Origin of the sequence: uncultured Microbacterium sp. (genome assembly GCF_947489255.1) — a bacterium.
GTDB lineage: Bacteria > Actinomycetota > Actinomycetes > Actinomycetales > Microbacteriaceae > Microbacterium > Microbacterium phycohabitans.
The window spans coordinates 341536-396995 of record NZ_CANLCY010000003.1 but is presented as its reverse complement, the minus strand read 5'-3'; the positions used below and the strand labels follow the sequence as shown (position 1 = coordinate 396995).

The 55460-nt window shown below is 71.5% G+C and carries 53 protein-coding genes and 2 pseudogenes (1 of these 55 running past the window's edge); 30 read left to right on the top strand and 25 right to left on the bottom strand.

Annotated elements, in window-relative coordinates:
* The 3 genes in view from Q0818_RS09190 to Q0818_RS09180 are tightly spaced (at most 56 nt apart) and all read left to right on the top strand, a layout consistent with a single transcriptional unit that may run on beyond the window.
* Positions 1-223, top strand: partial view of an amino acid ABC transporter permease gene (locus tag Q0818_RS09190; protein WP_298873774.1) — the final stretch only. Its footprint begins 443 nt before the window's first position; the window shows 223 of its 666 coding nt (coding positions 444-666); its start codon lies off the left edge, out of view; the stop codon is at positions 221-223.
* Positions 210-1001: an amino acid ABC transporter ATP-binding protein gene (locus tag Q0818_RS09185; protein ID WP_298873773.1), complete on the top strand. Its 792-nt coding sequence runs from the start codon at positions 210-212 to the stop codon at positions 999-1001. The genes Q0818_RS09190 and Q0818_RS09185 overlap by 14 nt, the downstream gene beginning before the upstream one ends.
* Before the next feature lie 56 nt (positions 1002-1057).
* On the top strand, positions 1058-2092 hold the full coding sequence (locus Q0818_RS09180) for a nitronate monooxygenase (protein ID WP_298874241.1): 1035 nt from the start codon (positions 1058-1060) through the stop codon (positions 2090-2092).
* Positions 2093-2101: 9 nt separating this feature from the next.
* On the opposite strand, the gene Q0818_RS09175 is transcribed toward Q0818_RS09180, so the two are convergent.
* Entirely contained in the window at positions 2102-2383 is a 282-nt protein-coding gene (locus tag Q0818_RS09175) for an acylphosphatase (RefSeq protein WP_298873772.1), read from the bottom strand.
* A gap of 127 nt (positions 2384-2510) precedes the next feature.
* Positions 2511-3161: a LysE/ArgO family amino acid transporter gene (locus Q0818_RS09170; protein WP_298873771.1), complete on the bottom strand. Its 651-nt coding sequence runs from the start codon at positions 3159-3161 to the stop codon at positions 2511-2513.
* Positions 3162-3230: 69 nt separating this feature from the next.
* Between Q0818_RS09170 and Q0818_RS09165 the strand changes: the two genes are divergently transcribed.
* Positions 3231-4118 (top strand): LysR family transcriptional regulator ArgP, encoded by an 888-nt coding sequence (locus Q0818_RS09165; protein WP_298873770.1) that lies wholly within the window; start codon positions 3231-3233, stop codon positions 4116-4118.
* Position 4119: 1 nt separating this feature from the next.
* Here Q0818_RS09165 and Q0818_RS09160 read toward each other — a convergent pair whose 3' ends face one another.
* The 4 genes from Q0818_RS09160 to Q0818_RS09145 all read right to left on the bottom strand — a co-directional run bounded on the left by Q0818_RS09160 (position 4120) and on the right by Q0818_RS09145 (position 8218).
* Complete coding sequence (locus Q0818_RS09160) at positions 4120-5139, bottom strand: NADP-dependent oxidoreductase (RefSeq protein WP_298873769.1); 1020 nt, start codon at positions 5137-5139, stop codon at positions 4120-4122.
* Positions 5140-5290: 151 nt separating this feature from the next.
* The gene (locus Q0818_RS09155; RefSeq protein ID WP_366943139.1) at positions 5291-5752 is read right to left on the bottom strand and encodes a MarR family transcriptional regulator; all 462 of its coding nucleotides are present in this window, start codon (positions 5750-5752) and stop codon (positions 5291-5293) included.
* A 4-nt stretch (positions 5753-5756) separates the two neighbouring features.
* Positions 5757-7451, bottom strand: coding sequence for an MDR family MFS transporter (locus tag Q0818_RS09150; protein ID WP_298873768.1), 1695 nt, complete (start codon positions 7449-7451; stop codon positions 5757-5759).
* 98 nt (positions 7452-7549) lie between these two features.
* Complete coding sequence (locus tag Q0818_RS09145) at positions 7550-8218, bottom strand: YqaJ viral recombinase family protein (RefSeq protein WP_298873767.1); 669 nt, start codon at positions 8216-8218, stop codon at positions 7550-7552.
* Between the two features lie 101 nt (positions 8219-8319).
* Here Q0818_RS09145 and Q0818_RS09140 point away from each other — a divergent pair, with 101 nt between their 5' ends.
* From Q0818_RS09140 to Q0818_RS09125, 4 genes are all read left to right on the top strand, one after another.
* Positions 8320-8721, top strand: a complete 402-nt coding sequence (locus tag Q0818_RS09140; protein ID WP_298873765.1) for a hypothetical protein — start codon at positions 8320-8322, stop codon at positions 8719-8721.
* Between the two features lie 445 nt (positions 8722-9166).
* On the top strand, positions 9167-9682 hold the full coding sequence (rplJ, locus tag Q0818_RS09135; RefSeq protein ID WP_243499995.1) for a 50S ribosomal protein L10: 516 nt from the start codon (positions 9167-9169) through the stop codon (positions 9680-9682).
* A 38-nt stretch (positions 9683-9720) separates the two neighbouring features.
* Complete coding sequence (gene rplL, locus Q0818_RS09130) at positions 9721-10107, top strand: 50S ribosomal protein L7/L12 (protein WP_058232706.1); 387 nt, start codon at positions 9721-9723, stop codon at positions 10105-10107.
* 300 nt (positions 10108-10407) lie between these two features.
* Positions 10408-15015, top strand: a complete 4608-nt coding sequence (locus tag Q0818_RS09125; protein WP_298873755.1) for an ExeM/NucH family extracellular endonuclease — start codon at positions 10408-10410, stop codon at positions 15013-15015.
* Positions 15016-15132: 117 nt separating this feature from the next.
* Here Q0818_RS09125 and Q0818_RS09120 read toward each other — a convergent pair whose 3' ends face one another.
* Complete coding sequence (locus Q0818_RS09120; protein ID WP_298873753.1) at positions 15133-16143, bottom strand: LacI family DNA-binding transcriptional regulator; 1011 nt, start codon at positions 16141-16143, stop codon at positions 15133-15135.
* 240 nt (positions 16144-16383) lie between these two features.
* Here Q0818_RS09120 and Q0818_RS09115 point away from each other — a divergent pair, with 240 nt between their 5' ends.
* From Q0818_RS09115 to Q0818_RS09105, 3 genes are all read left to right on the top strand, one after another.
* Positions 16384-17718 (top strand): ABC transporter substrate-binding protein, encoded by a 1335-nt coding sequence (locus tag Q0818_RS09115; RefSeq protein ID WP_298873751.1) that lies wholly within the window; start codon positions 16384-16386, stop codon positions 17716-17718.
* 283 nt (positions 17719-18001) lie between these two features.
* Positions 18002-19198 carry a carbohydrate ABC transporter permease gene (locus tag Q0818_RS09110; RefSeq protein WP_298874237.1) on the top strand — a complete coding sequence of 399 codons (1197 nt, stop codon included), beginning with the start codon at positions 18002-18004 and terminating at the stop codon, positions 19196-19198.
* Positions 19195-20172, top strand: coding sequence for a carbohydrate ABC transporter permease (locus Q0818_RS09105; RefSeq protein WP_298873750.1), 978 nt, complete (start codon positions 19195-19197; stop codon positions 20170-20172). The genes Q0818_RS09110 and Q0818_RS09105 overlap by 4 nt, the downstream gene beginning before the upstream one ends.
* 716 nt (positions 20173-20888) lie before the next feature.
* Here Q0818_RS09105 and Q0818_RS09100 read toward each other — a convergent pair.
* Both Q0818_RS09100 and Q0818_RS09095 read right to left on the bottom strand, forming a co-directional pair.
* Complete coding sequence (locus tag Q0818_RS09100; RefSeq protein WP_298873749.1) at positions 20889-21560, bottom strand: DUF305 domain-containing protein; 672 nt, start codon at positions 21558-21560, stop codon at positions 20889-20891.
* Between the two features lies 1 nt (position 21561).
* Positions 21562-22269 carry a DUF3105 domain-containing protein gene (locus Q0818_RS09095; RefSeq protein WP_298873748.1) on the bottom strand — a complete coding sequence of 236 codons (708 nt, stop codon included), beginning with the start codon at positions 22267-22269 and terminating at the stop codon, positions 21562-21564.
* A gap of 232 nt (positions 22270-22501) precedes the next feature.
* On the opposite strand from Q0818_RS09095, the gene Q0818_RS09090 reads away from it, so the two are divergent.
* From Q0818_RS09090 to Q0818_RS09080, 3 genes are all read left to right on the top strand, one after another.
* Positions 22502-23839, top strand: coding sequence for a multidrug effflux MFS transporter (locus tag Q0818_RS09090; RefSeq protein WP_298873747.1), 1338 nt, complete (start codon positions 22502-22504; stop codon positions 23837-23839).
* A 184-nt stretch (positions 23840-24023) separates the two neighbouring features.
* Entirely contained in the window at positions 24024-24725 is a 702-nt protein-coding gene (locus Q0818_RS09085) for a phosphatase PAP2 family protein (protein WP_298873746.1), read from the top strand.
* 10 nt (positions 24726-24735) lie between these two features.
* A complete protein-coding gene (locus Q0818_RS09080) occupies positions 24736-26790 on the top strand; it encodes a helicase HerA-like domain-containing protein (RefSeq protein WP_298873744.1) in 2055 nt (684 codons plus the stop codon).
* A gap of 373 nt (positions 26791-27163) precedes the next feature.
* Here Q0818_RS09080 and Q0818_RS09075 read toward each other — a convergent pair whose 3' ends face one another.
* Positions 27164-28633 (bottom strand): MFS transporter, encoded by a 1470-nt coding sequence (locus Q0818_RS09075; RefSeq protein ID WP_298873742.1) that lies wholly within the window; start codon positions 28631-28633, stop codon positions 27164-27166.
* Positions 28634-28774: 141 nt separating this feature from the next.
* Between Q0818_RS09075 and Q0818_RS09070 the strand changes: the two genes are divergently transcribed.
* From Q0818_RS09070 to Q0818_RS09050, 5 genes are all read left to right on the top strand, one after another.
* Positions 28775-30388 (top strand): SDR family oxidoreductase, encoded by a 1614-nt coding sequence (locus tag Q0818_RS09070; RefSeq protein WP_298873741.1) that lies wholly within the window; start codon positions 28775-28777, stop codon positions 30386-30388.
* A gap of 66 nt (positions 30389-30454) precedes the next feature.
* Positions 30455-30937 carry a MogA/MoaB family molybdenum cofactor biosynthesis protein gene (locus tag Q0818_RS09065; RefSeq protein WP_298873740.1) on the top strand — a complete coding sequence of 161 codons (483 nt, stop codon included), beginning with the start codon at positions 30455-30457 and terminating at the stop codon, positions 30935-30937.
* On the top strand, positions 30934-31392 hold the full coding sequence (locus tag Q0818_RS09060; protein WP_298873739.1) for a molybdenum cofactor biosynthesis protein MoaE: 459 nt from the start codon (positions 30934-30936) through the stop codon (positions 31390-31392). Before Q0818_RS09065 ends, Q0818_RS09060 begins: the two co-directional genes overlap by 4 nt.
* Positions 31393-31418: 26 nt before the next feature.
* The gene (locus tag Q0818_RS09055; RefSeq protein WP_298873738.1) at positions 31419-32099 is read left to right on the top strand and encodes a hypothetical protein; all 681 of its coding nucleotides are present in this window, start codon (positions 31419-31421) and stop codon (positions 32097-32099) included.
* Positions 32100-32110: 11 nt separating this feature from the next.
* Positions 32111-32563 (top strand): helix-turn-helix transcriptional regulator, encoded by a 453-nt coding sequence (locus Q0818_RS09050; protein ID WP_298873737.1) that lies wholly within the window; start codon positions 32111-32113, stop codon positions 32561-32563.
* A 12-nt stretch (positions 32564-32575) separates the two neighbouring features.
* Here Q0818_RS09050 and Q0818_RS09045 read toward each other — a convergent pair whose 3' ends face one another.
* Genes Q0818_RS09045 through moaA form a run of 5 tightly spaced genes read right to left on the bottom strand, consistent with a single transcriptional unit; the run spans position 32576 to position 36476 of the window.
* Complete coding sequence (locus tag Q0818_RS09045; protein WP_298873735.1) at positions 32576-32812, bottom strand: MoaD/ThiS family protein; 237 nt, start codon at positions 32810-32812, stop codon at positions 32576-32578.
* Positions 32809-33318, bottom strand: a complete 510-nt coding sequence (gene moaC / locus Q0818_RS09040) for a cyclic pyranopterin monophosphate synthase MoaC (RefSeq protein WP_298873733.1) — start codon at positions 33316-33318, stop codon at positions 32809-32811. Before moaC ends, Q0818_RS09045 begins: the two co-directional genes overlap by 4 nt.
* Positions 33315-34538, bottom strand: coding sequence for a gephyrin-like molybdotransferase Glp (glp, locus tag Q0818_RS09035; RefSeq protein ID WP_298873731.1), 1224 nt, complete (start codon positions 34536-34538; stop codon positions 33315-33317). Before glp ends, moaC begins: the two co-directional genes overlap by 4 nt.
* 13 nt (positions 34539-34551) lie before the next feature.
* Positions 34552-35334, bottom strand: a complete 783-nt coding sequence (locus tag Q0818_RS09030; protein WP_298873730.1) for a HesA/MoeB/ThiF family protein — start codon at positions 35332-35334, stop codon at positions 34552-34554.
* The gene (gene moaA / locus Q0818_RS09025) at positions 35331-36476 is read right to left on the bottom strand and encodes a GTP 3',8-cyclase MoaA (protein ID WP_298873729.1); all 1146 of its coding nucleotides are present in this window, start codon (positions 36474-36476) and stop codon (positions 35331-35333) included. Before moaA ends, Q0818_RS09030 begins: the two co-directional genes overlap by 4 nt.
* 129 nt (positions 36477-36605) lie before the next feature.
* Here moaA and Q0818_RS09020 point away from each other — a divergent pair, with 129 nt between their 5' ends.
* Positions 36606-37001 carry a TOBE domain-containing protein gene (locus tag Q0818_RS09020; protein ID WP_298873728.1) on the top strand — a complete coding sequence of 132 codons (396 nt, stop codon included), beginning with the start codon at positions 36606-36608 and terminating at the stop codon, positions 36999-37001.
* 136 nt (positions 37002-37137) lie between these two features.
* On the opposite strand, the gene Q0818_RS09015 is transcribed toward Q0818_RS09020, so the two are convergent.
* Positions 37138-38052, bottom strand: coding sequence for an SDR family oxidoreductase (locus Q0818_RS09015; RefSeq protein ID WP_298873726.1), 915 nt, complete (start codon positions 38050-38052; stop codon positions 37138-37140).
* Positions 38053-38141: 89 nt separating this feature from the next.
* The gene (locus tag Q0818_RS09010) at positions 38142-38981 is read right to left on the bottom strand and encodes a helix-turn-helix transcriptional regulator (protein WP_298873724.1); all 840 of its coding nucleotides are present in this window, start codon (positions 38979-38981) and stop codon (positions 38142-38144) included.
* Between the two features lie 164 nt (positions 38982-39145).
* Between Q0818_RS09010 and modA the strand changes: the two genes are divergently transcribed.
* The 3 genes from modA to Q0818_RS08995 are packed head-to-tail and all read left to right on the top strand — an operon-like array spanning position 39146 to position 41822.
* Positions 39146-39904, top strand: a complete 759-nt coding sequence (modA, locus tag Q0818_RS09005; RefSeq protein WP_298873722.1) for a molybdate ABC transporter substrate-binding protein — start codon at positions 39146-39148, stop codon at positions 39902-39904.
* A complete protein-coding gene (gene modB, locus Q0818_RS09000) occupies positions 39901-40680 on the top strand; it encodes a molybdate ABC transporter permease subunit (protein WP_298873720.1) in 780 nt (259 codons plus the stop codon). Before modA ends, modB begins: the two co-directional genes overlap by 4 nt.
* The gene (locus Q0818_RS08995; protein ID WP_298873718.1) at positions 40677-41822 is read left to right on the top strand and encodes an ATP-binding cassette domain-containing protein; all 1146 of its coding nucleotides are present in this window, start codon (positions 40677-40679) and stop codon (positions 41820-41822) included. The genes modB and Q0818_RS08995 overlap by 4 nt, the downstream gene beginning before the upstream one ends.
* Before the next feature lie 105 nt (positions 41823-41927).
* Here Q0818_RS08995 and cydC read toward each other — a convergent pair whose 3' ends face one another.
* The 4 genes and pseudogenes from cydC to Q0818_RS08975 all read right to left on the bottom strand — a co-directional run bounded on the left by cydC (position 41928) and on the right by Q0818_RS08975 (position 47708).
* Positions 41928-43577 (bottom strand): thiol reductant ABC exporter subunit CydC, encoded by a 1650-nt coding sequence (gene cydC, locus Q0818_RS08990; RefSeq protein WP_298874235.1) that lies wholly within the window; start codon positions 43575-43577, stop codon positions 41928-41930.
* Positions 43578-43692: 115 nt separating this feature from the next.
* A pseudogene (gene cydD / locus Q0818_RS08985) lies at positions 43693-45225 on the bottom strand (thiol reductant ABC exporter subunit CydD); the annotation flags it as partial.
* A gap of 4 nt (positions 45226-45229) precedes the next feature.
* Complete coding sequence (gene cydB / locus Q0818_RS08980; RefSeq protein ID WP_298873716.1) at positions 45230-46255, bottom strand: cytochrome d ubiquinol oxidase subunit II; 1026 nt, start codon at positions 46253-46255, stop codon at positions 45230-45232.
* Between the two features lie 13 nt (positions 46256-46268).
* A complete protein-coding gene (locus Q0818_RS08975; protein ID WP_298873714.1) occupies positions 46269-47708 on the bottom strand; it encodes a cytochrome ubiquinol oxidase subunit I in 1440 nt (479 codons plus the stop codon).
* 156 nt (positions 47709-47864) lie between these two features.
* Between Q0818_RS08975 and Q0818_RS08970 the strand changes: the two genes are divergently transcribed.
* Positions 47865-48416, top strand: coding sequence for a helix-turn-helix transcriptional regulator (locus tag Q0818_RS08970; protein ID WP_298873713.1), 552 nt, complete (start codon positions 47865-47867; stop codon positions 48414-48416).
* Between the two features lie 100 nt (positions 48417-48516).
* Positions 48517-48807 carry a hypothetical protein gene (locus tag Q0818_RS08965; RefSeq protein ID WP_298873711.1) on the top strand — a complete coding sequence of 97 codons (291 nt, stop codon included), beginning with the start codon at positions 48517-48519 and terminating at the stop codon, positions 48805-48807.
* Between the two features lie 51 nt (positions 48808-48858).
* On the opposite strand, the gene Q0818_RS08960 is transcribed toward Q0818_RS08965, so the two are convergent.
* Both Q0818_RS08960 and Q0818_RS08955 read right to left on the bottom strand, forming a co-directional pair.
* Positions 48859-49188 (bottom strand): heavy-metal-associated domain-containing protein, encoded by a 330-nt coding sequence (locus Q0818_RS08960; RefSeq protein ID WP_298873709.1) that lies wholly within the window; start codon positions 49186-49188, stop codon positions 48859-48861.
* 10 nt (positions 49189-49198) lie between these two features.
* A complete protein-coding gene (locus Q0818_RS08955) occupies positions 49199-49480 on the bottom strand; it encodes a metal-sensitive transcriptional regulator (protein ID WP_056230224.1) in 282 nt (93 codons plus the stop codon).
* A 229-nt stretch (positions 49481-49709) separates the two neighbouring features.
* Here Q0818_RS08955 and Q0818_RS08950 point away from each other — a divergent pair, with 229 nt between their 5' ends.
* Positions 49710-50072: a hypothetical protein gene (locus tag Q0818_RS08950; RefSeq protein ID WP_298873707.1), complete on the top strand. Its 363-nt coding sequence runs from the start codon at positions 49710-49712 to the stop codon at positions 50070-50072.
* Between the two features lie 3 nt (positions 50073-50075).
* Here the strand turns inward: Q0818_RS08950 and Q0818_RS08945 are convergent, their stop codons facing one another.
* Positions 50076-50774, bottom strand: a complete 699-nt coding sequence (locus tag Q0818_RS08945) for an ABC transporter ATP-binding protein (RefSeq protein ID WP_298873705.1) — start codon at positions 50772-50774, stop codon at positions 50076-50078.
* Positions 50771-51832, bottom strand: a complete 1062-nt coding sequence (locus tag Q0818_RS08940) for an ABC transporter permease (RefSeq protein WP_298873703.1) — start codon at positions 51830-51832, stop codon at positions 50771-50773. The genes Q0818_RS08945 and Q0818_RS08940 overlap by 4 nt, the downstream gene beginning before the upstream one ends.
* Before the next feature lie 146 nt (positions 51833-51978).
* Between Q0818_RS08940 and Q0818_RS08935 the strand changes: the two genes are divergently transcribed.
* The 4 genes and pseudogenes from Q0818_RS08935 (at position 51979) to gnd (ending at position 55453) form a co-directional block, all read left to right on the top strand.
* A complete protein-coding gene (locus Q0818_RS08935; RefSeq protein WP_298873701.1) occupies positions 51979-53142 on the top strand; it encodes a sensor histidine kinase in 1164 nt (387 codons plus the stop codon).
* Positions 53139-53759 (top strand): annotated as a pseudogene (locus Q0818_RS08930) (response regulator transcription factor). Before Q0818_RS08935 ends, Q0818_RS08930 begins: the two are co-directional and overlap by 4 nt.
* Before the next feature lie 51 nt (positions 53760-53810).
* Complete coding sequence (locus Q0818_RS08925; protein WP_298873699.1) at positions 53811-54311, top strand: bifunctional nuclease family protein; 501 nt, start codon at positions 53811-53813, stop codon at positions 54309-54311.
* 80 nt (positions 54312-54391) lie between these two features.
* The gene (gene gnd / locus Q0818_RS08920) at positions 54392-55453 is read left to right on the top strand and encodes a phosphogluconate dehydrogenase (NAD(+)-dependent, decarboxylating) (protein ID WP_298873697.1); all 1062 of its coding nucleotides are present in this window, start codon (positions 54392-54394) and stop codon (positions 55451-55453) included.
* Positions 55454-55460 lie beyond the last annotated feature (7 nt).

Genomic DNA, 55460 nt, shown 5'->3' with positions numbered 1-55460 from the left:
GCCGCTGTCGAACACCTTCATCTCGCTCGTGAAGGACTCGTCGCTGGCATCCCTCATCCTCGTGTCGGAGCTGTTCCGCCAGGCGCAGAACATCGCGGCGTTCTCGTACGAATTCATGGCCGTCTACCTCGAGGCGGCACTCATCTACTGGCTGTTCTGCCTGGTGCTGTCGTTCGCGCAGAACGCCCTCGAGAAGAGGTTGGACCGCCATGTCGCCCACTGATCCCACCCCCGCGCTGCTGACGGTCACGGGGCTGACGAAGAGCTTCGGCGCCAACCGCGTGCTCGACGGCGTCGATCTCGAGGTGCGCCGCGGAGACGTGCTCGTGCTGATCGGTCCCTCGGGGTCGGGCAAGACCACCGTGCTGCGTTGCCTGAACGGTCTCGAGACGCCCGACGAGGGTGTCGTGGCGTTCGACGGCGGGCCGCGGGTCGACTTCGCGCAGAAGGTGACCAAGGCCGATCGCGGCGCGATCCGCGCCCGTTCGGCGATGGTGTTCCAGCACCACAACCTCTTCCCGCACCTCACCGTGATCGAGAACGTGATCGAGGGTCCCGTGCAGGCGCAGGGGGTGCCGAAGGCGACGGCCGTCGCCAACGCCGAGCGCCTGCTCGCGCGCGTCGGCCTCGCCGAGAAGCGCGACGCGTATCCCTCGGAGCTGTCGGGCGGTCAGCAGCAGCGCGTGGGCATCGTGCGGGCACTCGCCCTGCAGCCCGACCTGCTGCTCTTCGACGAGCCCACGAGCGCCCTCGATCCCGAACTGGTCGGCGAGGTGCTGAAGGTCCTGCGCGAACTCGCGAACGAGGGGTGGACGATGGTCATCGTCACCCACGAGCTCGGCTTCGCGCGCGAGGTCGCCGACGAGGTGCTGTTCTTCGACGAGGGCGCGATCGTCGAGCGCGGGGCTCCCGCGAAGCTGTTCACGCAGCCGCAGAAGGAGCGCACGCGGCGCTTCCTCGACCGCCTGCTCCGGCCGCTGGACGGGCCCGACCCGGAGTGAGCCGCGGCATCGGGCCGCTCGACCGTCTCGCGTGGCACCCTGGGAGGGTGAACCGCCTGCAGACCGCGCTCGGCATCGATCTGCCGATCGTCCTCGGCCCGTTCGGCGGACTGTCGTCGATCGAGCTGACCGCGGCGGTGAGCGACGGAGGGGGACTGGGGTCGTTCGGGCTCTACGGCTACGCCCCCGCTCGCATCCGCGACACGATCGACCGACTGCGCCGATCGACGACGCGCCCCTTCGCGGTGAACCTGTGGATGCCGCGCGGCGACGAGGTCGCCCCGGACGACGTCGACGTGCGGCCGTTCCTCGACGCCGCCGGTCCGCTGTTCGACGAGGCGGGCGTGCCCGTGCCCTCTCCGCCCGAGGAGTTCGTCCCGCCCTTCGCCGCGCAGCTCGACGCCGTTCTCGAGGCGCGACCGGATGTGCTGAGCGTCGTCTTCGGCGTCCCGGATGCCGAGACCCTGGTGCGCGCGCACGAGCGGGGGATCGCCGTGATCGGCACGGCCACCTCGGTCGCCGAGGCCCGTGCACTGGACGCGGCGGGCGTCGACGCGATCGTGGCGACGGGAGCGGAGGCGGGAGGGCACCGGGTCTCGTTCCTGGCGGATCCCGCCGCCTCGCTCGTGGGGACCTTCGCCCTCGTGCCGCAGGTGGTCGACGCCGTCGCCGCGCCGGTCATCGCCGCGGGCGGGATCGCCGATCGTCGCGGAGTCGCGGCGGCGTTCGCCCTCGGCGCCGAGGGGGTGCAGGTGGGCACCGCGTTCCTCCGCACGCGCCAGTCCGCCGCGACGGCCGGCCATCGCGCCGCGATCGCCGCCGCGTCCGACACCGACACGCGATTGACGCGGGCCATGAGCGGTCGGCTGGCGCGTGGCATCCCGAACCGGGCGGTGCGCGAGATCGAGGCCTCGGGGATGATCGCGCCGTTCCCGGCGCAGAACTGGCTCACGGGCGTGTTCCGTGCGGCGGCGACCGCGTCGGGTGATGGCGAGCTGGTGTCGTTGTGGGCCGGGCAGGCCGCCGGGCTCAGCCGCCTCGACGACGCCGGCGAGGTGCTCGCCGAGCTGCGGGCCGGGTTGCCGGGTTAGGGCGTCGCCTCAGACGGTCTCGCGGATCTCGAAGCCCTCGGGCACGTCCACGGACTCCCCGCTCTCGAGCACGTCGACATCGGCGACCCGAGACGACGGCGGTCCCTCGTGCGCCCACGCGATGACGCCCTCGACCGCGTCGGGGTCACCCGCGACGAGCGCCTCGACGGCACCGTCGCTCCGATTGCGCACCCAGCCCCGCGTGCCGAGGCGTTGCGCCTCGGCCCGCAGCGCCCAGCGGAAGCCGACGCCCTGCACGCGGCCGGTCACGGTGATCGTCACTGTTCGCATCCGTCCATTGTCGTCGCGTCGACGACGGGCGCGGGGGACAGGCGGCGTTTCGCGTCGAGTGGTCGGATCCCGCCCCGAACGTCCCGACGCGCGGGGAGTATCGGGCCCCGGGGCGACGCGGTACCGGTCAGTGCGGGAGCACGAGCGAAACGGCGATCGCGACCATGACCACGGCGATCAGCGCGTCGAGGATGCGCCATGCCCGCGGGGTGTCGAGCCACCTGCCGAGGTAGCGCGCGCCGAAGCCGAGCGCGGTGAACCACACCAGGCTCGCCAGGCACGCACCGACGGCGAAGGCCCAGCGACCGTCCCCGTGGGTCGAGGCGACGGAGCCGAGGAGGAACACGGTGTCGAGGTACACGTGGGGGTTGAGCCAGGTGAGCGCGAGGCACGTCAGCACGGTCGTCGCGAGCGTCGTGCGGGTCCGAAGCGCCGTGCCACCGGCATCCGGGATCGGAGGGGATGCTGCGGTTCCGACGCTCAGCGTCTGCCCGCTCGGGCGCAGCGCGCGGCGGGCCGCGAGCACGGCGTAGCCGAGCAGGAAGGCCGCCCCCGCCCACCGCACCACCACGAGCAGCCACGGCACCGCCTGCAGCACGAGGCCGATGCCCGACACGCCCAGCAGGATCAGTACGGCGTCGGAGGTCGCGCACACGGTGACCACCGCGACCAGGTGTTCGCGGCGTACGCCTTGGCGCAGCACGAACAGGTTCTGCGCCCCGATGGCGATGATGAGCGAGAAACCGAGGCCGAGTCCGGCGAGCAGAGAGGCGAGCACGTTCCGACGGTAGGCCCGGAGTGATCGGCAGACCAGCTCAGGATTCTGAATCACCGTTAGCATCGCTTCATGTCGATCCCGCTCGATCTCGCCCGCACCCTCGCCGTCGTCGTGGAGGAGGGCACCCTGGATGCCGCGGCCCGTCGCCTGCACATCACCCCGTCGGCGGTGAGCCAGCGCCTGCGCGCGCTGGAGGACCGCGTGGGCCGGGTCGTGCTCGTGCGGTCGAAGCCGGTGCGCACGACCGAGGCCGGTGACGCCGTCGTCCGTCTCGCGCGCCAGCTCGCCCTCCTCGAGCACGACGCCCTGACGGCGATCGGGGCGGAGGGCGGGGCCACCGCCTCCCTCCCGCTCGCGGTGAACGCCGACTCGCTCGCGACGTGGTTCCTCCCGCCCCTGGCCCGGGTGGCGGCCGCGCACGCGGTCGTGTTCGACCTCCACCGCGACGACCAGGACTTCACCGCGGGGCTGCTCGAGTCGGGAACGGTGATGGCGGCGGTGACCTCGCGCGAAGCGCCGGTGGCGGGCTGCCGCGTGCGCCCCCTCGGCATCCTCCGCTACGAGCCCGTGGCGACGGTGGGGTTCGCCGCGCGCTGGTTCGCGGGCGGAGCGGATGCCGAGGCCCTCTCGAGGGCACCGCTGGTCGACTTCGACCGCCGCGACGATCTGCAGACGCAGTGGCTCGCCCGTCGAGGGGTGGCCGCGGGGGACCCTCCGCGCCATCGCGTTCCCGCCTCGCAGGATTTCGCGACCGCGATCGAACTGGGCCTGGGGTGGGGGCTCCTGCCCGGATTCCAGTCCGCGCCGGGCCTCGAGGCCGGCACCCTCGTGCGTCTCGCGGACGACGCGATCGACGTGCCGCTCTACTGGCAGCAGTGGAACCTCACGTCGCCCCTTCTCGATCTCGTGGCCGAGGAGGTGGTGTCCGAGGGGCGCCGCCGTCTCGCGGGAGTCTGACTCAGTCGTCGCTGACGCGCAGCACGACCTTGCCGCGCGTGTGTCCGCGCTCGATCGCGGCGTGCGCCTGCCCCGCTTCGTCGAGGTCGAACACGCGCTCGATGTACACGCGCACGGCGCCCGAATCCAGCAGGCGCCCGATCGTGGCCAGGGCGCCCCCGTCGGGGATGGTCTTGAAGTCGGTGGAACGGATGCCGCGTACCGCGGCCGCCTCGCGGAAGCCGGGCCATGCACCGGTGGGCACCTCGATCAGGAGCCCGCCGGGTCGCAGCACGTCGAGCGATCGGGTGCCGGTGTCGTCGGAGACGTTGCCGATCAGGTCGATGACCACGTCGACGGTGCCGACGACGTCTTCGAAGCGCGTGGAGGTGTAGTCGACGACCTCCGCCGCGCCCAGCTCGCGCAGCCAGTCGAGGTTGCGGGGCGAGCCCGTGGCGATCACGTGGGCACCGAAGTAGGCGGCGAACTGCACGGCGAAGTGACCGACGCCTCCGCTCCCGGCGTGGATGAGGATGCGCTGCCCCTGGTGGGCGAGGGCGGTCTCGACGACGATCCCCCACGCGGTCAGCGCGGCGACGGGCACGCCCGCGGCCTCGACGTGCGAGAGGGAGACGGGCTTGCGAGCGAGCGAGAGCGTGGGCACGACGACGTACTCCGCGTAGGTCCCCGAGGTGCGCGGAACAGCCGCCATGCCGTAGACCTCGGTGCCGGCGGGGAACGGGTGGGCATCGAACGGCGCCCGCACGACGACCCCGCTGACGTCGAGACCGAGAACCGCCGGCCACGAGTCGATCGCCGACGACATTCCGCGGCCCGCGCGGGTCTTCGCGTCGATCGGGTTCACTCCCGCGGCCACCACGCGCACCAGGACCTCGCTGAGGACCGGGGTGGGCACCGCGACCTGATCGACGCGGAGGGTCTCGGCCGACCCCGGCTCGTCGAGGACCACGGCATCCATGGTCTCGGGAACCGCCGGAGCGGGGTGGAGGGCGGCCTCGGGACGCGTCGATCGGAATCTCATCGGGCGCTCTCTCTCGCGTGCGGCGGTGTCGCGGCGGCTCCGCCGCGGTCTCCACAGTCAAGCGCGCCATTGTCTCGACGGTGTTACACCTCGGTCACCGTGTCGCGAAGCCGGGGACACCCCGCGTCAGGGGCCTCGACGATCGGGCCGCTCAGCCGCGTGCGGGGACCTCGCCGACGGCGAGGGCGTGCAGCAGGGTCGACAGGTGGCGGATGTCGTCGATCGACCAGTCGGCGATCGCGTCGAACAACCGGCTCTCGTGCGGGGCGCGGGCGTCGGCGAGGCGGCTGTGCCCGAGCTCGGTGACCGCGATGAGACGCGAGCGGCGATCGTTCGGGTCGGGCGTGCGGGTCACGAGCCCGAGATCCTCGAGCTCGGTGATCGAGCGGCTGAGGAATCCCTTGTCGGCGGCGAGCCGCTCGGCCAGAGCCGAGAGGGTGAGCGGGCCGAAGCGGCTGACCACCGACAGCGCCTTGAACGTGGCCGGGAGCATCCCGGGGCTGACCCGTTCCGCCGCCTCGGAGACGAAGCGGCGGAACACGGTCATGAGCTCGGAGAACGACGACTCCAGGGCCTGCACGGCCTCACGGCGGTCATCGTCCACGTCGCTCATCACGTCAGACATCCTCTCCCATCCCGGCGTCTCGGCGCGCACGGCGCGAGGATGCGGCATCCTGCGTCGGCACGGTTCCGGTCGCGGAGAGCGTCGCCATGCCCTCGGGCACCGAGACCGTGGCGAAGTCGGCCTCGCTCGCGGCGACGCGCTCCGTGGTCGTCATGCGGGTGAGCGGGCGGTTCGGCAGGAACAGGATCGCGATGAGGCTCACCACGGCGACGGGCACGGCGATGAGGAACGAGTGCGCGATCGACTGGGCGTAGATGTCCTCGACGATCACGCGCACGCTCTCGGGCAGCGTCGAGACCTGCGGGATCGCACCCGACTGCAGCGACTGGGCGACGGCTGCGCCCTTCTCGCCGAGCCCCATGATCGCGGTCTTCAGGTCGTCGGCGCGGTCGGTGAACAGGCTCGTCGCCATGCTCGCCAGCGCCGCACCCATGACCGAGACGCCGATCGTGCCGCCGAGGCTGCGGAAGAACGTCACTCCCGAGCTCGCCGCACCCATCTGAGTGGGGTTCGCGGTGTTCTGCACGACCAGCACCAGGTTCTGCATCGTCATGCCCACGCCGGCGCCCAGCAGAGCCATGTAGATCGAGACGAGTGCGAAGTTGGTGTCGTAGTGGATGGTCGACAGCAGGAACGATCCCGCGATGAGCAGGGCGCCTCCCGCGATGAGGAAGGGCTTCCAGTGCCCGAAGCGCGAGATGAGCGCGCCCACGACGATCGACGACACCAGGAGCCCGCCGATCATCGGGATGGTCATGACGCCGGCCTCGGTGGGCGTGGCGCCACGGGCCATCTGCATGTACTGGCTGAGGAAGACCGAGGTGCCGAACATCGCCAGGCCGGTCGCGATCGAGGCGATCGTGGCGAGGGTGAAGGTGGCGTCGCGGAAGAGGTTGAGCGGCACGAGGGGCTCCGACGAGCGCAGCTCGACGACCACGAAGAGGATCGCGGCGACGACGGCTCCGCCGACCATCAGCAGCGTTTCGGTGCTGGCCCACTCGAACGTGCTGCCCGCGTTGGTCACCCAGATGAGCAGCAGAGATACGGCCGCCGACAGCAGCACGATGCCGAGGTAGTCGATCTTGACCTTCCGCTTCGCGCGCGCCGGCAGGTGCAGCGCGCGCTGCTGGATGAGCAGGGCGGCGACGGCGAAGGGGAGGGCGACGAAGAAGTTCCACCGCCAGCCGAACGCATCGGTGATGACACCGCCGAGGAGGGGGCCGCCGACCGTGGCCACGGCCATGACGGCACCGAAGAGGCCCATGTAGCGACCGCGCTCGCGCGGGCTGATGATGTCGGCCATGATGACCTGGCTGAGGGCCGCGAGGCCACCGGCGCCGAGGCCCTGAACGGCCCGGAAGCCGATGAGCATGTCGGTGTTCTGCGAGAAGCCGGCGGCGGCGGTGGCGAGCACGAAGATCGCGATCGCGACCTGGATGAGCACCTTGCGGTTGAACAGGTCGGCGAGCTTGCCCCAGATGGGGGTGGAGATCGCGGTGGTCAGCAGGGTCGCCGTGATGACCCAGGTGTAGGCGTTCTGGTCGCCCGACAGGTCGTGCACGATGACGGGCAGCGACGTCGAGACGACGGTCGAGGCGAGCATCGACACGAACGTGCCGAGCAGCAGCCCGATGAGGGCCGGGAGCACGCGCCGCGGCGCGACGGTCTCGGGGGAAATGGTGGTCATGCGGAACTCCACGAAAGGGGGATGGATGCCGCGACGACGCTGGCGCGATTAGTTGACTGATGTCAACGATACGCCTGTTGCTTGACTTGCGTCAACTATTAATCGACGAGCGCGAGAGCGCGATACCTCTCGGTGGGTTCCGGTCGCACCGGTTGGCGCGCCTGCATGGTGCGGCGGTAGAGCTCGTCGATGAGCGAGGTGGCCAGGCCCACGAGCTTGGCGATCTCGCGCTCATCGCGTTCGATCCACTGGCAGCGCGGTTCGTCGTGCAGGGGGACGAAGCCGTCGTGCTGCTCCCAGGCCACGAGCGTGCGCTCGGCGCCGAGCACGTGCTGCTGCCACCAGATCTGGCGCATGTACGTCTTGGGGATCGAGCGCCACGCCTTGTTGGTGGTCTTGATCTCGGCGAGGATCACGCGACCCTCCCCGTCGACGACGACACCGTCGGGGGTCGCGAGGTGCCTCTTCTCGACGACCGCGTGATACAGTGCCGACGAGGGGCGGATGCCGTGCGTCGCGGCCACCCAGGCGGCGATCTCGGGCTCGCGTCGACGGCCGTGGGCCGTGAACGCGTTGCCCGAGAAGTTCGAGCCCATGAGCTTGGCATCCGCTGCTCGCGAGATGGCGTTGGCGCTGGTGAGTGCCGCGACGTCGGTGGCGGTGATCCCGCGCGAGCGGGCCCGGATCCAGGCGACGCGATCACGGGAATCGGCGACGATGCGAGCGTCGAGGTCGGCGCTGCGCGACGCGACGAGCTCGGGGGACATGCGTTCGACCCTAACCCCGTCCGGCCGTGGAGCGCATGCGAGCCCCGGCGCGTCGGCATCCGGGTCTTGTCCGCGAGGTAAGGGTGACCTAAGTTGTTCGCATGGATGCGAAGCCCGAGATGCTGCGTCGCCCCGACGGCGGCCTCTGGCGCGACCTCGAAGGTGCGGTGCTCCTCGGGGGAGACGCGCAGAACGTGCCGGAGATGCGACGCATCGCCGCCGCCCTGTCTCCGGTCGCGCACCTCACCGTCGTGGTCGAGGTGTGCGGATCGGACCAGGTCGGCGTGATCGACGCGGGGGACGGGCGGGTGAGCTGGCTCGATCGCGCGCTCGAGGGCGAGCTCCGTCCGCGCGGCGAGCGTCTGGCGCAGGCCATCCACGCCTGGTGCGCCGAGTGGGCGTGCGGCGAGGCGCCGGTGTGCACGGTGTGGCTCGGCGCTCGCACGCCGTCGCGCATCGTGCGGATGACCCAGGCGCTGCTACCGGAGCCGCGGGTGTCGTAGGCGCGCCCACCCTGCGGCGGGAGGACCGGCGCCCACGCGCTCACGCTGGCGTCAGGGGAGGGCCGCTGCCCGCGTCTTCAGTCCGGTGTCTACGTCGACCGCGCCGCACATGTCGGGCGGCCGCCCGCCGAGCGGCATCGGGTCGCCGTCGATGGTGATGGTGGGCGGCAGCGAGGGCGGGGCGCGAGGGCGGGGCGGTGCGCGGGCGGATTGGCGCGCGGCGCGAGGGTCGGGTACAGTAATGACCAAGCCAAAGACCGTCGGTCATCGTCGTGCTCGCATGTCGATCGAAGCGTCTGCTGAAAAGCAGGGGACCTACGCAGGTAAACGAAACTCTTCTGAGCTCCGTGCGCCTGCGCCGGAGCTCTTCTTTTTTGTCCGGACCCCGGTGTCTTCGGCCGGCGCCCCGCCTCCGCGGAGCGCCTCGTACACACAAGGAGTGGCCATGGCGCAGAAGGATGCATCGGTCGCCGAGCTCACGAAGAACTTCGAGAACTCGACCGCCGTTCTGCTGACCGAGTACCGCGGTCTGACGGTTGCCCAGCTCAAGCAGCTGCGCAACGACATCCGTCAGGACGCGGATTACGCCGTGGTGAAGAACACGCTGACCAAGATCGCCGCGTCCAACGCGGGGGTCACGGGACTGGATGACGAGCTCAAGGGCCCGTCCGCCATTGCGTTCGTGCACGGCGACCCCGTCGCCGTCGCGAAGAGCCTGCGTGCCTTCGCCAAGGCTAACCCTCAGCTCGTGGTGAAGGGCGGCTACTTCGATGGCGCCGCTCTGACCGCGGATGAGGTCAACAAGCTCGCCGATCTCGAAAGCCGTGAAGTCCTGCTGGCGAAGCTCGCCGGCGCGATGAAGGCGACGATGACCAAGGCGGCATACGTCTTCCAGGCGCTTCCGTCGAAGGCCGTTCGCACGGTCGACGCGCTGCGCGAGAAGCAGGACACCGCGGCCTGACCCGGCCCGGCTGATTAACCCGATCAAGGAGATACAACATGGCTAAGCTCAGCACCGAAGAGCTGCTCGACGCGTTCAAGGAGCTCACGCTCATCGAGCTGTCCGAGTTCGTCAAGGCGTTCGAGGAGACCTTCGACGTCACCGCTGCCGCCCCCGTGGCCGTGGCCGGCCCCGCCGCCGGTGGCGCCGCCCCCGCCGAAGAGGTCGAGGAGAAGGACTCGTTCGACGTCGTCCTCGAGGCTGCCGGTGACAAGAAGATCCAGGTCATCAAGGTCGTCCGCGAGCTCACCTCGCTCGGCCTCGGCGAGGCCAAGGCCGTCGTCGATGGCGCTCCCAAGGCCGTGCTCGAGGGCGCGAACAAGGAGACCGCCGACAAGGCCAAGGAGGCCCTCGAGGCCGCCGGCGCCACGGTGACCCTGAAGTAATTTCAGACACACCGTCGCTTTCGCGACACCCAGAACCCCGGATGCCGATCGGCATCCGGGGTTCTGTCGTCTCCGCCGCGACGCGGCGACGTGCCGATGTGGGACACCGTGGTCCCTCGCGCGCCGTGGAACCGGGTGTCCGCTGCTGCGGAACCGGAATTCACCGAATGGAAACGAAAGAAGTCTGGGAAAAAGGTATGGGCATCGTTTACGGTCGTTGAGAACACCCCCCCCGTCGATCCCCCCATCCGACGTCGATCTCGTTCACGCGTCCACTCGTGCGTCGGTACCTGGAGACCCATGCTCATCGCTTCATCCGGCGCGCCCGCGCGCCGTTTCACGACCGCTCTCAGCGCCGCCCTCGGCGCCGCTCTGCTCGGTTCCGCCCTGGCCCCCCTGCCCGCTTTCGCGGCCGACGGCGCGAAGGTGGTGATCAATGAGGCCTACCTGAAGGGCGGGAGCGCCGGCGCGCCGTACGCGAAGAAGTTCGTCGAGCTGTACAACGCCGGCGACACCGCGCAGGACCTGACCGGCTGGTCGCTGCAGTACCGCTCCGCCTCCAACGTCGATGCACCCTCCGGCGCGAACACTCAGGCGCTCAGCGGATCGATCGCCGCAGGCGGCTACTACCTCATCGCGCTCCCCGGCAACGGCAACGGAGACGTCGGTGCCCCTCTGCCCGCCGCCGATGCCACCAGCGCGGGGCTGAACCCGTCGGGGACGACCGGACAGCTCTTCCTCGCCGACGTCACGGAGCCGCTCGCTCTGCCCGCCGGTTCGGTCGACGACGACCGCGTCGTCGACTTCCTGGGCTACGGCGCCGGCGTGAGCTTCGAAACCGCCCCGGCCGTCGTCGACGGCCCGAACGGCACCCCGAACTCCCTCGTGCGCACGGATTTCGTCGACACGGATGACAACTCCGCCGACTTCACCAACACCGCGACGGTGACGCCGCAGGGGTCCGGGGGAGCCGCCCCCGAGCCGCAGCCGACCGAGGAGCCCTCACCCTCTCCGACGACCCCCGTCCCGGGCGAGGTCACCCCGATCCGCGAGATCCAGGGGACCGGTGCGACGACACCGCTCGACGGCACCGTGGTCACCACCCGCGGCGTCGTGACCGCCGCGTACCCGACCGGCGGCTACAACGGCTTCTTCCTTCAGACGGAGGGAACCGGAGGCGCGGTCGACGTCGCCACCCACACCGCCTCCGACGCGATCTTCGTCTACGGCTCCGACGCCGCGGCATCCGTCGCCATCGGCGACCACGTCGAGGTGACCGGAACCGCGGGCGAGTTCTCCGGACAGACGCAGCTCACCGCCGACGCCGCCAGTGTCCGCGTCCTCACCGAGGAGGCCGCCCCGGTCGCCCCCGCGGAGATCACGTGGCCGAAGAACGACGAGGAGCGCGAGCGCTTCGAGGGCATGCTGCTGGCGCCGCAGGGCGACTTCACCGTGACGAACAGCTACTCGACGAACCAGTACGCCGAGGTGGGGCTGGCGGCGGGCACGACCCCGCTGCGCACGCCGACCGACGTGGCGCGTCCCGACACACCCGACTACGCCGCGGCCGTCGCCGCCAACAAGGCCCGCGCCGTCGTGCTCGACGACGGTGCCTCGCTGAACTTCCTCACCACCGCGCAGGACGTCCCGCTCCCGTACGTGTCGCTGACCGACCCCGTGCGCGTCGGTGCCGCCGTGACCTTCACGCGTCCGGTGATCCTCGACTACCGCAACAACGCCTGGAAGTTCCAGCCGACTCAGCAGCTGACCGTCGACAACGCCGCGACCGTGCAGCCCGCGACCTTCGCGAACACCCGCACGGCGGCCCCGGAGCCGGTCGGCGGCTCGGTGAAGATCTCGAGCTTCAACGTGCTCAACTACTTCACCACCACGGCGGAGAGCGTCGGGTGCACCTCGACCTACGACGACCGTGAGGGCAACCCGATCACGGCCGACACCTGCCCCGATCCCGGCCCCCGCGGAGCAGCGGACGCGGTGAACCTCGCCCGCCAGCAGGCCAAGATCGTCGCCGCCGTGAACGGGCTGGGCGCCGACGTTGTCTCGCTCGAGGAGATCGAGAACTCGGCCGTCTTCGGCAAGGACCGCGACGACGCCCTGTCCACCCTCGTCGACGCCCTCAATGCGGCGCTGGATGCCGAGGAGTGGACCTTCGTGCCCTCGCCGGCGGACCTTCCGGCGTCGGAGGACGTCATCCGTACCGCCTTCATCTACAAGAAGGCCGTCGTCGCCCCGATCGGCGACAGCGTCATCCTGGACGACCCGGCCTTCTCGAACGCCCGGCAGCCGCTCGCCCAGGCCTTCGCCCCCGTCGACGACGCGGATGCCAAGATCCTCGCGATCGTGAACCACTTCAAGTCCAAGGGGGACAGCCGTCCCGCGGCGACCGGCGACAACGCCAACGGCATCCAGGGCGCCTTCAACGGCGATCGCGTGCGCCAGGCGCAGGCCCTCGGAGCCTTCGCCGCGGAGCGGTCGGCGGCGGTCGGAACCGACGACGTCTTCCTGCTCGGCGACTTCAACGCCTACACGCAGGAGGACCCGATCGAGACCCTGCGCTCGTTCGGCTTCGAGCCGCTGGAGGCGGGAACGGGCAAGTACTCGTACTCGTTCAGCGGGCAGTCGGGGTCGCTCGACCACGTGCTCGCCTCGCCCTCGGCGCGCGAGCTCGTGACCGGCGTCGACATCTGGAACATCAACGCCGTCGAGGCGCTCGCCCTGGAGTACAGCCGCTTCAACTACAACGCGCTGAACTTCTACGACGAGTCCCCGTACCGCTCCAGCGACCACGACCCCGTGGTCGTGGGTCTCGACCTGTCGTCGACGACGGAGCTCAACCTGCTCAACATCAACGACTTCCACGGCCGCATCGACGCCAACACGGTGAAGTTCGCGTTCACGATCGAGTCGCTCCGCGCGGAGGGCGGCGAGGACGACACGCTGTTCCTCTCCAACGGCGACAACATCGGTGCGTCGCTGTTCGCCTCCTCCAATGCCGGTGACAAGCCGACCATCGACGTGCTGAATGCGCTCGACCTGGCGGCATCCGGGGTCGGGAACCACGAGTTCGACAAGGGCGCCGACGACCTCGTCGGCCGGGTCGGCGATCTCGCCGACTTCCCGTACCTGACGGCCAACGTCTACCGCAACGGCGAGCCGCTGCTCCCCGGCTACGAGATCTTCGAGGTCGACGGCCTTCGGGTCGGCGTGATCGGTGCGGTCACCGAGGAGACGGCCTCGCTCGTGACACCCGGTGGCATCAGCGGCGTGGAGTTCCGCGAGCCGGTGGCCGAGGTCAACCGCGTGGTCGCCGAGATCCGCGACCAGGTCGACGTGATCGTCGCCGAGTACCACGAGGGAGCCGCGAAGGGCGGGTCGCTCGACGACGCGCTCGCCGCGGGCGGCGCGTTCGAGCGCATCGTGGACGAGACGGACGCCGACGTCGACGCGATCTTCACGGGGCACACCCACGAGGAGTACGTCTGGGATGCACCGGTCCCCGGCACGGACGGCACGCGACCGGTGCTGCAGACCGGAAGCTACGGCGAGAACATCGGCCAGATCGTGCTGAGCGTCGACCGCGAGAGCGGCGAGGTCGTGGGGCACACCGCCCGCAACGTGCCGCGTCTCGCGGGCGAGGTCGTCGATGGCGACCCGGGGAAGACGGCCGAGAACAGCGCGGCCCTCGACGCCGAGCTCATCGCCGGATACCCGCGCGTGGCCGAGGTGGCGGACATCGTCGCCGCGGCGCTCGCCGACGCCGACCGCGTCGGATCGCAGCCGGTGGGCTCGGTCGACGCCGACATCACCACCGCCTTCACCGGTGGGGCCTACGTCGACGGCGTCTACGCGGGCGGCAAGCGCGACGACCGGTCGCGGCCCTCGGCGCTCGGCTCACTCGTCGCCGATGCGCTGCTGGCGACCCTCAGCGACCCCGCTCGCGGCGGCGCCGACATCACCGTGGTCAACCCGGGCGGTCTGCGCGCCGAACTCCTGCGCGGAGACGACGGGGTCATCACCTTCGCCGAGGCGAACGCGGTGCTGCCCTTCGTCAACAACCTGGGCACCACGGCGCTGACGGGAGACCAGGTGCGCCGCCTCCTCGAGCAGCAGTGGGGCGATGCGGCGGGTCGCGAGGCCACCCTCGCCCTGGGCGTCTCGGAGAACGTGCGCTACACCTACGACGCCGCGCGGCCCGCGGGCGAGCGCATCACGGGCGTATGGATCGACGGTGCGGCGATCGATCCGGCCGCCACCTACCGGGTCGGCTCCTTCAGCTTCCTGCTGCAGGGCGGCGACGCGTTCTCGGTTTTCGCCGAAGGCACCGACTCCCGCGACTCGGGTCTCATCGACCGCGACGGGTGGATCGCCTACCTGCAGCAGAACCCGGGATTGAGCCCCGACTTCGCGGTTCGCTCGGCCCAGGTGCAGGGTGTGCCGGCCGAGACGAGCCGGGGTGCGCAGGCCGCGTTCACGGTGTCGGGTCTCGACCTGACCTCGCTCGGCAGCCCGCTCACGACCGAGGTGACCGCGACGGTCGGAGGGGGAGCCCCGGTGTCGTTCCCGGTCGTCGACGGCGCGGCGCAGATCGCGCTGGACGTGCCGACGGATGCGCCGGACGTCGTCGATGTCACCCTCACCACGGCGTCGGGCGCGACGGTGACCGTGCCGCTGCGCGTCACCGACGCGGCCGCGGGTGACGGTTCGGGCGCGGGATCGGGCGCCGGCGACGGAGCGGATGCGGGCGGCAGCGCTCCCGGCGGCTCCGGTGCGCTTCCCGTGACCGGCACCGACACCGCGTGGATGGGGGCGGGCGTTCTCGCCGCCCTGGCTCTGCTCGGCCTCGGTCTGGCTGTTCGTCGCCGCAGCTCGCTGCACCGCATCGAGTGATCGCACACTGAAGGAACGGAGGACCCGGATGCCACGGCATCCGGGTCCTCCGTAGTTGCAGCGGCGGCACTCGCGTGCGCCCGTCAGGAAGCGGGGCGGGAACCGGGCGCCGGCGGGTCAGGAGGTGCGCGGGGGAGCGGTCGTGGAGCGCACGACCAGACGCGTGTCGGCCTCGGTGCGCCGGGGCACCTCGCCGGTGCCCTCGATCATCCGCACGAGCATGCGCGTGGCCTCGACGCCCTGTGCCTGGGGGAACTGCTCGATCGTGGTGAGCGAGAACATCTCGGCGTAGTCGTGGCCGTCGATGCCGACGACGCTGAGCTCGGTCGGAACCGAGATGCCCATCCGCCGTGCGGCGATGATGACGCCGATGGCGACCTCGTCGCACGCGGCGACCACCCCGGTGGGGCGCGAGGCGGCGTCGGCGAGGAACGACGCGGCCGCGGCGTAGGCGTCGGTGATCGTGAGGGTCGACGGCACACTGCGGATGCGTACGGCGAGACCGTTGTCGTTCATCGCGTTGCGGTAGCCGATCGAGCGCTCGTCGACGTCTTTGGCCGGGGCGTCGGTGGGGGGAGTGCTGCCGACGAAGGCGATGTCGGTGTGTCCGAGCGCGATCAGGTGCTGCGTGATGATGCGGGTGATGGCGATGTTGTCGAGACCCAGGGTCGGGACGCCGGAGAGCGCGTTGCCGATGCTGACGACGGGCTTGCCGATGTTGGCGAGGCGTTCCAGGTCGGCGTCGTCGGGCTCGAGAGCCACCGCGATGATGCCGTCGAACCGCTTGCGCGCGAGGTAGGTGGAGTACAGGCTCTCGCGGTCTCGCGACCCCGGTTCAGCGACGTACAGCGTGACGTCGTAGCCGAGGGGGATGAGCGTGCGCTCCACGCCCTCGACGATCGAACCGAAGTACCAGCGATTGACCTTGGGGACGATGAGCGCAATGGTCCGCGTGCGCCCGGTGGCCAGACTGACCGCGCTCGTGGAGGGGACGTATCCCAGGGATGCCGCGGCGTCGGCGACACGCTGTCGTGTGCCGTCGGAGACGTAGCCGCCGCCCGTGAGAGCGCGGCTGGCCGTCGATTTCGACACGCCCGCCAGGCGTGCCACCTCGGCGATTCCGCTCATGCGCTGGTCTTTCCTCGTCACGTGTCGACGCCAATGTCGACGTCGAAGAAGAGTATCCGACATCCCGCGAAAGTGGAACCGGTTCCTTGCGGGTGAAACGACGGTTCGCCGCATGATTCCGCTAGTTATCGGTTCGTGACCTGACGCGTGTTGCAACTCTTGTGGATTGCCTCTACGGTTGCCTGGAATCGGTTCCCTAAGGGGCCCGATGCACCACCGAACTCAAAGAGGAGAGACCACATGGGTATGTCACAGCGGTATCGCCTGCTGGCTCCCGTCGGACTGCTGGCGGTCGGAGCGATCGCTCTCGCGGGCTGCGCCGAGGGTGACAGCAGCGGATCGGGCGGCGGATCGGGCAGCGGAGAGACCACCGTGCGCATCGCCGGCGGTATCACCGGCACCGAGGCCGACGCGCTGAACCAGAGCTTCGAGCAGTTCACCGCGGACACCGGCATCAAGGTCGTCTACACGGGCGACAAGAGCTTCGAGGGCAACATCGTGACGAAGGTGTCCGGTGGCGACGCCCCCGACATCGCGATCGTCCCGCAGCCGGGTCTGCTCAAGACCCTCATCGGCACCGGCGAGGTGCAGAAGGCGTCCGACGCCGTCTCGTCGAACGTCGACGAGTACTGGGGCGAGGACTGGAAGTCGTACGGAACCGAGGACGGCACGTTCTACGCCGCTCCGATGCTCGCCAACCTCAAGGGCTACGTCTGGTACTCGCCGGCGAAGTTCAAGGAGTGGGGCGTCGAGGTCCCCAAGACCTTCGATGAGCTGATGACGCTCACGCAGACCATCCAGCAGAAGACCGGCGCCGCCCCCTGGTGCGCCGGCTTCGCCTCCGACGCGGCCTCCGGCTGGCCCGGAACCGACTGGATCGAGGACATGGTCCTGCGCCAGTCCGGCCCCGACGTGTATGACCAGTGGGTCGCCAACGAGGTCAAGTTCACCGACCCGCAGATCAAGCAGGCGTTCGACGCCGTGGGTGAGATCCTCCTCAACCCCTCGTACGTCAACGCCGGTTTCGGTGACGTCAAGAGCATCAACTCCACCGCGTTCGCCGACGTCGCCGCCAAGGTCGCCGACGGCAGCTGCCCGATGACGCATCAGGCGTCGTTCCTCTCCGCGAACTTCCTCACGGTCAAGAACGCTGCCGGCGAGACGCCCACGATCGCCCCCGACGGCGACGTGTACGCGTTCCTGCTCCCGGGCGTCAAGGAAGGCGAGCTGGCGGTCGAGGGTGGCGGCGAGTTCGTCGCGGCCTTCTCCGAGGACGAGAGCGTGCAGAAGGTCGTCGAGTTCATGTCGACGCCCGAGTTCGCCGACGCCCGCGTCAAGCTCGGCGGCGTGATCTCCGCCAACAAGGGCGCGGACCCCTCGCTCGCCTCGAGCGAGTTCCTCACCGAGGCGATGAAGACGCTGCAGGACCCGAACACCACCCTGCGTTTCGACGCCTCCGACCTGATGCCGGCCACCGTCGGTGCCGGTTCGTTCTGGAAGGGCATGGTCAGCTGGATCGACGGCACCCCGACCGACGAGGTGCTCAGCAACATCCAGGCCGGTTACGACAACTGATCGACGCCGACCGAAAGATGGGCCGCCCGCGACGCGGGCGGCCCATCCGGGTCCATACTCATAATCCGCCCCAAGCTCCACACGGGCACTCATCGATGAGCACGAAGGCGTGTTCGGGAGGGACGTCATGACCGATATCAAGAACGCGGAGACGACGCCGGCGGCGTCGCCTCCGCCGTCCGGCCGGGGCAAGCCCGCGTCGCGCGGCTCCGCGGCCAGGAACCGCACCACTCTGCTCGTGGTGGTGGTGGGACTCATCCTGGTGGTGGCGCTCTTCCTCTTCATGGTGACGCGCGCTCCCGCGGACACCAAGCCGACCACGCTCGGCTTCTCCCTGAACAGCTTCTTCATCTGGCTCGGCGGGCTGAGCCCGATCATGCAGATTCCGCTCGTTCTGGTGGTCTTCGGGGCGGTCGTGGGACTGCTCCTGCTCCTCATCGAGTACGCGCCCCGCTCGGGCAAGGGCTACTTCTGGCTGCGCCTGGTCGCGTGCTTCGCCGTGCCGATCCTCGCGTTCATGCTGCTGCGTCCGTACCAGAACGCGGTCATCTACGTGCTCGGCATCGCGGTCATCCTCGGCGCGATCCTGTTCTATGCCGACTACCGCTCCCGCCAGGGCGCCGGTTATCTCTTTCAGCTGATCCTGTTCGCGGCCCCCGCGGCGATCCTGCTGCTGATCGGCCTCGTCTACCCGGCCATCACGACGTTCTTCCAGTCGTTCTTCGACAAGACCGGCGACAACTTCGTCGGCTTCGAGAACTACATCTGGACTTTCACGAACCCCGAAGGCTTCTGGTCGGTCATCAACACCCTCATCTGGGTGCTGCTCGCCCCGACGATCGCCACGGCGATCGGCCTCGCCTACGCGGTGTTCATCGACCGGGCTGCGGGGGAGAAGTACCTGAAGGTGCTCATCTTCATGCCCTTCGCCATCTCGTTCGTCGGAGCAGGCATCATCTGGAAGTTCGTCTACGACTTCCGCCAGGGTGACCAGCTCGGCATCCTGAACGCGATCGTCACCGCGTTCGGCGGCCAGCCGATCTCGTGGCTGTCGGCCTCGCCGCTGATCAACACCCTGCTGCTCGTGGTGGTCTTCATCTGGAGCCAGACGGGCCTGGCGATGGTCATCCTCTCCGCCGCGATCAAGGCGGTCCCACCGGAGCAGAACGAAGCGGCCGAACTCGACGGCGCCAGCGCGTGGGAGCGGTTCATCAACGTGACCGTCCCCGGCATCCGCTCTTCGCTCATCGTCGTGCTGACCACGATCGCGATCGGCGCCCTGAAGATCTACGACATCGTCGCCGTCATGACCGGTGGCCGCAACGACTCGACCGTGCTCGCCTTCGAGATGGTCAACCAGCAGCAGCGGTTCCAGAGCTACGGGCACTCCGCAGCGCTGGCCGTGGTGCTGTTCCTCTTCGTGCTGCCGCTGATCATCTTCAACGTGCGCCAGATCCGGAAGCAGAGGGAAGTGCGATGACCACCTCCACCGTGGTGCTCGAGCCCACCACCGACACGCGCTCGGCCCGCCAGGTCGCCCGCGACACCCGCAAGCACGAGGCGATGGCGCGCAAGCGCCTGACCTCGAAGGGCGCGACGATCGCGGCGATCGTGATCGCGTTCTTCTGGACGATCCCGACCTTCGGTCTGTTCATCACCTCGTTCCGGCCGGGGTCGGACACGCAGTCGACCGGGTGGTGGACCGTCTTCACCGACCCGTCGTTCACCCTGGAGAACTACCGGCTCGCCCTGACGTCGGGCGGCACCGCCTTGACGCTCGCGCAGTCGTTCCTCAACTCGCTCGCCATCACCATCCCGGTGGTGCTGTTCGCGCTGGCGATCGCCTCGCTCATCGCGTATGCGTTCGCGTGGATCGACTTCAAGGGTCGCAACTTCTTCTTCATCTTCATCTTCGCGCTGCAGATCGTGCCGCTGCAGATGGCCCTCGTGCCGCTGCTGAGCCTGTTCTCGCGGGGACTCACGATCAACGAGGTGACGATCTTCCCGGGCTTCGACCTGCGCGGGGTGGAGCACAGCTTCGCCACCGTGTGGATCGCGCACGTCATCTTCGCGATGCCGCTCGCCATCTTCCTGCTGCACAACTTCATCGCGGAGATCCCGGCCGAGGTCATCGAGGCGGCGCGCGTGGACGGCGCAGGGCACGGGCAGATCTTCTTCCGCCTGATCCTCCCGCTCGCGGCCCCCGCCCTGGCATCCTTCGCGGTGTTGGAGTTCATCTGGGTGTGGAACGACCTGCTCGTGGCGACGATCTTCGCGCCATCGTCGTCGCTGCCGCTGACGCAATCGCTCAACTCGCTGTCGGGGACCTGGGGCGACCAGTGGTTCCTGCAGTCGGCGGGAACGTTCATCTCGATCCTCGTGCCGTTGATCGTGTTCTTCCTGCTGCAGCGCTTCTTCGTGCGGGGCCTGCTGGCGGGTGCGACGAAGGGCTGAGGTCCGTTCGACGCGAGGGGCACGGCATCCGGGAGGGCGCCGTGCCCCTCTTACGTGCGGGAACGGGGGATGCCGGCGGCGCGCGGTGACGGCGTCGCGGGGCCGCGAGAAACGGCGTCCGTGTTGAGACACGCGGTGGGGGGTGCCGGCGGGGCGCGGTGACGGCGTCGCGGGGCCGCGAGAAACGGCGTCCGTGTTGAGACACGCGGTGGGGGATGCCGGCGGCGCGCGGTGATGGCGTCGCGGGGCCGCGAGAAACGGCGTCCGTGTTGAGACACACGGTGCGGGCGCGTGTCTCGTGAGGGATGGCGTTTATCGCCGCCGGGTGGGCGGGGATCGCCGGGGCGGGGGCCGTCGCTGGGGAGCGGGGACGGGCGGCGCGGGGCCGGGCGACGCGGGGCGCGAGGGGACGCACGGGCGGATGCCGCTGCGCGGTGCGGATGCCGGTGCGCGGTGCAAATGCCGGTGCGCGGTGCGGATGCCGGTGCGCGGTGCGGATGCCGGTGCGCGTGCCGCTGCGCGGTGCGGAGGCCGGTGTCACGGGGCGTCGCCCCGCGCGGGCCGCGAGAAACGGCATCCATCGCGAGACACGTCGTGCGGCCGCGTGTCTCGCGACGAATGGCGTTTATCGAAGGGCTGGGCGGGCACGGCGCGAGGCGCGGCGGGAGGCGAGGCGTGGGGCGGTCACCGCGCGGGCGGGCGCGGGGTGGGGGCGGTCAGGCGCTGCAGGCGAGGCGGGACTGGATGTCGCGCATCGCGTCGAGCTCGGCGGACTGGCCGGTGACGATCGCGCCGGCGACCTCTTTCACGCGCGCGTCGTCTCCGAGCTCGATGACGGCCTGGGCCATGGGGATCGCGCCCTCGTGGTGGTGGATCATCAGGTCGAGGAAGAGACAGTCCGCGGGCTGGCCCTGCGCGCTGCGCAGTTCGTCGAGTTGGGCGTCGGTGGCCATGCCCATCTCGCTCAGCAGTTCCTCCTGCGTCTTGGCCGCGGTGTCGCCGTGGCTGTGCGCGTCGGACTTCTCCATCCACGTCATGAGCGGTTGGCTCGAGGCCTGGGGGAGCCCCCATTCGACCAGCCACCCGAACATCTCGCCGCGCTGACCCGACTGCGTCGTGGCGATGTCGTACGAGAGGGTGCGCAGCTCGTCGTCCGAGGTCTTGCGGTAGATCTCCATCGCCATGAGCACCGCCTGCGTGTGGTGCACCTGCATGTCGCGCGCGAAGCCGGCCTCGGCCGACGTGTCGGAGGGGTGGGCGGGCGCCGCCGTCGCGCCGAACGCGGTGAAGCGTCCGATCGCGAAGGCGACGGCCATCACGGCGACGGCGACGAGGGCGACGACGGCCCACCGGGCCGCGGGACGCGCGACCGGGGTGTCGTCGCTCACGTCAGGCCTTGCCCGGTCCGTCGATCGCGCCGGAGCACGACGCGTTCGGCTCGGGGGCGTTCTGGCTGCGCCAGTATTCCGTGAAGAACTCCCCGATGCGCGGGTCACTGGGGTCGTCGACCTTGAGCTGGTGGTTCCAGGCGCTGACGGCGACGGGGGTGTCGAGACCGGGGTAGGGCGAGAGCAGCGCGTAGCTGGAGGGCATGACGGCCTTGAGCGCGTCGATCCCGGCCTCGTCGACCTCGTCGGGGTTGTACGTGATCCAGATGGCCCCGTGCTCGAGCGAGTGCACGGCGTTCTCGTTCTGCTGGGGCTCGGTGTAGACGCCGCAGTTCAGCCAGTAGGGGTTGTGGGGGCCGCCGGCCGGGGGCGTCTGCTCGTACGTGACGGCGCCCTGCACGTGGTCGGAGCGGTTCTCGAAGGTCTGCACGCCCTCGATCTCGCGGCCCGTGCTGTTGCCGGCCTGGTAGCTGGTGGGCGCGGCGGGGGCGAAGGCGAAGGATGCCACGACGAGGCCGATCACGGCGAGAGCCGCCGTGGAGCCGACGACCCACCAGACGAGCTTGCCGCGCTCACGCTTCGCGACCTGCTTCTGGTATTCGGCGAGCTTCTCCTGGCGCTTCTGCTCGCGCTGCTGCTTGACGGTGAGGTCGATCTGGGCCTGCTTCGCGGGGTTGCCGCTCGCTCGCTTGTCGGAGGGGGAGGTCATGCGCTGTGTTCAGTCTCTCTTCGGGGCGGGACACATCGGCATCCGCCGACCTGTCCAGACTATTCGGATGAATGGGCCGCTGGCCTGGGAGGAAACCCCGAGCCGGGATGGTGGCCGACGGGGGAGTCACGGTAGTATGACGATGTCGAATCGATTCGAGGTTCGACGATCCCCCCTTTTTCTCAGCCCGGCTCGCGCCGGGCTGTCCGTGTTGCGAAACGAAATCAGACGCGTGCTCGATACTGCCTCCCACCCCGTCATCCCGACGTCGTCCCACTCGGTGCCGACGACCACCGGCGCGATCCGTGCGCTGGGCAAGAACCCCGCGACCGCGCCGATCGTGCTGCACCCCGGCGACTCGATCCCCGCCTCGCGCCGCGTGCTGTACATCATCGTGCTCGGCGCGCTGACGGCCCTCGGCCCGTTCACCATCGACCTCTACCTGCCGGCCTTCCCGGTGCTCGAGGCCGACTTCCAGACGACCGCCGCCGCGATCCAGCTCACCCTCACCGGCACGATGATCGGCTTCGCCCTCGGGCAGCTGATCGTCGGACCGCTGAGCGACAAGGTCGGCCGCCGCATCCCGTTGCTGTCGGTGACGGCGCTGCACGTGGCGGCGAGCATCTTCGCCGCCCTCGCCCCCACCCTCGGGACGCTCTCCGTGGCGCGCGTGCTCATGGGCGCAGGGGCCGCCGCGGGCGGCGTGGTGGCCGCCGCGATCATCCGCGACCTCTTCGGCGGCAAACGGCTCGTGGTGATGCTCTCGCGCATGGCGATGGTGTCGGGGGTCGCGCCCGTGCTCGCCCCTCTCGCCGGATCCGCCCTGCTGCTGGTGATGAACTGGCGCGGGATCTTCGTGGTGCTCGCCGTCTACGGCGCGGTCATGCTCGTGTCGGCGATCCTGTTCGTGCCCGAGACGCTTCCGCCCGCCCGACGCGGCGGACCCGGGTCCAGCACGGTATGGCAGCGCTACGGCAGCGTGTTCCGCGACCGCGTCTTCATCGGCGTTCTCATCATCGGTGCGATGGCCTTCAGCGGACTGTTCTCGTACCTGTCGGCATCCTCGTTCCTGTTCCAGGTGACCTACGGCTTCAATCCGCAGCAGTACGGCGTGCTGTTCGCGGTCAACTCCGTCGGCGTCGTCGTGGGTGTGCAGATCGCCTCGCGGCTGGCGGCGCGCTTCGGCCCGCAGTGGGTGCTGGCGGTGTCGACCGCGGTGCTGGTGATCGCGGGCGGCGCCATCGTCGTCACGGATCAACTGGGTCTGGGACTGTGGGGGACCGTCATCCCGCTGTTCTTCTTCATGACGGCGTGCGGCTTCACGTTCCCGTGCGCGCAGGTGCTCGCGCTCGACCGGCACGGCAAGGCCGCCGGCACGGCGCAGTCGATCATCGGTGCGGCCAACTTCGGCGTCGCGGGGATCATCTCGCCCGTCGTGGGCCTGCTCGCCGCGGGCTCGGGCATCACCGCCACGACCATGGCGTCGGTCATGGTCGGATGCGCGGCGATCGGGGTGCTGTCGTTGTGGCTGCTCGTGCGCCCGCGCACGGTGGAGCGTCTCGCGCCCTGACGCGCGCGAGGTGGAGCGTCTTGCGCCCGGACGCGCGCGAGGTGGAGCGTCTCGCCCCCTGACGCGCGCGGAGTGGAGGACCGCGCGCCCTGACCCGTGCGCCGCGGAATCGCGAACAGTAGCAGGACGCGCGGTCGGCGCGTCGACCGTTCCGCCGGCGCCCGCGACGCGGCATCATGAGGCGATGGATGCCACCGCGACCGAGGACGTGCTCGACATGCGTCCGCAGCGTTTCCGCGCCGTCGTCGGGGTGGTGCTCATCGCCCTGGCCTGCGGGCTGGGGGCGTGGGTGTTCTTCCGCGGACCCAGTCCCTTCGCGATCGACGTGTGGTGGAACCAGCTCTTCGCCGCTGCGCCTTCGCAGCCCCTGTACGTGTTCGCGCTCGTCATGGACCAGGTCGGCGGGCACCTGACGGCGGTGCTGATCGTGCCGCTGCTGGGCGCGCTCGCGCTGTTGCTCTCGCGACGACGATGGTCGGCGCTGTACTTCTTGAGCGCGTCGGTTGGCAGCGCGTTGCTCGTGCAGGTGCTGAAGCACACGTTCGGGCGGGCTCGTCCCGAAGACATCCTCATCCTGAGCGACTTCGGCTCCTTCCCCTCCGGTCACACCGCCAACGCCGCGACGATCGCCGTTGTCGCGGCGGTGCTGTTCCCGCGAGCCTGGGTGCGCATCGTCGGCGTCGCGTGGGTGGTGCTGATGGCGTTCAGCCGCACGTATCTGCACGCCCACTGGCTCTCGGACACCGCCGGCGGTGCCCTCGTCGGGGCGGGGGCCGCGCTCGTGCTCGCCGCCGCGTTCTCGCGTCTGCGGGCGCGTGACGAGGATCGCCTGACGATCCGCCGTCTGCGCAGAACAACGGATGCCGGACCGGCGGTCTCGTCGTAGGCTGACGCGCATGAGCGAGCCCGGCGACGCGCCCTCCGTCCCCTCCGCGGCCGATGCCGAGGTCGCGCGGCTGAGAGCGGAGGCGGAGGCCGCCGAAGCGGAACTCCGACTCGCGCGCGCTCGCGCCGACCTCGCGGCAGCCGAAGCCGCGGCGGCGGCCGCACGGGCGCGCGCTGCCGGCGGAGCGACGACCGCCGACGGCGGCGATGTGGCGGCGCAGGCCGAGGGGCCGGCGCAGGCCGGGGGACCGGCCGTGACGGCCTCGGAGCGGTCGAGCCCCGCGGCATCCGACTCGCCGGTCACGGCCGACGACTCGGCGGCAGGTGCGGCCGACGGCGCCGGAGCGGAGCCCGCGACGCCGGAGGCGGCAGCGGCCCCCGCCTCATCCGCGCCCTCCTCCCCGGCGTCCGGCGTCTCGACGCCCGCGGCGTCCGACGCCCCCCTCACGGACGCTCAGGTCGCGAAGATCGCCGCCGGCTACGCGGCCGACGGAGCGGCCCTCGACCTGGGCGTCCTGATGAACGGCGGGCCGGTGGCATCCGTCCCCGTGCGCATCCCCCTCGCGATGACGAACCGGCACGGACTCGTCGCGGGCGCCACCGGTACGGGCAAGACGCGCACGCTGCAGCTGTTGGCCGAGCAGCTGTCGGAGAACGGCGTTCCCGTGTTCGCCGCCGACATCAAGGGCGACCTCTCGGGGCTGGCGGCGGCGGGCACGCCGAGCGACAAGCTCGCCGCACGCACCGCCGCGCTCGGGCAGCAGTGGTCGGCGCGGGCCTTCCCGACCGAGTTCTACGCGCTCGGCGACGACGTGGGGTCCGGCATCCCGGTGCGGGCCACGGTGTCGGGGTTCGGTCCGCTCCTGCTCAGCCGCGTGCTCGGCTTGAACGCCACGCAGGAGTCGAGCCTGGGGCTGGTGTTCCACTACGCCGACGAGAAGGGTCTGGCGCTGGTCGACCTCTCCGACCTGCGGGCCGTGCTGACGTACCTCACGGGCGACGAGGGCAAGGCCGAGTTGAAGGGCATCGGCGGGCTGTCGGCCGCGACCGCAGGGGTGATCCTGCGCGAGCTCGTGGCGTTCTCGGCGGCCGGCGCCGACACCTTCTTCGGCGAGCCCGAGCTCGATGTCTCCGTCTTCCTGCGAACGGATGCCGCGGGTGCGGGCATCGTGAGCCTGCTCGAGGTGCCGAACGTCGCCGCGCGCCCGGAGCTGTACTCCACCTTCCTCATGTACCTGCTCGCCGAGCTGTACGAGGTGCTTCCCGAGGTGGGCGACCTCGACAAGCCCAAGCTCGTGTTCTTCTTCGACGAGGCGCACCTGCTGTTCCGCGACGCCTCGAAGGCCTTCCTCGAGGCCATCACGCAGACCGTGCGGCTCATCCGGTCGAAGGGTGTCGGCGTGTTCTTCGTCACCCAGACGCCGAAGGACGTGCCCGGCGACGTGCTCGCGCAGCTCGGTTCGCGCGTGCAGCACGCCCTCCGCGCCTTCACCCCCGACGACGCGAAGGCGCTGCGGGCCTCGGTGCGCACCTACCCCGACTCGGGATACGACCTCGAACGCGTGCTGCAGGAACTCGGCACGGGAGAGGCGATCATCACGGTGATGAGCGAGCGGGGTGCCCCCACTCCGGTCGCGTGGACGCGCCTGTTCGCGCCGCGGGCGTCGATGTCGCCGATCACCGCGGATGCCATGGCCTCGGCCGTGTCGGCATCCGCCCTGTTCCCGATGTACGCGACGCCGATCGATCGCGAGTCGGCGCGCGAGATCCTCGGCGCGCGCATGCAGGCGGCCACCGACGCGCGCGAGGCGGACGAGCGCGCGAAGAAGGCCGCGGCGGACGCCGCCGAGTACGCGAAGCAGAAGGCGGCGATCGACAAGGCCAACGCCGAGGCGCAGAAGAAGGCGCAGCGGGAGTACGAGCGGATCCTGAAGTCGACGGCCGCGCCCCGGAGCCGCACCAGCACGCCCGCCCCCGGACTCGACGGGCTGCTCGGGCGCGGGGCGACGAAGAGCATCGTGAACGGCGTCATCCGGGGGTTGTTCGGCAACAGTCGGCGTCGCTGAGCGCAGCCGGCGACGGTGGGTGCGTCGGCCCCGCGACGTGCCTGGGCCGGTGAGGCGCGCGGGGGCGCTGACGTGCACACCACCTCAGTGATGTGCGCAACCTCCGCTTGCTGCAGCAGATTCGGGCTGAGGTTGTGCGGATCGCCGAGGTTGCGGCGGGGGCGCGCGTCGGGAGGTGCTGTGCGCGATCTCCGTGATGTGCGCAATCTCCGCCGGGTTCGGGCGATTCGGGCTGAGGATGTGCGAATCGCGCAGGTTGCGTGACGCCGGTGAGCCGGGGCCGCGGGGGAAAGGGGCGGGCACGGCGCGGGTGCACGACAAACGGAAGGGGGCGGATGCCGGGAGTACCGGCATCCGCCCCCTTCGCGTCACGTCACGAGCGGCGGATCGCCAGCGGCATCGTCGAGGTGTCGATGAGCGGGTCGTCGTCTTGGCGCTCGACCAGGGCCTCGGCCTCGGCGGGCGTCTCGACCGTCGGCACGGAGCCCAGAAGAGGACGCTTCGCCGTCTCGCGCATCGACAGCAGGGCGACGAGTCCGAGGGCTGCGAAGAACATGATGTAGAACGCGGGCATGAGCGTGTTGCCCGTGAGATCGATCAGCGCCTGACTGAACAGCGGCGTGGTGCCGCCGAAGAGCGACACGGCGACGTTGTAGGCCACGGCCATGGCACCGAAGCGCGAGGCCGTGGGGAACAGGGCCGGAAGCGCGGATGCCGAGATCGCGACGTAGAACGCCACCGGCACCGCCGCCATGAAGAGGGCGATGATCACGGCCCACAGCTCGCCGATCTGCATGATGAGGAAGGCCGGAACGAGCAGCACCAGCGCCGACCCGGCGGCGATCGCGTAGACGGGCTTGCGACCGATGCGGTCGCTGAGGCGGCCGATCAGGGGCAGGGTGGCCGACATGATCAGCAGCACCGGCACGGTCGCGATCGCGGCCGAGAGGTTCGAGACGCCGACCTCCTTCTCGAGGTAGGTCGGCATGTAGCTGGTGAGGGCGTACCCTGCGGTGTTGGTCGCGGCCACCAGGGCGATGCCGATCAGCAGCGCCTTCCAGTGGTGGCGCACGATGCCCACGAGGCCCTGGCGGGCCATCGGGTCGTCGGCGTCGACCTCGACCGTGCCGCTCTGCTCGAACGCGGGCGTCTCGGGGATGCGGAGGCGGAAGTAGATGGCCACGATGCCGAGCGGGATGGCGAGCAGGAACGGGATGCGCCAGCCGTAGTCGGTCATGGCGTTCTCGCCCGAGATCGAGGTGGTGATCGCGGTCGTGATCGCCACCGCCGAGGCGCCCGCGGCGAAGCCGACGTAGGAGCCGACGTCGAGCCACGACGACCAGAAGCCGCGGCGCTTGTCGGGGGAGAACTCCGACACGTAGGTCGTCGCTCCCGCGTACTCGCCGCCGGTGGAGAAGCCCTGCACCATCTTCAGCAGGTACAGCGGGATGATCGCCCACAGCCCGATCTGCGCGGACGTGGGCAGGATGCCGATGAGCGCGGTGGCCGCGGCCATCATCGCCATCGTGAGGAACAGCACCTTCTGCCGGCCGATGCGGTCGCCCAGGGGGCCGAGCACGAAACCGCCGAAGGGACGGACGAGGAAGGAGATCGCGAAGCCGAGGAGCGTGACCAGCAGGCCCCACGGCGCGGGGACGTCGGAGGCGAAGACCGCGGTCAGGGTCACCGCCAGGTAGCCGTAGATGCCGAAGTCGAACCACTCCATGAAGTTGCCGACGACGGTGCCGCCGATGGCGGTGCGCACACGCTTCTTGTCGACGACGATGACGTCGTCGACGGCGAGCCGGGGGGCTCCGGATGCCGAGGGGATTTTCTCGTTCATCCTTCTAGCGTTACCGCGATCCGCGTCGCGTTTCCAGTCCGGGCGCTGCGCGAGGGGGCGTGCTAGCGGCACGACCCCGACCGCCCAGGGCGTTCCGTCAAGCCCCAGGCGATGTCGGAGCCCCGGCGTACCGTGTCGGGCATGACCGACCTCTCCGCCCCCACCGGCCGCGAACCCGCTCTCGTCGCGCAGCCCCGACCCGACGGGTCGGCACCGCGCGCCCTCGTCCTGGGGGCGACGGGCTACCTCGGCGGCCGGCTCGTCCCGCGCCTGCTGTCGGCGGGGTACCGGGTGCGCGTCCTCGCGCGCGATCCGCGCCGCGTCGGAGCGTTCCCGTGGGGCGACGAGGTCGAGACGGTGGGCGGCGACGCGACCGACCGCGCGGCCGTGGGCGAGGCGGTCGAGGGCGTCGACGTCGTCTACTACCTCATCCACTCCATGGGCAGCGCCCGCGACTTCGAGGCCACCGACCGCGTCGCGGCGACGACCGTCGCCGAGGCCGCGTCCGCGGCATCCGTCTCGCGCATCGTGTACCTCGGCGGCCTGCACCCCGACGACGCGACGCTGTCGGCCCACCTGCGTTCCCGGGTCGAGGTGGGCGACATCCTGCTTCACAGCGGGGTTCCGACCCTCGTGCTGCAGGCCGGTGTGGTGATCGGATCGGGGTCGGCGTCGTTCGAGATGGTGCGCCACCTCACCGACGTGCTGCCCTACATGCCCGCGCCCAAGTGGGTGCGCAACCACATCCAGCCGATCGCCGTGCGCGACGTGCTGCACTACCTGCTGGGGGCGGCGCGCGTGGCGCCGAACGTCAACCGGGCCGTCGACATCGGCGGTCCCGACGTGCTCCGCTACGGACAGATGATGAACGGCTACGCCCTCGAGGCGGGACTCAACCAGCGCGCGATCGCGTCGCTGCCGGTGCTCACCCCACGCCTGGCCTCGCACTGGGTCAACCTCGTCACCCCGATCCCGAAGGCGATCGCGCGGCCCCTCGTCGAGTCGCTGCAGAACGACTGCGTCGTGAAAGACCGTGCGATCGACGACCTCGTGCCGCGTCCCGAGGGTGGGCTTCTGCCCTATCGCGAAGCCGTGCGCCGGGCGCTGGGCCGCGTGAACGACGACGCGATCGAGACGAGCTGGCAGGATGCCGAGGTCTCGGGCGTTCCCAGCGACCCCCTGCCGAGCGACCCCGAGTGGGCGGGGCGCCTGGTGTACACCGACGTGCGGACGATGACCACGAAGGCCAGTTCCGCCCAGCTGTGGTCGGTGATCGAGGGGATCGGCGGTGAGAACGGGTGGTACTCCTCGCCGCTGCTGTGGGCGATCCGCGGATGGATGGACCGCCTCGTGGGTGGGGTGGGTCTGGCCCGCGGGCGGCGCAGCCGCTCGGTCGTGACGGTCGGCGACGCCCTCGATTTCTGGCGCGTCGAGGCCATCGAACCCGGTCACCTCCTGCGACTGCGCGCCGAGATGAAGGTGCCCGGCGGCGCGTGGCTCGAACTGCGGGCGACGCCCGAGGGCGAGGGCGCCCGTTTCGATCAGCGGGCGCTGTTCTTCCCGACCGGTCTCGCGGGCCGGTTGTACTGGCTCGCCGTGCTGCCGTTCCACGGCCTGATCTTCAGCGGCATGGCGCGTCGCATCACCGCCGCCGCCGAGCACGTGCAGCGGGAAGACCTCGAGCCGAAGGCGAAAGCGGGGCGCATCGCCCCCGAGATCGCCGAGGTCGAGACCTCCGCGGCGCCGTCGGCGTGAACGGCGACGTCGCCGTGCGTGGCGGTTCCCGCCTCGTTGTGACGTCGGCGGCCTAGGCTGAATCGCGTGCCTCATCACGCCCGCGTCCTGACCGTGTCCGACCGCTCGGCCGCGGGGCTGCGCGAGGACCGCGGCGGACCGCTCGCGGTCTCGTTGCTGCGCGAGGCGGGCTTCTCCTGCGACGACCCCGTCGTCGTCGCCGACGGGGCCGACAGCGTGGAGCGGGCGTTGCGCGACCTGGTGGCGGCCGGGCCGGGGCTCATCGTCACGACCGGTGGCACGGGCATCGCCCCGACCGATCGCACGCCCGAAGGCACGGCCCGCGTCCTGGATCGCGAACTCCCCGGCATCGCCGAAGAACTGCGTCGGCGGGGTCTCGCCGACACCCCGATGGCCGTCATCTCGCGCGGACTCGCGGGGATCGTCGACCCCGGCACTCTCGTGGTGAACCTGCCCGGATCGACGCGGGCCGTGACGTCCGGGATCTCCGTCATCGCGGAGCTCGCCCCGCACATCCTCGACCAACTCGCCGGAGGCGATCACACATGAGCACACCCGAACAGAGCCTGCCGGCCGAGAACGCGGTGCGCATCGCGCGCCTGTCGGAGCAGCCCCTCGACCTCGACGTGCACCTCGACGCGGTAGAGGAGTCCTCGTCGGGGGCCGTGACCACCTTCGTTGGTCGCGTGCGCGACACCGATCCCGACGCGTCCGACGCCGTCGTGGCCCTCGAATACAGCGCGCACCCGGATGCCGAGCAGACGCTGCACCGCATCGCCGCCGACGCGGCCGCGGGAACCGACGCGATCGTCGCCGTCAGCCACCGCGTCGGTCGGCTGGGCGTCGGCGAGGCCGCGGTCGTCATCGCCGTGGCATCCGGTCACCGGGCGGCAGCGTTCGAGGTGTGCCGCACGATCATCGAGACGATCAAGACCGACCTCCCCGTGTGGAAGCGCCAGGTCGAGGCCGACGGCACGACGGAGTGGAAGGGCCTGGGGGGCTAGGTATCAGATCTGGTACCATGCTCGGTATGGATGCGGATCTGCCGTCCGGATTGGCCGAGGTTCTCGGCTCCGCGGCGCGGTTGCAGGAGCTGGTGCCGGATGCCGTCCTGGTCGGAGGGTCGGCGGCCGCCCTCTATGCGCGACACCGGATGTCGACCGACCATGACCACGTTCTCGCCGATCTGCAGGACCGGTTCGACCTCGTCCTCGACGCGCTGGAGCGCGACGGCGACTTCGTGCTCAACCGGGCCGTTCCGGGCAAGATCATTCTCGGGGAGCTGGGCGGGATCGAGGCAGGCGTGCGGCAGCTCATCCGGCGGCAGCCGTTGGAGGTGCAACGGGTGACGCTCCCCGGGGGCGGGGAGATCACGGTCCCCACGCTGGCCGAGATCGCACGCATCAAGGGCTTCCTCATCGTCAAGCGCAATCAGATGCGGGATTACCTTGACGTCGCGGCACTCTCCGGCGCGTTCGGTGCCGCCGAGATCGGCGGGATCCTCGCGGGTGTCGACGATTACTACACCGATCCCTCGCATGGCGAGGACCGTCCGGTGCAGGCGCAGTTGGCCCGACAGCTCGCCTCCCCGGCTCCGAAAGACCATCGATCGATCACCGGACTCGCGACATACAAGGGGCTGATCCCCCGGTGGCGTGAGTGGGACGACGTCGTTGCCGAGTGCCGTGCCCTGTCCATCCACCTGATCTGACGGGAGCTGCTGTGCCACTGCGTTTTCGCAACATCGACGCCACCCCCGACGATCCCGTCGAGGCATGGGGATTCGAGGGAATGCTCGCCGCGATCGACCGGGGTTACGCGGTCGACTGGCGCAAGCTGATCGAAGCGTTGATCGACGACCCCTCTCTGCGGGCGATATACGACGACGCGCGGGAGGCCGCCGAGTCGACGTCCACGGTGACGCTCCTCGACGCCGCCCTCGCGGCCCGCATCCGTTCTGCAGACGAGGAAGCGCGGGAGCGGTTGCGCACGGCCTTCCGAGCGACGCGTCTTACGCAGGCTCAGCTCGCCGCGCGTCTGTCGACCTCGCGATCGCGCGTCACGTCCTACCTGAGCGGGGCGGTGACGCCCGCGATGGACGTGCTCGTCGCCGTCGAGGGGATCGCTCGGGAACGACGCGCGCCGTCGCTGGCCGCGCACCTCGAGCTGGTGTGAACCCGGGAGGGCTCAGCCCCCGGCGAACGGCGGTAGCACGTCGACGTGCGTGACTCCCGCGAGGGGGGCGTCGTCGTCGTGACGCTGGCCGTCGACGAGCACGGCGCAGCGGTCCAGGATGCCGGAGAGGGCGGGGTGATCCTCGACGAGGGCCGCGCGGAGGGCGGCGAGACCCGTCTCGGCCCGGTCCTCCGCGTCCGTCCCCGCGGCTTCGGCGGCGGCGGCGAAGTAGCGCACGCGCACGCTCACGCGGACACCCCCTCGGCGGCGGAAGCGTGACCTGGCTCGCCCGGCCGCACCCAGTCGCCGGACTTGCCGCCGGTCTTCGACACGATGCGGACGTTCTCGATCGACGTGCCCTTGTCGAGACCCTTCACCATGTCGACGACCGCGAGAGCGGCGACCGAGACGCTCGTGAGCGCCTCCATCTCGACGCCCGTGCGATCGGCGGTGCCGACGGTGGCCTCGATCTCGACGCCCTCGTCGGTGATCTCGAGATCGACCGAGGCGCGGTGCACGCCGATCACGTGCGCGAGGGGGAGCAGCGCAGGGGTGGACTTCGCGGCCTGGATGCCGGAGATCCGCGCCACGGCCAGCACGTCGCCCTTCGGGGCGGTGCCGTCGCGCAGCGCCGCGACGACCTCGGGAGCGCAGCGCACGAACCCGCGCGCCCTAGCGGTGCGGACAGTGGGCTGCTTGAGGGTCACGTCGACCATGCGGGCGTGGCCCGCGGCATCCAGGTGGGTGAAGGTCATGGAATCAGCATGACATCGAGAGGGTCGCCCACCGACACGGTGGACACCTCGGCGGGGACGATCGCGAACGCCTCCGCGCGCGCGAGCGAGGCGGCCAGGTGCGATCCGGAGCCCCCGGCGGTGGCGGGGCGCACGGTGCCGGCGGCCAGGTCGATCGCGGCGGGGAGGTATTGGCGGCGTCCGGGTGGGGTCGTCCAGCTCTCGGATGCCGTGAGCCGGGCGAGACGCCGGTCGATCACCGCGCGGCCCTGCATCGCCAGGAGCGCGGGCCGGACGAAGACCTCGAACGACACCGCCACGCTGACGGGGTTGCCGGGAAGACCGAACACGAGACGGCCGTCGTCGAGGACGCCGAACGCCTGGGGCTTGCCCGGCTGCATCGACACCTTCTCGAAGGAGATGCGCCCCTCGAGGGCCTGGCGCACGGGCTCGTACGCTCCGGCGCTCACGCCCCCGCTGAAGACGATCACGTCGACGTCGGCCGCGTGGTCGAGCAGGGCGTGGATCGCGTTCGCGTCGTCTCGCAGCGAAGAGATGACCGTCACGTCGGCGTTGGTACCGGAAACCAAAGATGCCAGAAGCGTCGAGTTGGAGTCGGGGGTCTGACCGCGGCCCGGGACGACGCCGGGGGCGACGAGCTCGCTACCGGTCGACACGACGGCGACCCGCGGACGGCGGCGCACCTCGAGCGCGGCCACGCCCGCTGCGGCGGCCGCTGCCAGCGCGAACGGTCCCAGCTGCTCGCCGGCCGACAGGACGACGTCGCCCGCGCGGGTGTCGCCGCCACGGCGGCGGATGAAGGCTCCGGATGCCGCGGGCGCCCGCCGCACCTCGACGGTGCCCAGCGAGTCGGCGAGGCCACCCGCGGTGTCTTCGAACGGCACGATCGCGTCGGCGTCGGTGGGGACGGGCGCGCCCGTCATGATGCGCACCGCCTCGCCCGCGCCGAACGACGGGTCGTCGGACGACCCGGCCGGCAGGTCGGCGACGACGTGCAGGGTCACCGGGTTCTCGGCATCCGCCCCCTCGACGTCAGCGCGGCGGACCGCGAAACCGTCCATCGAGGAGTTGTCGAACCCGGGCAGGTCGTGCGCGGCGTGGACAGGGGCCGCGAGGGTGCGCCCAGCAGCGTCGGCGAGGCGTACGGTCTCGGCGGGCAGGAGCCTGACGGCGTCGAGCACGCGCGCGCGGTGCTCCTCGACGGTGAGCAGCGGGGTCATCGGGGCCTCCGGGTCAGGACGAAACGGCGGGGCGGACGGCGGGGGAGAGCGGGATCACATCGTGGCGGGCGCGCAGGGCGTCGATGATGACGAGTCGGCCGAGCAGCGGCTCGCCCGCGCCGGTCACGAGCTTGAGCGCTTCGGTGGCCAGCATGCCGCCGACCTGCACGCACAGGGAGCCGAGCACGCCGACCTGGGCGCACGTGGGCGGTTCTCCGGCGGAGCCCGTGGGAAAGAGGTCGCCGAGAACGACCGGGGTGTGCCCCTCGGGCGGGGCCGACCAGAACACGGTGACCTGCGCGGCCCACTCCTGCACGGCTCCCCAGACGAGGGGGATGCCGAGGCTCTCGGTCGCGGCGGCGACGGCCTCGCGGGTGTCGAAGGTGTCGCTGCCATCGATCACGAGGTGCGCGCCCGCGAAGAGCTCTCGCGCATTGTCGGCGGTCAGCCGCACGGGACGCTCGTGCACGACGGTGAGCGGGGACAGGTCGCGCACGGCCCGCGCAGCGGAGGAGGTCTTGGCGGTGCCGATGTCGTCGACGCGGTGCGCGAGCTGGCGTTGGAGGTTGGTCCGTTCGACGGTGTCGTCGTCGATGATCACGAGCTCGCCGACGCCCGCGGCGGCGAGGGCGAGCAGCACGGGCGAGCCCAGGCCACCGGCCCCCACCACGGCGATCCGGGCGGCGGCGATCCGGCGCTGGCCCTCTTCGCCGATGGCCGCGAGAACCGCGTGACGGGCGGTGCGGATGAGCTCTTCCGGGGCCAGGGATGCCACCGGCTCGACGAGCGGCCTCATCCGCCGATCGCGCTCATCGTGCGCTCGGGCTGCACGAAGTCGGCACGCGCGAGCCCGACGCGGTCGGAGCCGTGCGCGCGGGGCTTGGCCCACATGGCATCCCGCCAGACCTGCGCGATGCCCTCGTCGTCGGCGCCCGCGCGCAGCGTCGAGAGCAGGTCGGTCTCTTCGTGCGAGAACAGGCACGAGCGCACCTTGCCGTCGGCCGTCACGCGGGTACGCGTGCACGCGGCGCAGAAGGGCTCGGTGACCGAGGAGATGATGCCGACATGGCCGGCCACGGCCGTCTCGCCGGGGCGGCGCACCTCCCACCGTTCGGCCGGGGCGGCACCCCGCCCGCGGGGATCGGGGGCGAGGGAGAACGCCGTCTCGATCTCGGCGCGGATGTCGTGCGCCGAGATGACGTTCGTCGCCGTCCACGAGCGGTCGCCGTCGAGCGGCATGTCTTCGATGAAGCGCATCTCGAAGCCGTTCGAGACCGCCCAGTCGACCAGCGGCACGATCTCGGTGTCGTTGATCCCACGCAGGAGCACCGCGTTGATCTTGATCGGACCGAGGCCCGCGGCCCGCGCGGCCTGCAGGCCCGCGAGCACCTTATCGAGGTGCGGTCGGCGGGTGAGCTCAGCGAAGGTCTCGGGGTGCAGGGTGTCGAGAGACACATTCACGCGGGTCAGCCCCGCGTCCTTCAGCGCCTGCGCCCGACGATCGAGGCCGACGGCGTTGGTCGTCATCGAGATCGGCAGGTCGGGGTTGTCCTCGCGGATGCCGGCGATGATGAACTCGAGGTCCTTGCGCACGAGGGGCTCGCCCCCGGTGAGCCGCAGTTCCTCGGCGCCCAACGACTGCACCGCCACGCGGACGATGCGCCGGATCTCGTCGGTCGACATCAGCTGCGACTGCGGGAGCCACGGCATCCCGTCGGCCGGCATGCAGTACGTGCAGCGCAGGTTGCACTTGTCGATCACCGAAACGCGCAGGTCGGTGGCGACCCGGCCGAAGCGGTCGAGGAGGCCGCCCTCGCGCGGGGCCCCCGTCTCGCGGATGGCTCCCGACGTCGCTTCGGCGCGGGGCTCGCGCAGAACGGTCGCACCCAGGGTCACCGCAACCGGGCCCGGAGCGGCGGTCTCGTGCGCGGCATCCATGGGTCGAGCCTAGGTCAGCGCACGCGGGCGAGGGCGGCGAGGCGGCCTTACCTCGAGGATTCACGGCGGGGCGCTCTCCGGTGCGGTGGGGGCGGGGCGGGAATCCCGCGCCGGGAGTAGCGTCGGAGGATGCCGAACACCTTCCGCATCGCCACGGCCGCTCGCCTGCTCGGGGTCAGCGACGACACGGTGCGCCGGTGGATCGACCAGGGGATGCTGCCCACCACGGGGGCGTCTCCGCTCGAGATCCCCGGCGCCGCCCTGGCGGAGCGCGCGGTCGCGCTCGCCGACGAGCCCGACGACCCGACCGGGATCGCGTCGAGCGCGCGCAACCGCTTCACCGGGATCGTCACGCGCGTGCAGATCGACGGCGTGATGGCGCAGGTCGACCTGCAGTGCGGCCCGCACCGGGTGGTCTCGCTCATGTCGGCCGAGGCCGCGCGCGACCTCGAGCTCGAGCCGGGCTCGCTCGCGGTCGCCTCGGTCAAGGCGACGGTCGTGACGGTGGAGGCGCCACGGGGCTGAGGCCGCCGTATTCGCCCTCGGCATCCCGGCCCCGGGTGCGGGCCGGCGCCGTCGCGCACCTCCTCGCGTCGACGAGTCGGCGTCGCACAGCCCCGCGAGATCGGCGAGATGCCGGTTCGCGGATCACGGCCGCGGATCACGCCGCGAAGCGCGAGCCGATCGCGTCGAGCGTCAGCTCCCAGACCCGTTGCGCGTCGTCGGCACGCCGGAACGGCTCCCATGCCTCGATCGCCTTCGCGGGTCCGCCGACCAGACGCGACGGGCCGAAGAACGTGCCGTCGGAGATCGGGACCGTGGCGGCGAGCACGGCCGGCTCGGCGGCGGATGCCACGGTGCCGGTGATGTGCAGTCGTGACAGCAGTCGGATGACGCGGCGCCCGGCGAGCTCGCGTTCGCGTCCGAGGCCGGGTTGGGCGGCGAGAAGGTTCGTGGGCGAGACGCCCGGGTGGGCGAGCGTGCTGGTGATGCCCCAGCCCTCGGTGCGGCTGCGCTCCTGCAGGTCGCGGGCGAACAGCCCGATCGCGATCTTCGACTGCACGTAGGACGCCATGGCGTCGTACGGCTCCGCGGCGACGGCGGCGGCGTCGAACCGACCGCGGCGGGCCGCGATGCTCGTCTGGTGGACCACCCGCGCGCCCCCGGCGCGCAGCAGGGGGAGCAGGCCGAGCGTCAGCGCTGCGTGGCCGAGGTGATTGGTGCCCCACTGCAGCTCGAACCCGTCGGCGGTCTCCTGTCGGTGCGGAGGGGTCATCACCCCGGCGTTGTTGACGAGAAGGTGGACGGGGCGACCCTCCTTGCGGAGACCGCGCACGAGCGCGTCGACCGAGTCGAGGCTCGCGAGGTCGAGCGTGCGCGTCGAGGCGACGGCATCCGGGACGACGCGACGCACGGCGTCGAGCGCGCGCCGGCCCTTCTCGGCGGAGCGGACGGGCAGCACCACCTCGGCGCCGAGCTCGGCGAGGCGCGTCGCGATGACCGTGCCGATGCCGTCGCTGGCGCCGGTGACGACGGCCAGGCGGCCGCGCAGGGAGCGGGGGGATTCGGGAGACATGAGCGGTCCTTTCGTGGGATGACTCGATGCTTCCGCGGTCGGTGCCGGGCGACCAGTGCCCGCTCACCCACTGATCGCCGAACCACCCCTCAGCGGGCGGAGGCGGCCCCGATGACCGCGAGCAGTCGGAGCTTCTCGGCGCTCTCGCTGCCGGGCTGCGCGGTGTAGACGAGCAGGCGGTGGGAGTGGTCCGGGTCGAGAAGCGTCTGGCACGACAGGTCGAGCCGGCCGACCTCGGGATGCAGGAAGCGCTTGACCGCCGGGGGTCGCGCGCCGACCTCGTGGGCGAGCCACAGGGCGGCGAAGTCGTCGCTGCGCGCGCGCAGGTCGTCGGCCAGCTCGGCGGCGCGCGACCCGGGGCCGTGGGCGGCGACGAGCTCGCGCAGACCCGCGGCGTACACGCGGGAGAGCGCCGCCTGCTCCTCGGGGGGATAGGCGGCGCGTGCCGACGCGTCGGTGAACCAGCGGTATCCGATGGTGCGCGCGGGTCCTGAGCGCAGGGTGGCATCGCCCAGGAGGGCGACCCCCAGCCGGCTCTGCCGGAGCGTCTCGCCCAGCTCCGTGACGATCTCGGCGGGGGTGTCGTCGAGTCGGTCGAGCACGCGCAGCATGCCGGGGCTGATGTGCTCGGTGCCGGAGTGGCGCAGGGGCGGCCGGTGCCCCGCGAGATGGAACAGGTGATCGCGCTCGGCGAGGCTCAGGTGCAGGCCCTGGGCGAGCGCGATCAGCATCTGCTCGGACGGTGTGGGCCCCGTACCCCGTTCGAGGCGGGCGTAGTAGTCGGTCGACATGTGGCTCAGCAGAGCGACCTCTTCGCGGCGCAATCCCGCCGTGCGACGGCGGACTCCGCGCGGGAGCCCGACGTCTTCGGGCTGCAGGGCCTCGCGGCGTCGCTGCAGGAAGTCGCCCAGGCTGGTCAGGTCGCTCACGTGGTTCCTCGCACCCCCCGTTCTTACCCGGTGGATCGTCATGCTGCCAGGACCCGCCGATCCACCCCTTCCGGAGCCCGCAGGTGCGGACTCAGACACCCTCGGCATCCGCAGATACGGAATACTGGAGACATGCGGCCCGCCGGCGTCGCCGAAAGGATGCCATGTCCCGCTCCCTCCGTCTCCTCGCCGTCGTCGCCGCTGCCGCGCTCCTGGCCGGGTGCGCGAGCACTCCGCCCGCACCCGCGGCATCCGCCGACGGTCCGTCCGGGACCGTCGAGGTCTACGCCGCCGCGTCGCTGCAGCGCTCGTTCGACGAGATCGCGCGGGCGTTCGAGGACGCCACCCCCGGGGTCACGGTGAGTCCGGTGTACGACGGGTCCAGCACGCTGGCCACCCAGATCGGCGAGGGGGCGCCCGCCGACGTTTTCGCCTCGGCCGACGAGAAGAACATGACGAAGGTCGCAGCCCAGGCCCCCGACCCGCAGGTCTTCGCCGCGAACACCCTCGTCATCGCCGTCCCGTCGGGCAACCCCGGGGCGGTCGCGACTCTCGCCGACCTCGCGCGGGTGACGACGGTGCTGTGTGCGCCGGAGGTGCCGTGCGGGGCGGCGTCGCAGACGCTGCTGTCGAACGCCGGCGTCGTGGTGACCCCCGCGAGCGCCGAGCAGAACGTCACCGCCGTGCTGACCAAGGTCGCGGCGGGGGAGGCCGACGCGGGCCTCGTCTACGCGACCGACGTGGTCGGACGCGACGACGTCGAGGCCATCGTGCCCGCGGGGGCGGATGCCGTGGTGAACCGGTATCCGATCGCGGCGCTCGCCGACGCTCCGAACCCCGACGCCGCGGCGGCCTTCGTCGCCTTCGTGCTGTCGGACGAGGGGCAGAAGATCCTCGCCGACGCGGGCTTCCGGGCGCCGTGACCGGCCGGGGTTTCCTCCCGCGCTGGCTCGCGGTGCCGGCGGTGGTCGGTCTCGCGTTCCTGCTCGTGCCCCTGACGGCTCTCGTCGCGCGCGTGCAGTGGGCGTCGCTGTGGAGCGACGTCACCTCGCCCGCGGCGCTGTCGGCGCTCGGACTGTCGCTCGGCACGGGCGCCGCGGCGACCGCGGTGTGCGCGATCATCGGCATCCCCCTCGCCCTCGTCATCGCCCGCAGCTCCGCGCGCCTGGCGGCGGTGCTGCGCGCTGTCGTGACGGTGCCGCTCGTGCTCCCGCCGATGGTGGGCGGTGTGGCCCTGCTCTACCTGTTCGGGCGCACGGGGCCGCTGGGTGCGCTCGGGTTGCCCTTCACCACGGCGGCGGTCGTGCTGGCGCAGGTGTTCGTGGCGCTGCCGTTCCTCGTTCTCGCGGTCGAGGGCGCCCTGCGCACCACCGGCGTGGAGTTCGAGCGCACGGCCGCCTCGCTCGGCGCGTCGCGCGCGACGATCCTGCGGCGCATCACGCTTCCGCTCGCGGCCCCCGGCATCGTCGCGGGGGTCGTGCTGTGCTTCGCGCGGGCGATCGGCGAGTTCGGGGCGACCGCGCTGTTCGCGGGCAACCGCCCCGGCGTGACGCAGACGATGCCGCTCGCGATCTACACGGCGTTCAACGGCGCGGGCGTGTCGCAGGGGACCGCGGTGGCGCTGTCGATGCTGCTGCTCGTGACGGCGATCGCGGTGCTGCTGCTGGTGCGCGGGTGGCGGCCGGGGGTGGGGCGATGACGGCCCCGGATGCCGGGGTGCCCGGCCGTCGCCCGCGGGACGGCGAGGGGGTCGCCGCCGCGCCCCGCACCGGGAGCGCGCCGGCGACGGATGCTGGGGAGCCGGCCCCGGTCGCCGCCGCTCTGCGGGCCCGCGTGCTCGTGCGCCGTCGCGACTTCGACGTCGACATCGCCCTCGACGTGGCACCCGGAGAGACCGTCGCGGTCATGGGTCGTAGCGGCGCGGGCAAGTCCACGCTGCTCACCGCCCTCGCCGGCCTCACCCCGCTGGACGGGGGCGAGATCGCGGTCGACGGGCGCGTGCTCGATCGCCCGCCGCGCCTGCGCACCGCCCCGATGCACCGCGGAGTCGTGCTCCTCGGTCAGGACGCCCGGCTCTTCCCGCACCTCACCGCGCGCGAAAACGTCGCCTTCGGGCCGCGCTCCGCGGGGATCTCGGCATCCGTCGCCCGATCCCGCGCCGACGAGTGGCTCGACCGTGTCGGGCTCCCGAGCGCGGGAGACCGCCGCCCCGCGCAGCTGTCGGGCGGAGAGCAGCAGCGGGTCGCGGTCGCCCGGGCCCTCGCCGCGGGACCCCGGGTGATACTGCTCGACGAGCCGCTCGTCGCGCTCGACGCCGTGACGGCGTCGGAGATCCGCTCGATGCTGCGCGAGCGCCTCGCGGGGCTCACGACCATCGCGGTCACCCACGACGCGGTGGATGCCGCGGCCCTCGCCGACCGATTGGTGATCGTCGAGAGGGGCAGCGTGACGCAGGACGGCACGGTGCGCGCGGTGCTCGCGGCCCCGGCGACCGCGGTCGCGGCCAAGATCTCGGGGCTCGAACGGATCGTGGGGGTCGCCGCGAACGGGGGGTTCGAGGGTGACGGACTGCGCCTCACCTCGACGGATGCCGACTCCCTGGCGCTCGCGGCCACGGACGGGCGTGCGCTGGCCGCGGTCTTCCGCGCGGTGGACGCGCGCCTCGGGGAGGGGATCCCGGCGACGGTGTCGCACCTCGAGCCGACCCCGACGGGCGTGCGCGTGGTCACCGACCGGGGCGTCGCCGAGGTCCCCCCGGGCGAGGCCGCGGCGCTGACTGCCGGTGACACCGTGCAGCTGGGCGTCCCGCCCGATCGCGTGCGCTTCGTCCCGGCATCCTGAGGTAACCGTCACCGGCGTCGAGCGTCCACGACATGCCGTCGCGTCGCGGGGCGCGCCGGCGTGTTCTGGACACTCGACGGGCCTTCGACGCCGCGGGGGCGGGGGTCATGCCGCGACGATGCGACCGCCCTCGAGGTGCACCTCGCGGTCGACCAGCCCGGGCGGCACCTCGACGTGGGAGACGAGCACCACGGCCTGCTCCCGCCCGACCGCCCCGAGGAGGTCGGTGAGAAGGGCATCGGATGCCGCGGGGTCCACGCCCGCGGTCGGCTCGTCGAGCACGAGCACGGGGAAGCCGCGCAGCAGGGCCCGGGCGAGGGCGAGGCGCTGAGCCTGACCTCCCGAGACCAACCCGCCGCGATCGCCGACGCGCGCGTCGAGACCGCCGCGCTCGCGGGCCCACTCGGCGAGGCCGACACGGGACAGCACGGCCCAGAGGTCGGCGTCGGTGGCCGTGTCGCGGGCGAACAGCAGGTTCTGACGCACCGATTCGTCGAACAGGTACGGCGACTGCTCGATCAGCCCGATCGTGCGGCGAAGGTCGTCGCCCGAGATCTCGCGCGCGTCGACGCCCCCGATGCGGAACGACCCGGAGAAGTCGAGGAACCGCACGAGCACGTGCGCCAGGGTCGTCTTTCCCGCACCGCTCGGACCGGTCACGAGCACGCGCTCGCCGGGGCCGACGTGCAGGTCGACGTCGTCGAGGCGGCCCGCGTCGCCGTCGGCGTCGGACCGCGACGGCCAGTGCGCCCCGACGCTGCTCAGCTCCAGACCCGCGCCGAGCGCCGGGGCCTCACCGGTCGCGGCCGGCTCGTCGCGGGGGAGGCCCTCGGGGATCCGCTCGGGGACCGCGGCGTCGATGCGCTCCGCGGCGGCGCGCACCTGCCGCCACGAAGCAAGCGCGAGGGGCACCGGGCCGAACACCTCGAACACCGCCATCGGCAGCAGCACGACCACGGCCAGTCCCGGCCCCGACAGGGCGCCGCCGGTCACGGCCGGGGCGGCGACGACGAGGGCGGCGAGAGACGCGACGCCCGCGAGCACGGACACCGCACCCGAGGTGAGCCCTTGCGCGCCACCCCGGCGGACCACCGCGCGGCGCAGCGCCGCATCGGCTCCGCGCACGCGGTCGCGAGCGGCATCCACGGCGCCGTAGGCGGTGAGCACGTCGAGGTTCGTGACGAGGTCGTGCACCGCGTCGGCGACGGCGGCGCGCAGCGGGGCGATCGCGCGTTCGGCGCGGGAACCCGCCGCCCAGCCGACCGCGACCGCGACGGCGAAGGCCGCGGCCAGGCACCCGAGCATCGCGAGGGCGGCGGGCCACGACACGAAGGCCGTGAACACGACCGCGGCCAGCGCGGTGGTGACGGCGGTCACCAGCGGAAGCACGACGCGCAGCGGCAGGTTCTGCAGTTCCTCGACGTCGTCGACGACGCTCGACAGCAATCCGCCGCGCTGGGCGCGCCCGAGGCCGTCGGGGGCGAGGGGCACGAGGTCGCGCACGAGATCGGCGCGCACCCCGGCGAGCTGATGCAGCGCGGCGTCGTGGCCGCTGAGGCGTTCGAGATAGCGGAACACCCCGCGCGACAGCGCGAACGCGCGCACCCCGACGACCGCGACCGAGAGGTACATCACCAGCGGCTGCTCCGCCGCGCGGGCGATGAGCCACGCGCTCGCGGCGAGCAGCGCCACGGCGCTCGCGGCGGTGCCGAACCCGGCGAGCAGCGCCGGTGCGAACCGGCGGCGCGAGGGCATCGCGGAGAGCAGGACGCCACGCACGCGGGCGTTCACGCCCGTCCACCCACGCGTGAAGCTCGACGACGCGGTCGGCGATCGCACGGGCGGAGGGGCGGTGCGACACCAGCAGCACCCCGCGGCCCGCGTCGGCCTCGCGGCGGAGGGTCGCCCACAGGTGAGCCTCGGTCGCGGCATCCAAGGCGCTCGAGGGCTCGTCGAGCCCGAGCACGGACACGCCCCCGGTCCGCGCGCGGTACAGCGCCCGCGCGACGGCGACGCGCTGGGACTCACCGCCCGAGAGTCCCGCACCGGCGGCGCCGAGCGTCGTGGCGGGGTCGAGGTCCGCCGCCCCCGCGTCGGCCAGCGCCGCGGCGATGCGCCGGGGATCGGGCGCGGAGCCGAGGGCGACGTTGTCGGTCACCGATCCGGTCACCAGCCCGGCCCGCTGGCCCGCCCAGGCGATCGAGCCGCGCGCGTGCGGAACCGGGGCGCCGTCGATGCGCACCGCGCCGTCGTACGGCGCGAAACCCAGCACCGCAGCCAGCAGCGACGACTTGCCGACGCCGCTCGGGCCGGTCACCAGCACGATCTCGCCCGGACCGACCGACAGCGACACCTCCGGCAGCACGTGCCCCTCGCGCCGAACGCGTACCCGGTCGAGCGTCAGTGTCGATCCGCCGGCGGGGGCCCCGGCATCCGGTTCGGTGCTCGTGCGAGCCGCGTCCAGCGCGTCGAAGATCTCCTCCGTCGCGGCCACCCCCTCGCTCGCGGCGTGGAACTGCACGCCCACCTGCCGCAGCGGCAGATACGCCTCGGGGGCGAGGAGCAGCACGAAGAGCCCGACGAGCAGCGAGAGGTCCCCGGCGAGCAGGCGGAACCCGATCGTCACGGCGATGATGGCGACCGAGATGGATGCCAGGAACTCCAGCGCGAAGCCCGAGAGGAACGACACGCGCAGCACGGTCATCGTCTCGCGCTTGTAGTCGCGGGTGACCATCTCGATGGAGTCGGCCGCGCGGTGCTGCCGGCCGAACGCCTTGAGCGTTCCGAGCCCGTCGACGGTGTCGGCGAAGCGCGCCGCGAGCCGGCCCAGCGTGCGGTACTGCTTCTGCTGCACGCCGCGCGTGGCCAGGCCGATCAGCACCATGAAGAGCGGGATGAGCGGGATCGTCAGCACCACCGTCAGACCCGAGAGCGGGTCGGCGAGGGCCATCGCGCCGATGAGGATCGGCATCGCGATCGCGGTAGCGACCAGCTGCGGGAGGTAGCGGCCGAAGTACGCGTCGAGCGCCTCGAGGCCGTGGCCGGCGGTCACCGAGAGGGCGGCGGCGTTGCGCTCGCCGAGCCAGCGCGGACCGAGACGGCCCACCGCGGCGACCAGGGCCTCGCGCAGCTGCGCCGAGGCCGCCGCCGCCCCGCGAGCCGAGGTGCGCTCGGAGGCGGCGATCAGCAGCCCCCTGAGCAGGGCGAAGGATGCCGCGGCCCCGAGGTGGCCCCACAGCTCGCCGACCGGCTGCCCCTGGATCGCGCCCACCAGCGCGCTCGTGAGCGCCCACGCGAAGCCGACGATCGCGCCCGTCTGGGCGAGGACGATCGCCGCGCTCACCGCGAAGAAGCCGCGGGAGGCGGTGGCGTAGTGGAGCAGCCGCGGGTCGACGGGTTTCATGGGATCAGTGCGCGACGAGCGCGGCCTTCTCGATCCGGGCGCGGGTGACGCGCTTGCGGAACACCCAGTACGTCCATCCCTGGTAGGCGAGGATCAGCGGCAGGAAGATCAGCGCGGCCCAGCTCATGATGGTCAGGGTGTAGTCGGTGCTCGAGGCGTTGTCGATCGTGAGGCTCGCGCCCCCGGCCAGGGTCGAGGGCATGACGTTGGGGAAGAGCGCGAAGAACAGCGCCGCCACCGCCGTCACGATCGTGACGGCGCCGAGGGTGAAGGCGGTGCCCTCCCGGTCGCGGGAGTTCGCGACCCACGAGCCGATGAGGGCCAGCGCGGCGATGCCCGACAGCGCCACGACGCCGAGGAACAGCGGGGCCTGCGTGGCCTGGGCGATCGTCCATCCGAGGAATACGGCCGCGAGGGCGATCGTGATCAGACCGGCGCGACCCGCGAGGCGCCGGGCGTCGGCGCGCACCTGCCCGTCGGTCTTCAGCGCGACGAAGTACACGCCGTGCGTGAAGAACAGCAGCAGGGTCGTGAGCCCGCCCAGGATGCCGTAGGGGTTCAGCAGCGTGAGCACCGTGCCGGCGTACTCGTGGTCGGCATCCAGGGGAACGCCCTGCACGATGTTGGCGAACGCGACGCCCCAGAGGAAGGCGGGGAGGGCGGATCCGGCGACGATCATCCGGTCGAACGAGCGCTTCCACCGCAGCGAGTCGCGCTGGTGGCGGTACTCGAACGAGACCCCGCGGGCGATGAGCGCGAGCAGGATCACCAGCAACGGCAGGTAGAAGCCGCTGAACAGGGTGGCGTACCACTCGGGGAACGACGCGAACAGGGCGGCACCGGCGACGATGACCCACGTCTCGTTCAGGTCCCACACGGGACCGATCGTGTTGATGATCTGCCGGCGGGCGATGTCGTCCTTGCCGAGGAAGGGGATCGACATCCCCACACCGAAGTCGAACCCGTCGAGCACGAAGTAGCCGACGAAGAGGAACGCGACGATCCAGAACCAAAGCTGCGCGAGATCCATGATGACAGGGCTCCTAGTAGACCGTGGTGGGGGTGTTCTCGATGGAGTCGTCGCGCTCGGCATCCGGGTCCGGCAGCGGCTCGGGACCCTTCTGCGCGAACTTCACGATGAGACCGAACTCGACGATCGCGAGGCTGAGGTAGACGAGCGTGAAGGCGACGAGCGAGACCAGCACGCTCCAGCCCGGGACGCTGGGGGAGACGCCGTCCTGGGTGAGCATGAGGCCGAACACGATCCACGGCTGCCGGCCCATCTCGGTGAACACCCACCCGACGAGGCTCGCGAGCATCGGCAGGGGAGCGGTCCAGATGGCGACGCGCCACATCCAGCCGGCGACGGGGCGCTTGGCGTTCTTGCGCGTGACCCACAGGCCCACGACGCTGACGAGAGCGGCGATGCCGCCGAGGGCGATCATCCAGCGGAACGCCCAGTAGGTGACCCAGAGGACGGGGGCGAAGTTGCCGTCGACCTGGTCGGCGAACTGCGGGAACATCTCCTGGCTGTAGAGGGTGTTGAGGTCGTTGATGCCCTCGACGCAGCCGTCGAGCGAGTGCGTCGACAGGATGCTGAGCAGGAACGGCACGCGGATCGAGAACAGCTCGCTGGTTCCGTCGGGGGTGCCGAGGGTGAAGATCGAGAACGAGGCGTCCTGTCCGCACACGGTGTTGAAGGTCGCCTCGGCGGCCGCCATCTTCATCGGCTGGGTCGCCACCATCACCAGGCTCAGCTGGTCGCCGACGATCGCGACGAGCACGAACGACACGAGCGTGCCCCACAGGCCGAAGCGGAGCGTCTTGCGCATCATGTCGGTGTTGCGGCCCCGGGCCATGTGCCAGGCGGAGACGGCGACGACCACCATCGCGGCGAACATCCAGCCCGCGAAGATCGTGTGGGGGAAGGCGGCGAGGGCGACGGGATTGGTCAGCAGGGCCCAGAAGTCGACGAGTTCGGCGCGGTGGCCCTCGGTCGACATCTGGTAGCCCACCGGGTTCTGCATGAATGCGTTCGCGGCGATGATAAAGTACGCCGACAGTGTTGCGCCGATCGACGCCATCCAGATGCTCGCGAGGTGCGCGAGGCGCGGGAGCTTGTCCCACCCGAAGATCCACAGGCCGATGAAGGTCGCCTCGAGGAAGAACGCGAGCAGGCCCTCGAAGGCGAGGGGCGCACCGAACACGTCGCCGACGAACCGCGAGTAGGCCGACCAGTTCATGCCGAACTGGAATTCCTGCACGATGCCGGTCACGACGCCCATGGCGAAGTTGATGAGGAAGATCTTCCCGAAGAAGCGCGTCAGGTGCAGCCATCGCACGTCACCCGTGCGGTACCAGACGGTCTGGAAGATCGCCACGATGAGCGACATCCCGAGCGTCAGCGGCACGAACAGGAAGTGGTACAGCGTCGTCAACCCGAACTGCCAGCGGGCGAGAGCCAGGGGGTCGAGCCACTCCATCAGGAGCCTCCGATCGAACCGGAATGTGTGGTCAGACCACATGCTACGCCGGGCTCTCCCGCGCCGCCCGGCGATGATTCGGCGTCGAACCACCTCGTCGGTCTACGCTGAGACTTACCGAGAAAGTCTTTTCCTGCGAACCGGTCCGGAGGCCGAATGTCGGTGCGTCAGAGCCTGCTCGCGATCCTCGATCGCGGTGCCTGCTACGGCTCCCAGCTGCGCGCCGAGTACGAGCGCCGCACCGGCGCCACCGTGAACGTCGGTCAGGTCTACACGACACTCGAGCGTCTGGAACGCGACGGACTCGTCGAGGGGGCTGGTGTCGACGACGAGGCGCGGGTGTTGTGGCGGCCCACTGCCGCCGGCCGCGCCGAGGCGCGCGCCTGGCTGGCGGGCGCGTCGCTGGCGGAGGGCCGCGACGACGTCGCCCTCAAGATCGCGCTCGCCGTGACCCTCCCGGGTGCCGATGTCGCCGCCGTCGTCTCGGCGCAACGGGGGGCGGTCCGTGCGGCACTGCAGGCGACCGAGGCCGGAGGCGTCGAGGGGGATGCCGTGCCCGCCGCGATCGTGCGAGCGGCCCGGCGGGCGCGGCTCGAGGCCGACCTGCGCTGGCTCGACGAGGTCGAGCGCCTCGCCGCCACGGTCGAGCCCTTCGGGCTGTCGGACGAGCGCCCGAGGCGCGGACGGCCCGCCCGGTCTACGGTGTAAGGCGCGCGTAGCTTCGACGGGGTCATCCGTCAAGGGCGGCTGTGATCATCGGGAAAGCGTGCACGCTGAGAACACCCCGGACGACCCAAGGAGTTCTCACATGGTCATGGAAGCACCGCTCAGCCGCCGGGGTTCGATGAAAGCGGCCGCGCGCGCCGCAGTCCCCGCCGATCCGGCCGTCATCCCGCCGGCTCTCACGGAGATCCCGTGGACGAGGATCGACCTCGATCTGTACGAGGTCGCCCGCGACGGCTACATCGTCGGATACGTCGAGGTCGTCGGGGCGGTGTTCGTCGCCCTCGGCGGTGCCCGCTACGACCGGGCGGTCGAGGTGTCGCAGCACCTCACCTTCCACTCCGCCGTCGACGCCCTCGTGCGCCGGGTGTTCTGAGGCGAGGGCGGGAACCCCGCGCGGCGTGAACGCCGGCGCGCGCCGGAGGGATCAGCGCGCCAGCGAGTAGCCCGCTTCGTCGATCGCCGCGGCGACGTCGTCATCGCTGACGCCCGCGGCGCGGGCGATGCGCACCACCGACGTGCCGCCCGCCTGCAGGGCGACGTCGACGACGTCGACGCCCTCGAGAGACGAGAGTTCTTCGGTGACGGCGCGGACGCAGTGCTCGCACGTCATGCCCTCGACGCGGAGCTCGTCGGTGGCCGCGACCGACGCGGGAGCGGATGCCGCGGTGCCGTGGGCGCACCCGCATCCGTCGCCGCACCCTCCGCGGGCGGGGGTGGTTGCCGTGAGGCCGAGCTCGATGCGCTGTTCCGACATGGTGTCCTCCTCAGGAACGGACCAGGCGCGCGATGGCCTGATTTGCTTCTTTCAACTTCTCTTCGGCGACGGGACCGCCCTGCGCGGCCGCCTCGGCGACGCAGTGCGAGAGGTGGTCGTCGAGGAGCGAGAGGGCGACGTTCTCGAGCGCCTTCGTGACCGCCGACACCTGGGTGAGGATGTCGATGCAGTACTGGTCGTCGTCGACCATGCGCGCGATGCCGCGCACCTGTCCCTCGGCACGCCGCAGGCGCTTGAGGAGATCGTCCTTGTGGCCCTCGTAACCGTGCATGCTTCGATGATACCCCCGTGGGGTATGCCTAGCATCCTGGTCGGAGGTGTCAACCCCCTCGGCGGGAGGTCGCCCGTGACGGAAGGTCGAGTATCAGGAGGTCGACATGCTTTCTCGTCAGACCGGTGGTGGTCGGCGATGACCACCGAACCTTTCCCCACCGGACCCCATCGCCCCGTGCGCATCCCGCACCTGCCCCCGCTGCGCTCGCAGCGGGGAGAATCGAAGGATGACGCGAACACTGGCGGCGCTTCCGGGCGCCGCCCGGAGGCTGTGCCTCAGCCGAAGAAACGGCGAGATCTGCACCCGTGAGGACGGGCACCGGGGCCTGCACCACCGCACCGGTGGGCGTCTGCTCTGGAGCGATCTGCAGGCCGACCCGCCCGAGTGCCCCGGCGCAGGATCGCCGGCCGAGCCCGCGGCGACCCTCGACGACGGTTTCCCCGACGGACGGGCCGTCTGCCCGGTCTGCTGGGCCTTCGTGGGCCTGACCGACGACGGCACGCTCGAGCCGCATGACTCCTGGCGCGGAGACGATTCGCGTCAGGAATCCGATCGGCGCCGCGAATGGTTCAACGCCTTCGGGTGGTGACTCTCACGCCCGTGCCCGTGCACCGACCAGGGCCGCCCGCCCGTCGACCACCTCGACGGTCTCGTCGAGAGCGCCGGCGTGCACGAGGTCGTGCGTGACGAGCAGCGTCGCGGTGCCGAGGTCGTGCGTCAGGCGTGAGATGAGCGCCATGATCTCCGCGCCGCGAGCGCTGTCCAGCGCGCTCGTCGGCTCGTCCACCAGCAGCACGCGCGGCTCGTGCACGAGGGCGCGGGCGATGGCGACGCGCTGACGCTGCCCTCCGGACAGGTGCGCGGGGCGGCGATCGGCCTGACCGCCGAGCCCGACGGCATCCAGCAGCTCGTCGACGCGGCCGCGCACGGCGGTGCGACGCTCCCGACGGCCTCGCCCGCCGAGCTCCGCCATCACGCGCAGCTGCTCTCGCGCGGTGAGGGCGGGCAGCAGCTGCGGCTGCTGGAACACGATGCCGATCCGCTCGCGGCGGAGCGCGGTGCGACCCGCGGCGGTGAGGCGGGTGGCATCCACTCCGTCGACGACGACGCGACCGGAATCGGGGCGGACGAGGGTGGCGGCCAGGGCCAGCAGGCTCGACTTGCCCGAACCCGACGGACCGGTGATCCCCGTGACGAGCCCGGGGCGGCCCTCGAGCGTGGCGTGGTCGACCGCCGTGACGCGGGAGTCGCCGTCGGGATAGGTGAGGGTGACGTCGTCGAGAAGGATCATCGGGTGCTCCCCAGGGCGGTGAGAGGGTCGGATTTCGTGACGGTGCGGAGCGACACGGCCGCTCCCAGCACGCCCAGCGCGATCATGACGACCGCCGGGGCGAGGGTGGTGAGGGGGCTCAGGACGAACGGCAGCGCCCCGCCGGCGAGCGCGCCGAGAAGGGCGGTGAGGCCGATCCCGACGCAGACGCCGACGAGCAGCACGACGAGCGCTTGGCCGAGGGCGTCGCGCACGAGGGCCGGGGTGCTGGCGCCGAGGGCCTTGAGAACGGCGACGTCTCCCGCCCGCTGCATCGTCCACACGGTGAAGAACGCGCCCACGACGAGCGCCGAGACGCCGAAGAGCATCGCGATCATGAGCCCGAGCGACCCGATCTCGGAGCGGAACGTCGGCAGCGCCGACAGGCTCGCCAGGGAGGAGGATGCCGTGGTCCCGGTCTCGGCGGCCACCTCGTTCCACGCGGGGTCGCCGGAGACGGCGAGAACGGTCGCCTCACCCGACCCTCCCAGGCGCTGGTCGAGCGTCTTCCACGCCGTGGGGCTGAGGGCCACGACGGGGGTGTGGCTGTAGGAGAGGTCGTCGCCGACGGACGCGACACGGAAGCTCTCGCCGGCGATCGCCACGTCGTCTCCCACGGCGGCACCCAGGGCTTTCGCGGCACCGGCGGAGAGCGCGGCGTCGGCGTCGGAGGGGGCGTTCAGCGCGAAGGCGGGGGAGTCGAGGCCGAACAGCGCCACGGCTCCCGACGCGGTGGGGCCCTCGGCGCGGGACTGCAGGATGCCGATCGGCACGACGCCGGTGACACCCGTCGCGTCGCGCCACGCGGCGACGGCGGCGTCGTCGACCGCCGAGTCGGTGAACGTCGCCGCGGCGTCGCCCTCGGGCTGCAGCACGAGCCGATCTCCGGGCAGGGCCAGCACGGCCGAGACGTTCTGGGCGGCCAGGCCGCCGGTCAGGCCCGCGAGGAACCCCACGAGCAGGGTGATGAGGGCGACGACCGCCCCGATGAGGGCGAATCGCCCGCGGGCGAACCGCAGATCGCGCCATGCGACGTACACGTCGCCTCCTTCCGCCGGCGGATCTCACCGGCACCCCTCCAGCGTCGCCATCCGGCCCGCGGCGGTCATCGGCGCAAGGGGCGTTCTTGCTCTCCACCTTTCGGATGATCCGCCCAGGGCCCGGCATCCGTAGCCTGGAGATCGTCATGCCGCACCGCACCCTCGCTCCCGTCTTCGCGGGCCTGCGCGTCGGGCTCCACGTCTTGTTCGGGGCCCTGCTCGCGCTGGTCGTGGTGCGCGTGCTCGTGACCGGCGGCTCGGTGGTGGCGCTCGTGCTCGCGGGAGTGCTCGGTGCGGTGTACCTCGCCGGGCTCGCGATCGCCCGTGTGCGCCGCCGCGCGGCCGCGGTGGTCTGGGTCGCGGTGCTGACCGTGGTGTGGGCGGCGCTGGTGTGGCTGGTGCCCGAGGCGGCCTACCTCGTCTTCCCGTTGTTCTTCCTCTACCTCCACGTGCTCCCCGGGATCGCCGGTCCCCTCGCCGTGGTCGCGACGACGGCCCTGACGATCGCCGCGTTCGCCGTGCACGGCGGCCTCACGGTGGGCGGCGTCGTGGGGCCGATCGTCGGTGCCGGGGTCGCCCTGCTCATCGGTCTCGGATACGCGGCGCTCGACCGGCGCGCGGCCGAGCGTGAAGCGCTCATGGCGGAGCTGCTCGCCACCCGCGACCGTCTCGCGGCCGCCGAACGCGAGCAGGGCATCCTCGCCGAGCGGTCGCGGCTCGCGCGCGAGATCCACGACACCGTCGCGCAGGGGCTGTCGAGCATCCAGATGCTCCTGCACGCGGCGGAGCGGGCGGATGCCGCCAGCCCGGGCCTGCCGCACGTGCGTCTGGCCCGCGAGACCGCGGCCGACGGACTCGCCGAGACCCGGCGCTTCATCCGCGAACTGGCGCCGCCCCGTCTCGACAGCGGCCTCGGTCCGGCGCTCGAGCGCCTCGCGCGCGAATGGGGTGCCCGCGAGGCGGTCGCGATCGACGTCGAGGTGGACGACGACGCATCCCTCCCGATGGACGCGCAGACGGCGCTGCTGCGCATCGCCCAGGGGGCGCTCGCCAACGTCGCCCAGCACGCCGGCGCCGCGCGGGTCGGCATCCGTCTGACCCGCCTCGACGGTGCGGTGCGCCTGCGGATCGCCGACGACGGCGGCGGGTTCGACCCCGACCGAGCGGAGGCGGTCGCCGCCGAGACGGACTCGTTCGGGCTGCGCGCCATACGGGAGCGGGTCGAGCAGCTCGACGGCGCCCTCGAGGTCGACAGCGCACCGGGTCGGGGCGCCGCCATCACGGTCACTCTTCCGGGGGGTGCGTCGTGATCCGTGTCGTCATCGCCGACGACCACCCCGTCGTCCGCGCCGGCGTGCGGGCGCTGCTCGACGCGGAGACCGACATCGAGGTGGTGGGGGAGGCCGCGACCCCCGATGAGGCGGTCGCCCTGTCGGAGCGGCTCGCGCCCGAGCTCGTGCTGATGGACCTGCAGTTCGGCGACCGGGCAGCCGGCGCCGAGGCGACCAGGCGCGTCCGCGCGCTCGCCGCCCCGCCCTACGTGCTCGTGCTCACCAACTACGACACCGACGGCGACATCCTCGGCGCGATCGAGGCGGGTGCCAGCGGGTATCTGCTGAAGGACGCGCCGCCCCACGAGCTCCTGGCCGGCGTCCGTGCCGCCGCGGCCGGGCAGAGCGCTCTCGCGCCGGCGATCGCGAGCTGACTGCTCGCACGTCTGCGCGAACCCCGCGTGACGCTGTCGGCGCGCGAGATCGAGGTGCTGCGCCTCGTCGCCCGCGGCGCGTCGAACGCCGACGTCGCCGCCCGCCTGCACATCACCGACGCGACGGTGAAGTCGCACCTCGCGCACGTCTTCTCCAAACTCGGCGTCACCTCGCGCACCGCCGCCGTCTCGTCGGCGCGGGCCCTCGGCATCCTGCGCTGAGCGCCTCGAGGTCTCCTCCGGCGCCGGAGGGGACGACGTACGATGGGCGTCATGATCCGGGTGCGAGTGGTCGGCGTGGCCCTCGACCCGGCGCAGCAGCACGTCATCCTGCTCTCCCCCATCGACGCCGAGGCCGACGGGGAGCGCGTGCTCCCGGTGTGGATCGGGCCGCAGGAGGCGATGTCGATCCTCGTCGCGATCGAGGGCACCGCATCGCCCCGCCCGCTCGCGCACGACCTGATGACCGCGATGCTGGGGGAGTTGTCGGCGACCGTCGACCGCGTCGAGATCACCCATCTCGCCGAGGGGACGTTCTACGCCCGACTCGTGCTGGACACCCCGCGCGGACAGCGCACGTTCGATGCCCGGCCCTCCGACGCGATCGCGCTGGGAGCCCGCGTCGACGCGTCGATCTGGGTCGCCGACACCGTGTTCGCCGAGGCGGGCGTGCCCGACGACGCGGTCGCGCTCGACCCGTCGCCCGAGGAGGAACGGGTGGAGGAGTTCCGGCGGTTCCTTGACGATGTCGACCCCGAGGACTTCCAGGGCTGACGGTCCGCCGACCCCGCGACGCTCCTAGACTCGCGGAGGGGTCGCGCGCCGCGGCCCGATCCACGACGAACGGGGTACGGATGCAACTCGCCATGGTCGGACTCGGACGGATGGGCGCCAACATCGTGCGCCGGCTCATGAGGGACGGTCACGATTGCGTCGTCTTCGACGTGAATCAGGATGCCGTCGCCTCCCTCGTCGAGGAGGGGGCGACCGGTGCGACGAGCATCGCCGACCTGGCGTCGAAGCTGCAGAAGCCGCGCGCCGTCTGGCTCATGATCCCCGCGGGGCTCACCGGATCGGTGGTCGACCAGGTCGCCGAGGTGCTCGAGCCGGGCGACATCATCATCGACGGCGGCAACTCCAACTACCGCGACGACGTGCGTCGCGCGAAGAAGCTCGACGACAGCGGCATCCATTACGTCGACGTGGGGACCAGCGGCGGCGTGTTCGGTCTCGAGCGCGGCTACTGCCTCATGGTCGGCGGCCACGACGAGGCCGTGGCGCACCTCGAACCGGTGCTGCGCACCATCGCCCCCGGGCCGGGCGAGGTCGAGCGCACGCCCGGACGCACCGGCGACTACACGACCGAGGAGCGCGGGTACCTGCACTGCGGTCCGTCCGGGGCGGGACACTTCGTGAAGATGGTGCACAACGGCATCGAATACGGCATCATGGCCGCGCTCGCCGAGGGTCTCAACGTGCTCAACAACGCCGATGCGGGTCTGCACCAGGGCGAGCACTCCGCCGAGGTCGCCCCCCTCGAGGAGCCGGAGTTCTACCAGTTCGACATCGACACGGCGCGGGTGACGGAGCTGTGGCGTCGCGGATCGGTCATCTCGTCGTGGCTGCTCGACCTGACCGCGGCGGCTCTCGCGCAGAACCCCACGCTCGACGGTCTCGCCGGTCGCGTGTCGGACTCGGGCGAGGGGCGCTGGACGGTGAAGGCCGCCGTCGACACGGGCGTGCCCGTTCCGGTCCTCGCCGCGTCGCTGTTCGAACGCTTCGCCTCGCGGGGCGAGGACCACTTCGCCAACCAGGTGCTCTCGGCGATGCGTCTGCAGTTCGGCGGTCACCAGGAGCTGCCCGCCGGAGACGTGCTCGAGGCCGGTCAGAAGAAGGCCGAGAGCGGTCGCGACTGACGACCCG

Coding starts and splice junctions, on each gene's coding strand:
- Q0818_RS08970 (WP_298873713.1), top strand. CDS start 47,865: ATGTCGGTGCGTCAGAGCCTGCTCGCGATCCTCGATCGCGGTGCCTGC.
- Q0818_RS09175 (WP_298873772.1), bottom strand. CDS start 2,383: ATGCGAACAGTGACGATCACCGTGACCGGCCGCGTGCAGGGCGTCGGC.
- Q0818_RS09075 (WP_298873742.1), bottom strand. CDS start 28,633: ATGAACGAGAAAATCCCCTCGGCATCCGGAGCCCCCCGGCTCGCCGTC.
- moaC (WP_298873733.1), bottom strand. CDS start 33,318: ATGACCTTCACCCACCTGGATGCCGCGGGCCACGCCCGCATGGTCGAC.
- Q0818_RS09145 (WP_298873767.1), bottom strand. CDS start 8,218: ATGTCCCCCGAGCTCGTCGCGTCGCGCAGCGCCGACCTCGACGCTCGC.
- Q0818_RS08975 (WP_298873714.1), bottom strand. CDS start 47,708: ATGGAGTGGCTCGACCCCCTGGCTCTCGCCCGCTGGCAGTTCGGGTTG.
- Q0818_RS09070 (WP_298873741.1), top strand. CDS start 28,775: ATGACCGACCTCTCCGCCCCCACCGGCCGCGAACCCGCTCTCGTCGCG.
- Q0818_RS09125 (WP_298873755.1), top strand. CDS start 10,408: ATGCTCATCGCTTCATCCGGCGCGCCCGCGCGCCGTTTCACGACCGCT.
- Q0818_RS08965 (WP_298873711.1), top strand. CDS start 48,517: ATGGTCATGGAAGCACCGCTCAGCCGCCGGGGTTCGATGAAAGCGGCC.
- Q0818_RS08995 (WP_298873718.1), top strand. CDS start 40,677: ATGACGGCCCCGGATGCCGGGGTGCCCGGCCGTCGCCCGCGGGACGGC.
- Q0818_RS09150 (WP_298873768.1), bottom strand. CDS start 7,451: ATGACCACCATTTCCCCCGAGACCGTCGCGCCGCGGCGCGTGCTCCCG.
- Q0818_RS08935 (WP_298873701.1), top strand. CDS start 51,979: ATGCCGCACCGCACCCTCGCTCCCGTCTTCGCGGGCCTGCGCGTCGGG.
- modA (WP_298873722.1), top strand. CDS start 39,146: ATGTCCCGCTCCCTCCGTCTCCTCGCCGTCGTCGCCGCTGCCGCGCTC.
- moaA (WP_298873729.1), bottom strand. CDS start 36,476: ATGGATGCCGCGCACGAGACCGCCGCTCCGGGCCCGGTTGCGGTGACC.
- Q0818_RS09085 (WP_298873746.1), top strand. CDS start 24,024: ATGGATGCCACCGCGACCGAGGACGTGCTCGACATGCGTCCGCAGCGT.
- Q0818_RS08945 (WP_298873705.1), bottom strand. CDS start 50,774: ATGATCCTTCTCGACGACGTCACCCTCACCTATCCCGACGGCGACTCC.
- rplJ (WP_243499995.1), top strand. CDS start 9,167: ATGGCGCAGAAGGATGCATCGGTCGCCGAGCTCACGAAGAACTTCGAG.
- rplL (WP_058232706.1), top strand. CDS start 9,721: ATGGCTAAGCTCAGCACCGAAGAGCTGCTCGACGCGTTCAAGGAGCTC.
- Q0818_RS09055 (WP_298873738.1), top strand. CDS start 31,419: ATGGATGCGGATCTGCCGTCCGGATTGGCCGAGGTTCTCGGCTCCGCG.
- Q0818_RS09185 (WP_298873773.1), top strand. CDS start 210: ATGTCGCCCACTGATCCCACCCCCGCGCTGCTGACGGTCACGGGGCTG.
- Q0818_RS08960 (WP_298873709.1), bottom strand. CDS start 49,188: ATGTCGGAACAGCGCATCGAGCTCGGCCTCACGGCAACCACCCCCGCC.
- Q0818_RS08925 (WP_298873699.1), top strand. CDS start 53,811: ATGATCCGGGTGCGAGTGGTCGGCGTGGCCCTCGACCCGGCGCAGCAG.
- Q0818_RS09160 (WP_298873769.1), bottom strand. CDS start 5,139: ATGAGATTCCGATCGACGCGTCCCGAGGCCGCCCTCCACCCCGCTCCG.
- Q0818_RS09105 (WP_298873750.1), top strand. CDS start 19,195: ATGACCACCTCCACCGTGGTGCTCGAGCCCACCACCGACACGCGCTCG.
- cydB (WP_298873716.1), bottom strand. CDS start 46,255: ATGGATCTCGCGCAGCTTTGGTTCTGGATCGTCGCGTTCCTCTTCGTC.
- Q0818_RS09165 (WP_298873770.1), top strand. CDS start 3,231: ATGTCGATCCCGCTCGATCTCGCCCGCACCCTCGCCGTCGTCGTGGAG.
- gnd (WP_298873697.1), top strand. CDS start 54,392: ATGCAACTCGCCATGGTCGGACTCGGACGGATGGGCGCCAACATCGTG.
- Q0818_RS08955 (WP_056230224.1), bottom strand. CDS start 49,480: ATGCACGGTTACGAGGGCCACAAGGACGATCTCCTCAAGCGCCTGCGG.
- Q0818_RS09020 (WP_298873728.1), top strand. CDS start 36,606: ATGCCGAACACCTTCCGCATCGCCACGGCCGCTCGCCTGCTCGGGGTC.
- Q0818_RS09030 (WP_298873730.1), bottom strand. CDS start 35,334: ATGAGGCCGCTCGTCGAGCCGGTGGCATCCCTGGCCCCGGAAGAGCTC.
- Q0818_RS09155 (WP_366943139.1), bottom strand. CDS start 5,752: ATGAGCGACGTGGACGATGACCGCCGTGAGGCCGTGCAGGCCCTGGAG.
- Q0818_RS09080 (WP_298873744.1), top strand. CDS start 24,736: ATGAGCGAGCCCGGCGACGCGCCCTCCGTCCCCTCCGCGGCCGATGCC.
- Q0818_RS09015 (WP_298873726.1), bottom strand. CDS start 38,052: ATGTCTCCCGAATCCCCCCGCTCCCTGCGCGGCCGCCTGGCCGTCGTC.
- cydC (WP_298874235.1), bottom strand. CDS start 43,577: ATGCCCTCGCGCCGCCGGTTCGCACCGGCGCTGCTCGCCGGGTTCGGC.
- Q0818_RS09095 (WP_298873748.1), bottom strand. CDS start 22,269: ATGACCTCCCCCTCCGACAAGCGAGCGAGCGGCAACCCCGCGAAGCAG.
- Q0818_RS09120 (WP_298873753.1), bottom strand. CDS start 16,143: ATGAGCGGAATCGCCGAGGTGGCACGCCTGGCGGGCGTGTCGAAATCG.
- Q0818_RS09110 (WP_298874237.1), top strand. CDS start 18,002: ATGGTGACGCGCGCTCCCGCGGACACCAAGCCGACCACGCTCGGCTTC.
- Q0818_RS09140 (WP_298873765.1), top strand. CDS start 8,320: ATGGATGCGAAGCCCGAGATGCTGCGTCGCCCCGACGGCGGCCTCTGG.
- Q0818_RS09060 (WP_298873739.1), top strand. CDS start 30,934: ATGAGCACACCCGAACAGAGCCTGCCGGCCGAGAACGCGGTGCGCATC.
- Q0818_RS08950 (WP_298873707.1), top strand. CDS start 49,710: ATGACGCGAACACTGGCGGCGCTTCCGGGCGCCGCCCGGAGGCTGTGC.
- glp (WP_298873731.1), bottom strand. CDS start 34,538: ATGACCCCGCTGCTCACCGTCGAGGAGCACCGCGCGCGCGTGCTCGAC.
- Q0818_RS09115 (WP_298873751.1), top strand. CDS start 16,384: ATGGGTATGTCACAGCGGTATCGCCTGCTGGCTCCCGTCGGACTGCTG.